The organism is Cesiribacter sp. SM1, assembly GCF_020178975.1.
Taxonomy (GTDB): Bacteria; Bacteroidota; Bacteroidia; order Cytophagales; family Cyclobacteriaceae; genus Cesiribacter.
Genome location: NZ_JAHXBU010000091.1, coordinates 346,028 through 403,698 on the forward strand (window position 1 = coordinate 346,028; position 57,671 = coordinate 403,698).

Annotated in this window: 48 protein-coding genes (2 of these 48 running past the window's edge); 28 read left to right on the top strand and 20 right to left on the bottom strand. The window is 47.1% G+C overall.

What is annotated here, in order from left to right; all coding sequences use genetic code 11:
• From KWJ01_RS19235 to KWJ01_RS19250, 4 genes are all read right to left on the bottom strand, one after another.
• Nucleotides 1–407, bottom strand: partial view of an ABC transporter permease gene (locus KWJ01_RS19235; protein WP_224998682.1) — the start only. The gene continues 1,957 nt to the left of window position 1, outside the view; 407 of the gene's 2,364 nt are visible here — the first part of the coding sequence; its start codon is at nucleotides 405–407; its stop codon lies off the left edge, out of view.
• Nucleotides 408–471: 64 nt separating this feature from the next.
• Nucleotides 472–2,901 carry an ABC transporter permease gene (locus tag KWJ01_RS19240; RefSeq protein ID WP_224998683.1) on the bottom strand — a complete coding sequence of 810 codons (2,430 nt, stop codon included), beginning with the start codon at nucleotides 2,899–2,901 and terminating at the stop codon, nucleotides 472–474.
• A gap of 73 nt (nucleotides 2,902–2,974) precedes the next feature.
• Nucleotides 2,975–5,395, bottom strand: a complete 2,421-nt coding sequence (locus KWJ01_RS19245; protein ID WP_224998684.1) for an ABC transporter permease — start codon at nucleotides 5,393–5,395, stop codon at nucleotides 2,975–2,977.
• 147 nt (nucleotides 5,396–5,542) lie between these two features.
• Entirely contained in the window at nucleotides 5,543–6,220 is a 678-nt protein-coding gene (locus tag KWJ01_RS19250) for an ABC transporter ATP-binding protein (protein WP_224998685.1), read from the bottom strand.
• Between the two features lie 108 nt (nucleotides 6,221–6,328).
• On the opposite strand from KWJ01_RS19250, the gene KWJ01_RS19255 reads away from it, so the two are divergent.
• Nucleotides 6,329–6,679, top strand: coding sequence for a four helix bundle protein (locus KWJ01_RS19255; protein ID WP_224998686.1), 351 nt, complete (start codon nucleotides 6,329–6,331; stop codon nucleotides 6,677–6,679).
• Between the two features lie 56 nt (nucleotides 6,680–6,735).
• On the opposite strand, the gene KWJ01_RS28400 is transcribed toward KWJ01_RS19255, so the two are convergent.
• Nucleotides 6,736–7,992, bottom strand: a complete 1,257-nt coding sequence (locus KWJ01_RS28400; protein WP_224998687.1) for an HlyD family efflux transporter periplasmic adaptor subunit — start codon at nucleotides 7,990–7,992, stop codon at nucleotides 6,736–6,738.
• Between the two features lie 287 nt (nucleotides 7,993–8,279).
• Between KWJ01_RS28400 and KWJ01_RS19265 the strand changes: the two genes are divergently transcribed.
• The 3 genes from KWJ01_RS19265 to KWJ01_RS19275 all read left to right on the top strand — a co-directional run bounded on the left by KWJ01_RS19265 (nucleotide 8,280) and on the right by KWJ01_RS19275 (nucleotide 12,262).
• Nucleotides 8,280–9,635, top strand: a complete 1,356-nt coding sequence (locus KWJ01_RS19265; protein ID WP_224998688.1) for a sigma-54 dependent transcriptional regulator — start codon at nucleotides 8,280–8,282, stop codon at nucleotides 9,633–9,635.
• Entirely contained in the window at nucleotides 9,625–10,968 is a 1,344-nt protein-coding gene (locus tag KWJ01_RS19270) for a PAS domain-containing sensor histidine kinase (protein WP_224998690.1), read from the top strand. The genes KWJ01_RS19265 and KWJ01_RS19270 overlap by 11 nt, the downstream gene beginning before the upstream one ends.
• Before the next feature lie 199 nt (nucleotides 10,969–11,167).
• On the top strand, nucleotides 11,168–12,262 hold the full coding sequence (locus KWJ01_RS19275) for an acyloxyacyl hydrolase (RefSeq protein WP_224998691.1): 1,095 nt from the start codon (nucleotides 11,168–11,170) through the stop codon (nucleotides 12,260–12,262).
• A 124-nt stretch (nucleotides 12,263–12,386) separates the two neighbouring features.
• Here the strand turns inward: KWJ01_RS19275 and KWJ01_RS19280 are convergent, their stop codons facing one another.
• Nucleotides 12,387–12,935: a cyclopropane-fatty-acyl-phospholipid synthase family protein gene (locus KWJ01_RS19280; protein ID WP_224998692.1), complete on the bottom strand. Its 549-nt coding sequence runs from the start codon at nucleotides 12,933–12,935 to the stop codon at nucleotides 12,387–12,389.
• Between the two features lie 226 nt (nucleotides 12,936–13,161).
• Entirely contained in the window at nucleotides 13,162–14,607 is a 1,446-nt protein-coding gene (locus tag KWJ01_RS19285; protein ID WP_224998693.1) for an APC family permease, read from the bottom strand.
• A 280-nt stretch (nucleotides 14,608–14,887) separates the two neighbouring features.
• Between KWJ01_RS19285 and KWJ01_RS19290 the strand changes: the two genes are divergently transcribed.
• Nucleotides 14,888–15,478 carry a hypothetical protein gene (locus tag KWJ01_RS19290; RefSeq protein ID WP_224998694.1) on the top strand — a complete coding sequence of 197 codons (591 nt, stop codon included), beginning with the start codon at nucleotides 14,888–14,890 and terminating at the stop codon, nucleotides 15,476–15,478.
• 371 nt (nucleotides 15,479–15,849) lie between these two features.
• On the top strand, nucleotides 15,850–16,980 hold the full coding sequence (locus KWJ01_RS19295; RefSeq protein WP_224998695.1) for a PQQ-dependent sugar dehydrogenase: 1,131 nt from the start codon (nucleotides 15,850–15,852) through the stop codon (nucleotides 16,978–16,980).
• A gap of 397 nt (nucleotides 16,981–17,377) precedes the next feature.
• Here the strand turns inward: KWJ01_RS19295 and KWJ01_RS19300 are convergent, their stop codons facing one another.
• The 4 genes from KWJ01_RS19300 to KWJ01_RS19315 form a co-directional block, all read right to left on the bottom strand.
• Complete coding sequence (locus KWJ01_RS19300) at nucleotides 17,378–18,151, bottom strand: arylamine N-acetyltransferase (RefSeq protein ID WP_224998696.1); 774 nt, start codon at nucleotides 18,149–18,151, stop codon at nucleotides 17,378–17,380.
• A 311-nt stretch (nucleotides 18,152–18,462) separates the two neighbouring features.
• The gene (locus KWJ01_RS19305) at nucleotides 18,463–19,278 is read right to left on the bottom strand and encodes an AraC family transcriptional regulator (protein ID WP_224998697.1); all 816 of its coding nucleotides are present in this window, start codon (nucleotides 19,276–19,278) and stop codon (nucleotides 18,463–18,465) included.
• Between the two features lie 667 nt (nucleotides 19,279–19,945).
• Nucleotides 19,946–21,268 (bottom strand): hypothetical protein, encoded by a 1,323-nt coding sequence (locus tag KWJ01_RS19310; protein WP_224998698.1) that lies wholly within the window; start codon nucleotides 21,266–21,268, stop codon nucleotides 19,946–19,948.
• 66 nt (nucleotides 21,269–21,334) lie between these two features.
• On the bottom strand, nucleotides 21,335–22,528 hold the full coding sequence (locus KWJ01_RS19315) for a hypothetical protein (protein WP_224998700.1): 1,194 nt from the start codon (nucleotides 22,526–22,528) through the stop codon (nucleotides 21,335–21,337).
• A gap of 516 nt (nucleotides 22,529–23,044) precedes the next feature.
• Here KWJ01_RS19315 and KWJ01_RS19320 point away from each other — a divergent pair.
• On the top strand, nucleotides 23,045–24,346 hold the full coding sequence (locus KWJ01_RS19320; protein ID WP_224998702.1) for an NCS2 family permease: 1,302 nt from the start codon (nucleotides 23,045–23,047) through the stop codon (nucleotides 24,344–24,346).
• Between the two features lie 259 nt (nucleotides 24,347–24,605).
• Here the strand turns inward: KWJ01_RS19320 and KWJ01_RS19325 are convergent, their stop codons facing one another.
• Entirely contained in the window at nucleotides 24,606–25,217 is a 612-nt protein-coding gene (locus KWJ01_RS19325; RefSeq protein WP_224998704.1) for a hypothetical protein, read from the bottom strand.
• 563 nt (nucleotides 25,218–25,780) lie between these two features.
• Here KWJ01_RS19325 and KWJ01_RS19330 point away from each other — a divergent pair.
• The 3 genes from KWJ01_RS19330 to pgl all read left to right on the top strand — a co-directional run bounded on the left by KWJ01_RS19330 (nucleotide 25,781) and on the right by pgl (nucleotide 28,567).
• On the top strand, nucleotides 25,781–26,233 hold the full coding sequence (locus KWJ01_RS19330; protein ID WP_224998706.1) for an RpiB/LacA/LacB family sugar-phosphate isomerase: 453 nt from the start codon (nucleotides 25,781–25,783) through the stop codon (nucleotides 26,231–26,233).
• Between the two features lie 79 nt (nucleotides 26,234–26,312).
• Complete coding sequence (gene zwf, locus KWJ01_RS19335; RefSeq protein WP_224998708.1) at nucleotides 26,313–27,842, top strand: glucose-6-phosphate dehydrogenase; 1,530 nt, start codon at nucleotides 26,313–26,315, stop codon at nucleotides 27,840–27,842.
• Nucleotides 27,842–28,567, top strand: coding sequence for a 6-phosphogluconolactonase (gene pgl, locus KWJ01_RS19340; RefSeq protein WP_224998710.1), 726 nt, complete (start codon nucleotides 27,842–27,844; stop codon nucleotides 28,565–28,567). The genes zwf and pgl overlap by 1 nt, the downstream gene beginning before the upstream one ends.
• Before the next feature lie 203 nt (nucleotides 28,568–28,770).
• Here pgl and KWJ01_RS19345 read toward each other — a convergent pair whose 3' ends face one another.
• The 6 genes from KWJ01_RS19345 to KWJ01_RS19370 form a co-directional block, all read right to left on the bottom strand.
• Nucleotides 28,771–31,431 carry a DUF5916 domain-containing protein gene (locus KWJ01_RS19345; RefSeq protein WP_224998712.1) on the bottom strand — a complete coding sequence of 887 codons (2,661 nt, stop codon included), beginning with the start codon at nucleotides 31,429–31,431 and terminating at the stop codon, nucleotides 28,771–28,773.
• Nucleotides 31,432–31,760: 329 nt separating this feature from the next.
• Nucleotides 31,761–32,333: an NADPH-dependent FMN reductase gene (locus KWJ01_RS19350; RefSeq protein ID WP_224998714.1), complete on the bottom strand. Its 573-nt coding sequence runs from the start codon at nucleotides 32,331–32,333 to the stop codon at nucleotides 31,761–31,763.
• A gap of 216 nt (nucleotides 32,334–32,549) precedes the next feature.
• The gene (locus tag KWJ01_RS19355; protein WP_224998716.1) at nucleotides 32,550–33,482 is read right to left on the bottom strand and encodes a ring-cleaving dioxygenase; all 933 of its coding nucleotides are present in this window, start codon (nucleotides 33,480–33,482) and stop codon (nucleotides 32,550–32,552) included.
• 12 nt (nucleotides 33,483–33,494) lie between these two features.
• Nucleotides 33,495–34,205 carry a pirin family protein gene (locus tag KWJ01_RS19360; RefSeq protein ID WP_224998718.1) on the bottom strand — a complete coding sequence of 237 codons (711 nt, stop codon included), beginning with the start codon at nucleotides 34,203–34,205 and terminating at the stop codon, nucleotides 33,495–33,497.
• A 258-nt stretch (nucleotides 34,206–34,463) separates the two neighbouring features.
• On the bottom strand, nucleotides 34,464–35,015 hold the full coding sequence (locus KWJ01_RS19365; RefSeq protein WP_224998720.1) for a YceI family protein: 552 nt from the start codon (nucleotides 35,013–35,015) through the stop codon (nucleotides 34,464–34,466).
• Nucleotides 35,016–35,529: 514 nt separating this feature from the next.
• Entirely contained in the window at nucleotides 35,530–36,120 is a 591-nt protein-coding gene (locus KWJ01_RS19370) for a Crp/Fnr family transcriptional regulator (RefSeq protein ID WP_224998722.1), read from the bottom strand.
• A gap of 97 nt (nucleotides 36,121–36,217) precedes the next feature.
• Between KWJ01_RS19370 and KWJ01_RS19375 the strand changes: the two genes are divergently transcribed.
• The 14 genes from KWJ01_RS19375 (at nucleotide 36,218) to KWJ01_RS19440 (ending at nucleotide 51,832) form a co-directional block, all read left to right on the top strand.
• On the top strand, nucleotides 36,218–39,688 hold the full coding sequence (locus KWJ01_RS19375; protein WP_224998724.1) for a DEAD/DEAH box helicase: 3,471 nt from the start codon (nucleotides 36,218–36,220) through the stop codon (nucleotides 39,686–39,688).
• A gap of 169 nt (nucleotides 39,689–39,857) precedes the next feature.
• Nucleotides 39,858–42,788 (top strand): ELWxxDGT repeat protein, encoded by a 2,931-nt coding sequence (locus KWJ01_RS19380; protein ID WP_224998726.1) that lies wholly within the window; start codon nucleotides 39,858–39,860, stop codon nucleotides 42,786–42,788.
• A gap of 88 nt (nucleotides 42,789–42,876) precedes the next feature.
• The gene (locus KWJ01_RS19385) at nucleotides 42,877–43,116 is read left to right on the top strand and encodes a DEAD/DEAH box helicase (RefSeq protein WP_224998728.1); all 240 of its coding nucleotides are present in this window, start codon (nucleotides 42,877–42,879) and stop codon (nucleotides 43,114–43,116) included.
• Between the two features lie 155 nt (nucleotides 43,117–43,271).
• The gene (locus KWJ01_RS19390; protein WP_224998729.1) at nucleotides 43,272–43,907 is read left to right on the top strand and encodes a hypothetical protein; all 636 of its coding nucleotides are present in this window, start codon (nucleotides 43,272–43,274) and stop codon (nucleotides 43,905–43,907) included.
• A complete protein-coding gene (locus KWJ01_RS19395; RefSeq protein WP_224998730.1) occupies nucleotides 43,891–44,961 on the top strand; it encodes a phosphoadenosine phosphosulfate reductase family protein in 1,071 nt (356 codons plus the stop codon). Before KWJ01_RS19390 ends, KWJ01_RS19395 begins: the two co-directional genes overlap by 17 nt.
• A gap of 186 nt (nucleotides 44,962–45,147) precedes the next feature.
• Nucleotides 45,148–45,693, top strand: coding sequence for a hypothetical protein (locus tag KWJ01_RS19400; RefSeq protein ID WP_224998731.1), 546 nt, complete (start codon nucleotides 45,148–45,150; stop codon nucleotides 45,691–45,693).
• Nucleotides 45,694–45,754: 61 nt separating this feature from the next.
• Nucleotides 45,755–46,369 (top strand): hypothetical protein, encoded by a 615-nt coding sequence (locus tag KWJ01_RS19405; RefSeq protein ID WP_224998732.1) that lies wholly within the window; start codon nucleotides 45,755–45,757, stop codon nucleotides 46,367–46,369.
• A 50-nt stretch (nucleotides 46,370–46,419) separates the two neighbouring features.
• Nucleotides 46,420–47,844 carry a hypothetical protein gene (locus KWJ01_RS19410; protein ID WP_224998733.1) on the top strand — a complete coding sequence of 475 codons (1,425 nt, stop codon included), beginning with the start codon at nucleotides 46,420–46,422 and terminating at the stop codon, nucleotides 47,842–47,844.
• A 79-nt stretch (nucleotides 47,845–47,923) separates the two neighbouring features.
• Nucleotides 47,924–48,535: a hypothetical protein gene (locus KWJ01_RS19415; RefSeq protein ID WP_224998734.1), complete on the top strand. Its 612-nt coding sequence runs from the start codon at nucleotides 47,924–47,926 to the stop codon at nucleotides 48,533–48,535.
• Nucleotides 48,536–48,645: 110 nt separating this feature from the next.
• Nucleotides 48,646–48,984 (top strand): hypothetical protein, encoded by a 339-nt coding sequence (locus KWJ01_RS19420; RefSeq protein WP_224998735.1) that lies wholly within the window; start codon nucleotides 48,646–48,648, stop codon nucleotides 48,982–48,984.
• Nucleotides 48,985–49,160: 176 nt separating this feature from the next.
• Entirely contained in the window at nucleotides 49,161–49,949 is a 789-nt protein-coding gene (locus KWJ01_RS19425) for a DUF4919 domain-containing protein (protein WP_224998736.1), read from the top strand.
• A gap of 1 nt (nucleotide 49,950) precedes the next feature.
• Nucleotides 49,951–50,598, top strand: coding sequence for an alpha/beta hydrolase (locus KWJ01_RS19430; protein ID WP_224998738.1), 648 nt, complete (start codon nucleotides 49,951–49,953; stop codon nucleotides 50,596–50,598).
• A gap of 273 nt (nucleotides 50,599–50,871) precedes the next feature.
• Entirely contained in the window at nucleotides 50,872–51,183 is a 312-nt protein-coding gene (locus KWJ01_RS19435) for a putative quinol monooxygenase (RefSeq protein ID WP_224998739.1), read from the top strand.
• 226 nt (nucleotides 51,184–51,409) lie between these two features.
• Nucleotides 51,410–51,832 carry a hypothetical protein gene (locus KWJ01_RS19440; protein WP_224998741.1) on the top strand — a complete coding sequence of 141 codons (423 nt, stop codon included), beginning with the start codon at nucleotides 51,410–51,412 and terminating at the stop codon, nucleotides 51,830–51,832.
• Between the two features lie 563 nt (nucleotides 51,833–52,395).
• Here KWJ01_RS19440 and KWJ01_RS19445 read toward each other — a convergent pair.
• Nucleotides 52,396–52,650, bottom strand: a complete 255-nt coding sequence (locus KWJ01_RS19445) for a hypothetical protein (protein WP_224998743.1) — start codon at nucleotides 52,648–52,650, stop codon at nucleotides 52,396–52,398.
• A 435-nt stretch (nucleotides 52,651–53,085) separates the two neighbouring features.
• Here KWJ01_RS19445 and KWJ01_RS19450 point away from each other — a divergent pair, with 435 nt between their 5' ends.
• The 3 genes from KWJ01_RS19450 (at nucleotide 53,086) to KWJ01_RS19460 (ending at nucleotide 55,014) form a co-directional block, all read left to right on the top strand.
• Nucleotides 53,086–53,649: a Crp/Fnr family transcriptional regulator gene (locus tag KWJ01_RS19450; RefSeq protein ID WP_224998744.1), complete on the top strand. Its 564-nt coding sequence runs from the start codon at nucleotides 53,086–53,088 to the stop codon at nucleotides 53,647–53,649.
• A gap of 92 nt (nucleotides 53,650–53,741) precedes the next feature.
• On the top strand, nucleotides 53,742–54,131 hold the full coding sequence (locus tag KWJ01_RS19455; protein WP_224998746.1) for a RidA family protein: 390 nt from the start codon (nucleotides 53,742–53,744) through the stop codon (nucleotides 54,129–54,131).
• A 535-nt stretch (nucleotides 54,132–54,666) separates the two neighbouring features.
• Nucleotides 54,667–55,014 carry a DUF5713 family protein gene (locus KWJ01_RS19460; protein WP_224998748.1) on the top strand — a complete coding sequence of 116 codons (348 nt, stop codon included), beginning with the start codon at nucleotides 54,667–54,669 and terminating at the stop codon, nucleotides 55,012–55,014.
• 157 nt (nucleotides 55,015–55,171) lie between these two features.
• Here KWJ01_RS19460 and KWJ01_RS19465 read toward each other — a convergent pair whose 3' ends face one another.
• Entirely contained in the window at nucleotides 55,172–57,058 is a 1,887-nt protein-coding gene (locus KWJ01_RS19465) for a malectin domain-containing carbohydrate-binding protein (RefSeq protein ID WP_224998750.1), read from the bottom strand.
• A 599-nt stretch (nucleotides 57,059–57,657) separates the two neighbouring features.
• Here KWJ01_RS19465 and KWJ01_RS19470 point away from each other — a divergent pair.
• Nucleotides 57,658–57,671, top strand: the 5' end (the start) of a protein-coding gene (locus KWJ01_RS19470) for a hypothetical protein (protein WP_224998752.1). 304 nt of this gene lie beyond the right edge of the window; the window shows 14 of its 318 coding nt (coding positions 1–14); it begins with the start codon at nucleotides 57,658–57,660; its stop codon lies off the right edge, out of view.

A 57,671-nucleotide genomic window follows, 5' to 3' on the forward strand; every position in this document is an offset into this window, starting at 1 on the left:
TGGATCAGGTTGTAGGAGAACAGTCTAAAGTACTCTTCACCTGCAAAAAGCCCGGCAGCTTTAAAACTTTCCTCCCCCACTGTTAGCCGAAACAAAGGCATTTCTATACCAGCGGTAGTGGCAACGGCATGCTCAACTTCCGGCATTTCAGCTTTGAGTACCTCAGCCATAAGGGCTGGCGTAGCATGGGCAGTTTCAATTTCACCGGTATTGTGGTGGTTCAGCATTACCTGAAAAAGCTGGCTGTCTTTTTCATGAAACTTGTCTACCTGTAACTCATCATTCACCCACAGGTATATGAGCAAAGCACAGGCTAAGCCGGTAGATAAACCAACCAGATTGATAAAGAATGTACTCTTAAACCGGAGTAAATTTCGGTATATCAATAAAAAGTTGTGTTTGAACATAACAGTGATGGTTTAAGAGTACTCAATCCCAGGGCCAGCATCAATACTGATGTAGTTCACTACCCTACTCTGTCCTTAAGTTCTTTACAGGATTAGCCATGGCTGCTTTGATGGCCTGCACACTTACGGTAGCCAGGGCTATGAACAGGGCCAGTACCCCGGCGCCTGCAAAGTACCACCAGCTTAGGTCGATACGGTAGGCAAAATCCTGCAGCCAGCTGTCCATGGCGTACCAGGCAATGGGCGTGGCAATGATGAATGCAATGAACACCAGCCTGAGAAAATCTTTGGAGAGCAGCTGCACCAGACCTTCTACAGAGGCACCCAGTATTTTGCGAATGCCAATTTCTTTAGCCCGTTTTTCTGCAATAAATGTGGAGAGCCCAAACAGCCCCAGGCAGGCCACGACAATGGCAAGCACGGTAAAGGTCAGGGTAATCTGGCTAATGCGCTGTTCGGTGCGGTACATCTGCTCAAAGTCATCGTCCAGAAAGCGGTAGCTGAAAGGCATGCCCTGGGCCATGTTTTCCCATTTTTCTTCGATGCCCGCGAGCAGGGCAGGAATTTTATCAGCATCAACTTTGAAGGAAGCCATGCGGCTGTGGTTGCGCAGCACCATGCAGAGCGGCCCGATTTGCTGATGCATCGACTCAAAGTGGAAATTCTTTACTACCCCAATGATCTCCAGCCCATTCACAGCACCTGAATTGTAGTCGCCAACCTGGTAAATCTTCCTGCCAACCGGATTTTCGTAGCCCAGCATCCTGGCAGTGGTTTCGTTGATGATCACTGCAGAAGAATCGCCTCCAAAGGTACTGGAGAAATTTCTGCCCGCTACCAGCTCCATGCCCAGGGTGTTCAGGTAGTCGTGGTCGATCTGCCACCTTTGCATATTAAAGCCGCTTTCGGAACTCAAAACTGCTTCTTTGGAGAAGCTCTGATTATTCCGGTAAGTATCGTTAATGGGCAGAAAGCCGCTTAAGGTACCTTTTTGTACCCCCGGCATTTGCAGCACTTCATTTTTAAATGCTGCTGCCCGGTTTTCGAGCACCCAGGTATTTTCCACAACAAGCACCTGTTCTTTGCTAAAGCCCAGGTTTTTGTTCTGGATGTAAGCCAGCTGCTGGTACACAACGATAGTACCAATAATGAGCATGATAGAGGTAGCAAACTGGAACACTACCAGCACATTTCTGAAGTCGCCGCCTTTTGCGCCCATGTTGAGCTTGCCCTTTAATACCTGTATGGGCTTGAAGGCCGATAAAAAGAAAGCCGGATAAGAGCCTGCCAGCAGCCCAACCAGGAAAGGAAGCAGGAGCAGAAAAAGCACGAACCGGGGTTGCAGGATAAGCGCTATGGAAATTGTTTTGGCAGCCAGCTCATTGAAGTGAGGCAGGGCAAGCACTACCAGTACCAGGGCAACAAGCATGGCCAGCAGGGCCATCAGGCTGGCCTCTGACAGAAACTGCACTACCAGCTGTCTGCGCTGCGAGCCCAGCACTTTACGAACGCCCACCTCCCTGGCCCTGCTGGCAGAACGGGCAGTAGCCAGGTTCATGAAGTTTACACAGGCAATCAGCAAAATAAACAAAGCTACAGCCCCGAATATATAGACGTACTGAATATTGCCACTGGGGCTAAGCTCCGAGCTCCGGTCGGAGTATAGATGAATATCTGTAATGGGAATGAGCGAGTAGGCAATTTTATTACCTGATGCTTCCAGTTCCTGAATGCTTTTCACGTTCAGCATCTGCCCAATGCGGGGCAATGCGTAATCGGTAATGTACTGATCCAGCCTGGGCTGAAAATCTTCTGCACTCACCCCTTCTTGCAGGAGCAGGTACGTGTGAAAGTTGTGGCTTAAAAAACTTCCCCATTCATAAGGAAAATTATCCATCGTAAAAATAAAGTCGAACTGAAAGTGCCCGTTGGCTGGCATGTCTTCAATCACTGCCGTGATGTTGAACACCTGGCCCCGGATGTTTTCAAGCGGCATGCCCAGCACCTGGGTAGTGCCAAAATATTTAAGCGCCATCGACTCGGTAAGCACCACTGAGTTTGGGGTACTCAATGCTTCATCAAGATCGCCTGCCACTGCGGGAAAGCTAAATACCCTAAAAAAGCCGGAATCGGCATGTACCACCCGATCTTCATTGAGATAGCTATCCCCTTTCTTCAGGTGTTGTGCGCCTGTGTTGTTATACAGCCGCACATATTCCTCTACCTGTGGAAAATCTTTTTTCAGCACCGCCCCCATCACATCAGGAGTTTCGGCCAGGTGCATTTCGCTATCGCCAAACTTTATATCGCTGTTAATGCGGTAAATGCGGTCGGCCTTGGTATGGTAGCGGTCAAAGCTTAACTCATCAATTATATACAGGCTGATGAGGATAAAGCAAGACAGACCAATGGCCAAACCAAAAATATTCAGGAGCGAGTACACCTTGCTTTTCAACAGGTTTCTCCAGGCTAGTTTAAGATAAGTGCGAAACATAGTGCAATTTTTAAAAATGTTGTGCAGGCTGTAACCAATGTACTTTCGGCTAGAGCTGGTTGCAGCATAGAAGCTATTCAGTTCGTAAATTTTTTACCGGGTTAGAAAGAGCCGCCTTAACAGCCTGGTAGCTGATGGTTAGAAAGGCAACAACGGCCGCCAGCATCCCTGCAAGCAGGAAGGCCCAAACGGGAATATCAATGCGGTAGGCAAAATCCTGCAGCCACTGGTCCATGGCCCACCAGGCCAGCGGAAAAGCAATAATGGCTGCGACCAGCACCAGCTTCAGGAAGTCTTTTGATAAAAGGGCTACAATAGTGCTTGTATCGGCGCCTAGTACCTTGCGGATGCCAATTTCCTTCACCCGCTGGCTAATGGTAAAGGCCGATAGGCCAAAGAGCCCCAGGCAGGCAATCGCAATGGCAATGCAGGAGAATATGGTAAATATAGTGCCCTGCCGCTGCTCTGCCTGGTACAACTGGGCATAGGTGTCGTCCAGGAACGAATACTCCAAAGGTGTTTCAGGGGAGAATCGCTTCCAGCTATTTTCCAGCTGTGCCAGGGCGGCCGGTACTTGCTGCCCCGCTATTTTAACCGAAACGGCACCATACTCAAAAGGCGGCAGCGGTTTAAAAAACACGAGGGGCAAAATACGCTGGTGCAGGGATTCGAAATGGAAATCGCGCATAACGCCCACCAGCCTGCCTTTTCTGTTGTGGTACTGAAATTCTTTGCCAATGGCATCCTCTGCCGAAGGGAGTCCCAACACGCGGGCAGCAGCCTCGTTAATAACAAAAGCAGCCGTATCCTGCCCGAACTCGCGGGAGAAGTTTCTGCCTGCCACCATCTCAATGCCATAGGCAGGAATGAAATGGTCATCTACGGTTACAAACTTAATTTCTGCGGAGGTAGGCGCTAACGTATCGCCCAGCCTGATGTACGAACCCGCAGCATCCAGCAGCCTTTGTGTGGGCACCAGCGAGGACCTGCCCACTTCCTTCAAGGCAGGGCTGGCGAGCAATTCTGAACGGAAAGCCTCAAAATTTTCATCAATGGCAGTGTTGATCGGGAAGGTTACCACATGCTCCCGCTCAAAGCCAAGGGCTGTTTGCTGCATGAACTGCAGTTGCCGGTACACCACCACCGTACCGATGATGAGCATGATAGACAAGGAAAACTGCACAACCACCAGCAGCTGCCTAAGGGAAATCCCACCCCCATTGATGCTGGCAACCCCTTTTAATACCCTTATGGGCTTAAAGGAAGATAGGAAAAGTGCCGGGTAAATACCCGAAAAGAAACCCACTACAAATGGCAGGAGAAGAAGAGGAATGAACACCTCCCATCGCAGCAGGCTATCGATCGTCAGGCTTTGTCCCGACACTTTGTTCAGCCAGGGAAGCCCCAGCCAGGTGAACCCAAACGCCAGCAGGGTGGCAATCCAGGAGATCAGCACAGCCTCGCATAGAAACTGGGCAACCAGCTCGCCTTTACCGGCACCTACTACTTTGCGAATGCCAATTTCTTTAGCCCGCAATACCGAACGGGCCGTGGATAGGTTCATATAGTTAATGCAGGCAATCAGCAGAATAAACAGGGCAATGGCCGAAAAAATATAGACCCGACCAATATCACCGTTTTCTTCCAGTTCCAGGTCTTTTTTGGAGTGGAGGTGTATGGAGGTAAGTGGTGTAAGATTGAGAAAAGTGTATTTAGATGGTTTATCACCTCCATCTTGTCTGTGCCTGTCCAGGAAGGCGGGAAACTGCGCCTCCAGATCTTTGTGGTTGTACTGCTCGGGCAGCAGCACATAGGTGAAAAAGGAATTGTTAGACCAGTCATTCCGCATCACTTCTTCACCGTAAATCTCCGGGTCTTTAAGTGTGTTGAAGGAAATCATGATCCCGGGGTGCAGGTGTGAATTTGAAGGAAAGTCCTTAAACACCCCCACAACCTTCAGATTATACTGGCTATCCATGCGAATCACCTTCCCGATCGGGTCTTCGCTTCCGAAGTACTTTGCTGCCACCTCTTCGGTAATGATCATAGAGAAGGGGTCCTGAAACGAAGCTTCAGGGTTCCCCTTCACCATTTCCACATCAAAAACCTTGAAAAAATGCTCATCGGCATAATAGGCCGCTTGCTCATTGAACAGTTTATCTTCATAGCGCAGGCTAACCCTGCCCGGAGAAACCAGGCGGGTTAAGGCCTGGATCACCTCAAAATCGTTTTCCAGCAGGGGTGCAATGGCTGGTGCCACAGATCCCAGCTCCAGGCTGGGCATGCCTGTTTCAGGATTCCGCCAGCTACGCTCCACCCGGTAAATGTTCTCTGCATTTGCATGGTAACGGTCGTAGCTTAGCTCATGCAAAATATAGCCCAGAATCAGCATGCAGCAGGTAATGCCCACGGTAAGCCCAAACAGGTTGATGAAGGAGATAGACTTGTACTTCATCAGGTTGCGGATGGCGATTTTGAGATAGTTACGGATCATGAGAGAGGGATTTAGCGATCAGAAAAACAGACCCTTGCAGTGTTACACAGCCCTGGTTAGAGGCGCTCTCATGTCAGCCTTAGCAAAAAACAGAAGCTATGCTATGGCCAACAGGAGCCTTTTCAGAAAGTAATGCTGCTTACAGCGCTACGCCATAATATTTTCCATCACGGTCTGCCCGTCCAGCATGCGGATGATGCGGTGGCTGTAGCGGGCATCGTGCTCGGAGTGCGTAACCATGATGATGGTAGTGCCCTGCTCGTTCAGGTCGGTGAGCAGCTCCATCACCTCGTTACCATTGCTGGAGTCGAGGTTACCGGTAGGTTCGTCGGCCAGGATCAGCTTTGGTTTGTTTACCACTGCGCGGGCCACTGCTACCCTTTGCTGCTGACCACCGGAGAGCTGCTGCGGATAGTGGTTGCGGCGGTGCATGATCTGCATTTTATCCAGTACCTCCTCTACCCTCTTTTTACGGTCTTCCTCCTTTACACCCAGGTAAATCAGGGGGAGCTCTACATTTTCAAACACCGTTAGCTCGTCTATCAGGTTAAAGCTCTGGAACACAAAGCCAATGTTGCGCTTGCGCAGCTCGGCACGCTTGCGTTCGTTAAAGCCGGCCACCTCTATGCCATCAAACAGAAAGCTGCCCGAGTCGGGGTCGTCTAGCAGCCCCAGGATGTTCAGCAGGGTTGATTTGCCGCAGCCGGAGGGACCCATCACGGCTACAAACTCACCCTCTTTTACTTCAAAAGTCAGCTTGTTGAGGGCTACAGTTTCCACATCCTCTGTGCGGTAAATCTTTTCGAGATTGCTAATTTTTATCATGGCTTTGGGGTTTCAGATATCAGGTTTCAGGTTTCAGGTTTGGCGTTACCAGCTGTTAACCTTTTGCTTATTTTAAATTTTTTATGAAAGAACTAACTTTTTATTATCATGAGAAACTTTCAGCAACTGGCCGTATGGCAAAAAAGCCATGAGCTTACGCTAAAGATTTATAAAATCAGCCAATCTTTTCCAAAGGAGGAGCTTTTTGGCCTTACTTCACAAATCAGACGAGCTGCAATGTCAATTCCAACTAATATTGCCGAGGGCAGTGGACGTGACAGTGATGCCGAGATGAAAAGGTTTCTAGTCATAAGTTCAGGTTCATGTTCAGAAGTTGAGTATCAGACCTTATTAGCAAAAGATCTGGGTTATATATCTGAGACTGTCTTCATAGCACTAAAAGAAGATATTCAATCCATCAGAAAAATGCTCTATGCCTTTATAAAACGGCTCAAATAACCCACTCTCGGTCCAAGCCCTCACCTGATACCCAATACCTGACACCCGACACCTTCTCATTCCCCCTTCAACACCAGCTCCTGCATATCGCGGTAGTTCTCATAGCTGGAGGTAACTACTTTATCGCCGGGGTTTAGTCCGCTTAATACTTCGTAATATTCCGGATTCTGGCGGCCCAGCTGCACTTCTGTACGGTAGGCGGTAGAGCCGTCTTCACTTACCTTAAATACCCAGTTGCCACCGGTTTGCTGATAAAAGCCGCCCTTTGCCAGCAGCACTGCCTGGGTTTCGTCGCTTAGGGCCAGGCGAATCTGCAGGGTTTGTCCGCGGCGAATGCCTTCAGGGGCTTCTTCATCAAAAGCCATGTCTAGCAAAAAGCGCCCGTTACTCACCTGGCTGTAGACTTTCTTTACTGTTAAGTGGTGCATTTTACCGGCAATGCTGGTTTCTGCTTTCTGGCCAATAAACACCCGGGAAATATAGTGCTCGTCTACCTCTACCTGCACTTTATAGCCGCTCATCACATCTATCTGCCCCAGGCGGGCGCCTTTGTTTTTTGATTCGCCAATTTCAGCATCAAGCGAAGTAAGCTGACCATCAATGGGAGCGCGTACAATCAGGTCGTCAACCTTTCTTTTCATCAGTGCCAGGGTATTTTGCATACGGGCATATGATTCTGCCATTTGCCGGAGCTGCTGCTCCATGGAGATGGAGTCCTGGTTCAGGGTTCTTTCGCTTAGTTTTTTGCGGTTCAGCTGAAAGTTGTAGTTGTTTTCCGATGCTTGGAACTCCTGTTTGCCCACTACTCCTTCATTGTAAAGATACTGGTTTAGCTCGTACACCCGCTTGGCTTCTGCAAAGGCATTGTCTACCTCGGCTTTCTGGTTCAGCTGCTGAATGGAGTTTTGAACGGCGCCGTTTTTGGTATTCTGCATCTGGGTGAGTACGTGGAATACGGCTGTTTCCTGATTGGCCAGGCTTAGCTCCAGGTCGCTGTTGGAAAGGCGCATAATAGGCTGCCCTTTTGTTACCACCGTACCATCTTCAATAAATTTCTCCTCTACCCGGCCCCCTTCCAGGGCATCCAGGTAAATAGTGGCAATGGGTTGCACGGTTCCATTAACCGGTATAAATTCCTGAAATGTGTTTTTATGCACCTGGCTGATGGTGATTCTTTCCACCTCTACATTCAGGCGGCTCTTTCCGGAAGCAAGGAATACACTGGCAGTTATAAGCATTACCAGGGCAGCAATACCTGCAATGGTAAGTATTCTCTTCTGGTTCCACTTTTTTTTGACGATAACACGGTCCACGGCTATACTTTTTATATTTTAAATTTCAGTATTTCTAATGCCAACCGCAATTCTAAAAAAGAGGCTGGCAGCTACAGACCAATTTGCACAAGCTGTGCCAAAACCAAAATATGCTGATTTTTAAGCAATTACAAAGGCCGTAAACTATATTGGCGTACGATATCGCACAACAGGTGTGCGGTTTTGATACACTTCTGTTTTTGAAGAAAACAGATATTGGCTTGTTTTCAGCCTGTTGCAGGTGTGGCACAGTTGTAGCTCTTTCAATAACTATAGATATTTAGGGTATGCAATTAAAAAATGCTTCTATTTTAGTAGTGGATGACGATACCGACGTGCTGACGGCCGTTCGCCTGCTGCTGAAGCCCCATGTAAAGGAGATCATTCCTGAAAAAAACCCGGAGCACATCCGCTCCCTGCTCCAGCAGCGCGCCTTTGATGTGATCCTGCTGGACATGAACTTTGCCAGCTCCATCAATACCGGCAACGAAGGACTCTACTGGCTCCGCAAGATTAAAGAGCTGAAATCAGAAGCTGCCGTGATCATGATCACGGCCTATGGCGATATTGACCTGGCCATTCGCTCCCTGAAAGAAGGTGCTTATGATTTTGTGGTAAAGCCCTGGCATAACGAAAAGCTGATGACCACCCTGCAGGAAGCGGTAAGCCCCAAAGGCAAAAGTGCCGGCAGTGCGGCGGCGGGCAATGGGCAGTCGGCTACTTCCGAATTGCTCGGAGAATCGGAAGCCATGCAGGATACCCTCTATAAAATGCGCAAGGTAGCCCCTACCGATGCCAACATTCTTATCCTGGGAGAGAATGGCACCGGTAAGGAACTGATTGCCAAAGCCATTCACCAGCACTCCCTGCGGGCCGACAAGCCCTTTGTAAAAGTAGATGTGGGTGCCCTCACAGAATCGCTGTTTGAAAGTGAGCTGTTCGGGCATAAAAAAGGTGCTTTTACCGATGCGCGTGAAGACCGCCCCGGTCGCTTCGAAGCTGCCAACGGAGGCACTATTTTCCTGGATGAAATAGGTAACATCTCATTGCAACAGCAGTCTAAGCTGCTCAGTGTGCTGCAAAACAGGCAGGTGATCAGGGTGGGTGCCAACGAGCCCATACCTGTAGATGTGCGCCTGCTCTGCGCCACCAACGTTTCACTGGCCGATCTGGCCAATGAGGCCCGCTTTCGCAAAGACCTTATTTACCGCATCAACACCGTAGAGCTGATGGTGCCCCCCCTGCGCCGGCGGGGTAAGGATGTACTGCTGCTGGCAAATCATTTCATAGAGGTATACGCCAGTAAGTACATGAAGGCGGCCCCTGAACTTAGCAAAGCCGCTGTAGATAAACTGGTAGGCTACCACTACCCGGGAAATGTACGGGAGCTGCAGTATGCCATTGAAAGAGCCGTGATCATGGCCGACGACCATGTACTGGATGCCAGGGACATTATCTTCTCTCCAATAGAATCGGCACCGGCAGAAGCAGCCCTGCTGCAGGAAACCAACCTGGAGGAGCTGGAGAAAGCAACCATTCTGCGTGTGATAGAAAAAAGCGGGGGTAATCTTTCCAAAGCAGCCAAAGAATTGGGTATTACCCGCACCGCCCTGTACCGTCGCTTAAGCAAGTATGATCTTTAAAAGCTTTGAAGCCCGGCTTAGCGCCAGGGTAATCATGCTCTTCTTTACCTTAAGCATTACCGCCTACCTGCTGGTAAGCGAGCGTGTTGTTTATGGTATTATCCTCCTGCCCATTGCTCTTTACCAGCTGTGGGAGCTTATTAACTTTCAGCACAAGGCCCAGGCAGAGCTCAGGCAGTTTGTAGAATCCATCCAGTACCGCGATTTTTCCCGGCACTTTGATGTTAAGCATGCGCCTGTTGAGCTGCAGGACCTGCGCAAGGGCTTTAACGAGATCAATACCACCTTCAAGACCATCAGCAAAGAAAAAGAAACCCAGTACCACTACCTGCAGAAGATACTGGAGCTGGTAGATACCGGCATCCTTTCTTACGATCTGGATAGCGGTGAGGTGGTATGGATGAATGAGTCGCTGAAAAAACTGCTGCATGTGCCCTACCTGCGCACCATAAACTCCCTGGAGAAAAGAGACCCCGACCTGAAAGCAGAAATACAGGAGCTGAAACCAGGCGACAGCAAAATAGCCACTGCACATTCTGATAAAAACGCTGTAAAAGTACTGCTTTCTGCAACTGCCTTCCAGACCGACGGCCAAAGGTATAAGCTTATCGCATTCCAGAACATACACGAGGCCCTGGACGAAACAGAATCAAAAGCCTGGCAAAAGCTGCTTAGCGTTATGACGCATGAGATCATGAATTCCATAGCCCCCATTTCCTCACTGGCCGATACCCTGAAGAACCGCCTGCAGGAATCTATGGTTAATGGCGCTACCGCAGAAGATGTGGAAGACCTGGAAGTAGGCATCAGCACCATTAAGCGCAGAAGCGAGGGCCTGCTGAAATTTGCAGAAACCTACCGCAGCCTCAACAAGATCACTACCCTGAACCTGAAAACAGTATCGCTGAAAGAACTCTTTGCTAACCTGCACCGGCTCATGCAGCCTACCCTGATGCAGAAAAATATTTGCCTGGAGATCAACCTCAAGGATCAGGATATAAGTGTGCAGGCCGACCCCAACCTGCTGGACCAGGTGCTGATCAACCTGCTGGTGAACGCCATAGAAGCCACTAAAAACCGTTCCGATGCCCGGGTGGTACTAGCGGCCTACCAGGTAAACGATAAGCAGGTAGAAATTAAAGTAGCCGACAATGGCACGGGTATGTCGAAAGAAGTGCTGGAGAAGATTTTCATCCCGTTTTTCAGCACCAAAAAGCAGGGCAGCGGCATAGGCCTTAGCCTTTGCAAACAAATTATCATGCTCCACCGCGGCACCATACAGGTACAGTCTGAAGAAGGTGTAGGAACCGCATTTATGTTGAGATTTATATAAAACCCCTGCTGACAGCAATAACATAGCCCTGCCACAGTATAAAACTGACCATCAAGTATATAGCTAAATACTGCCAGAATTAGGGCTAGTGTAACAAACTATTGTTAAATTGCGACCCTATTTGCTTAAATTTTTATAGTCTAATCGGCTATTCAAGTAACAGGAGATGCATTTTTACAAGAGAAAGGCAGTACCCTTTTTGTTTTTATTCTGTCTGGGATGCCTGTTTAGTAGTCCAGCAGCACTTGCACAGGCTGGAAACCAGCCCGGGAAGGAACCATGGTCTGTAGGCCTGAATGGGTACTATGGTGCCCTGTTCCGCTACAGGGCCGGGCTTCAGACTGTTAACTTTACCCACCCTGTTGGAATAGAGCTGTACGCCAACAGGCATACGCTGGGCAAGCGGCTGTGGGAACAAAAGTTTGGCTTACCCCGGATTGGATTTGCCCTCTCCTACTACAATTACGGCGTTCCCGACGAGCTTGGAGAAGCACTTTCCCTTACTGCTTACCTCGATAAATCAATCCTGGCCTGGGGCAGGAGCAGCCTTAACTTTAATTTTGGTACGGGCCTGGTCTATTCCACCCGCCACTACACCCCGCTTGTAAATGAGGGGAATATGGCCATAGGCAGCAGGCTTACTTTTGCACTGCGTGGCACATTGCGCTACGAGTTTCCCCTTGCTGAGCGCAGCTATATGAATGTTAACCTGGCCTTCAGGCACTTCTCCAATGGTGGCCTTAACCAGCCCAACAACGGCATGAATTTTCCCTTGGTGGGCCTGGGCGTGCGGCATCAGCTCCGGGAGGCTAAGCCGGTTAAATTTATAGATTCCACAACAACAGCCATTGACAGAAGCATCCAGCTAAACCTGCGGCTGGGCCTGGGATTAAAAGAGGTGTTGCGCATAGACAGCAAGCACCGTGTTTATAACCTGTCGCTCTATGCAAGCAAAAGGCTTAGCTACACCAACTCTTTTCTGGTAGGAGTAGATGCTAGGTTTGATACTGCCCTGCGCGAGGAGTACATCAACCAGGCATTAGCCGTTCCTGAAGGTAGAATAGACCCCAGAATGGCAGGGGTTACCATTGGCCATGAGCTGCACCTAAGCAATCTTTCCTTTATATTTCAGTTGGGCCGCTATGTGCACCAGCCCCACAGGCTGTTTCCCAATTACTACCAGCGCTACGGCCTGCGCTATGCCATTACCAGAAATATTTCTGCCAATGCGGTGCTGCTGGCCCATACCAGAACAGCAAATGTTATTGAGTGGGGGCTGGGATTTCATCTTTAAGCATAGCTTCTTTCTGTTGCTTTCGGCATTCCTTTAGAAAATGAGCCGCCAGCCCTGTAAGGGGCAACATAAAACAGCCTGACCTAAAAGGGGTCAGGCTGCAGGCATGCCTGTTATGCACTTATTACTTTTTCTGGGGAACCGTCCAGTAGTAAATGGTTGAGTTATCTACCTTAATTGTTTTTTCCGGCTCCCAGTCGCCCATATCAAAAGCATGGGAAACAATGCGGGTACCAGGCTTAAGCTGCTCGAGCAATTGTGGGCGCAGCTTCATGTTTACACTGGGGAGCAGGTAGAGCGTTACCACAGTAGCATCGCTCAGATCCATTTCAAATAAGTTGCCTTCCACAAACTTCACCTTATCGGTAACATTTGCTTTTCGTGCATTTTCATTTGCTTCTTCAATGCGTACCGGGTCGATATCTACACCCGTGCCGGTGGCCCCATGTTTTTTCGCTGCGGTAATCACGATGCGGCCATCACCACAACCTAAATCGTATACCACATCATTTCCCTGCACATTAGCCAGATCAAGCATGGCTTCCACCACTTTCTGGCTGGTGGGTACATAAGGCACATCTTTCTGAACAGGTCGGGTTACCTGCGCCGAAACAAACACAGTAGCGCACAGGATCATCAAAAGCGTACAGAATAGATTTTTAGTTGTTCTCATCTTCTTATCATTAACGTATATAATAATATGCACCTGATACAAACTATGGCCCTTTTGCTCCACTATCCAACCGGCACCTGTTCACACAATTTGCTTAACATGAAAGCCTGTTTCTTGTTTTAATATTTGCTGCTGATTAACAAATGATATTCTTCGCTCATCAGCTTGTTTATGCCTGCACTGATGCCAGGCACCTGCAAAAGCCTGCCGCGCATGCTGGTGCAGCTTAGCCTTTCTCTGCCATGTTTGGCTTAAGCTTTTTGTTGATGAGCGGCAAAGCCAGTAACAGCAGCACACCCACGCCTAATACGGCTACACCCACCAGGGCACCCAGACCGGTGTACATCAGGCTGGAGTAGAGTAAATAGGCACTTGTGAGACAAAAGACCAGGGGCGTTACAGGATAAAGGGGAACACGAAAAGGCCGCTCCCGTTCAGGTTCCTTTTTTCGCAAAACGAAAAGTGAAACCCCTACAAGCAAGAGAAAAAACCAGAAGACCGGTGCCGTATACTCAACAATGGTTTCAAAGCCGTTGCGGGTTAACAGGCCCAGGCCAATAAGGGCCAGCGCTATGGCACCCTGCACAATAAAGGCATTTACCGGCGAGGAGGTTTGCTCGTTCCATTTACCCAGGGCACTGAATATCCTGAAGTCGCGCCCCAGGGCATAATTGGTTCTGGCGCCGGTAAAAATGGTTGCATTGGCAGAGGTAAGCGCGGCCACAGAAACGATAAGGCCAATCAGCACCACCCCCGCATCACCAAAAGTTACCTGCATCAGGTCACTGCCCACCGCATCTGACTGAGCCATGCCGCTAAGGCCCAGGGCATTTAAAAAAGCAAGGTTTATCAAAAGGTATATGGCTGTAATAATACCAATGCTGATGAGCAGTGCTTTGGCCATACTCTTTCGGCCTCCGCGCAATTCTGCAGAAATGTAGGCGGCTTCGTTCCAGCCACCAAAGGTAAGCAGTACAAACACCATGGCCAGCCCCAGCGAACTACCCGTAGCGGGAGCGGGATCAGCGGCAGCTTCGGCAGGAGCGGCTGTTTCCGCAGGGGCAAAGAAAAATCCGGCAACCAGAATAGTCAGCACCCCCAGGATCTCTAGCACTACCAGCAGGCGCTGCGTACCTGCTCCAAAGTTTACCCCAATAATATTAATGCCTGTTAATCCTATCACCACCACTGCGGCATACAGTACCGACGATAGGGAACCTATGCTGTAAATCTGCGAAAGATAATCTCCGATGATAAAAGAAAGCACCGCAATTGAACCCGTCTGGATCACACTCATGCGAGCCCAGGCAAACAGGAATGCCAGCTTTCTGCCGAAAGCACGTGTCAGAAAATGGTAATCGCCGCCAGCATGAGGAAAGGTTGTGGTAAGCTCGGCATAGCACAGGGCGCCAATCAGCGACACAACACCACCCAAAACCCATGTGAACAGAAACATGCTGCTGCTCCCGGCATTGGCTGCCACCACCGAAGGGGTACGAAAAATACCGGCACCTACAACAATACCCACAATAACCGCAATGGCATCGAACATGCCCAGCGCTGGTTTTGGTGCTGCCGCTGCAGTGGTAGTGCTACTGCTGCTTTCGGTGTTGGTGCTGGCGGGAGCGCTAATAGTCCCAGCATCCTTATAGCTGTTTTTCAGGTCCTTCATAAGCCAACATAAATGCCATTCTGGCCAGTTAGCATAAGTAAGGAAAAACAGCTACAGATTGTTTAGTGGTTTGTTACCAGGCCTGGTTTTACATTCAAATCATAAAAATACCTTCCACATAAAAAAGAGCAGTATTCCTACAAAATCATATTTTATATCCACAAGCTTACATCAATCTTTGCACAGGATTTTTGCTGCAGCTGTGTATTAAGCTACAGGCTTTCCGGTAAGTAGCGCTGTCTCTAAACTTTATAACAAACTATTTTCAATTTTCAGAACCATGAAACCCACCCGCATTTTTTTGATGCTATTGGCTCTTTGCGCCTTTACTTTTCAATCCTGCGAAGATGATACAGCTGATGCAGGCAAACCTGACCCCAGCTTTGGCAACCACCCCAGAACGGCTGTTCCTGCTGAACTGGTAGGTTTCTGGCAGGCTGGCTCCTTTTCCATGTCGAGCTTCAATGACTACGACGGCAGCTATGCCGGGCAGGCCTATGAAATTGGGCTGGGCTACCAGTTGTATGCCAACGGCAATGCTGAAGAATACTTTTACTACACCAACACTTCTTACTACTGCAGAGATCAGATTCTGGGCTACCGCAAGGGCACTGTAACTTTCGATACCCAAAACAAAAGCTTTAAATTTTATTCGGCCAATGGCAATTACAGGCGCTATTACAGCTGTGGCAGCTCACAACCTGCCGATTGGGGCGTACAGCAGGAATACGGTGAAGATGATCTTTACCCAAAACACAAGCCCGAATACAGCGGCTACAGCCTGGTGCAGGAAGGCGGCAAAACCATACTTCGCATTCCTTATGAAGACGGCACCAGCCTTGATTTCGAAAAAACCCAATCGCCCCAGTAAGCACGTTGCCGGCAGGCAAAACTGCAACGGATTAGCCTGCCGCTCCAATACTACACGATATGTAAAACCAGAAAGTGCATGATTTAATAATATTTGGCAGGAGATAGTCACAGGACTGTCTCCTGCTTTTTTTTTGCAGTTCCGGCAGCGGAATTCAAGGTGCAGCACCAGGTGCTGCACCTTGTTAACAGGCACTTTGTAGTCCTGCCCCCTGCTATGGGCAGCGATGAAACAAATCAATTCCTGGCAGTTACCAATCATCCACAGATCAGCCAGGCCAGCCTGTTCCGAACATCAGCCCCTAAGTCTGGTTATCAGGTTAAAGTACTACTTGCAAAGCAGTACTATCTGGAAACAGTTAATCATGAACTATGGAAACATCTGCAAAAAGAATTGTATCACAAGCACTACTCTTACTCTTACTGATGGCTGTACCTGCCATAGCCCAGAAACCAACGGTAGAAACACAGGCCGGCTCTATTGAAATTGAGGAAATTGCCGGCAACCTGAAGCACCCCTGGGGCATCGCCTTTCTGCCGGATAACAGGGCGCTGGTAACAGAACGCGCTGGAAACCTTAGAATACTCGATACCAACCATAAACTGTCCAAGCCCCTGAAAGGAGTTCCGAAGGTGTTTGCCAAAGGCCAGGGCGGACTGCTGGACGTAGCGCTCGATCCGGATTTTGAGCAAAACCGCTATGTGTACCTCTCCTATGCCGAACCGGGCGAGAACAACACTGCTTCATCGGCGCTTGGCCGTGGCAGGCTGGAGGGTAACGAGCTAAAAGATTTTACGGTGATCTTCCGGCAGGAGCCCAAGGTGGAAGGTCCTAACCATTTTGGTGGCCGCATTCTTTTTACTCCCGGGGGCCAGATTATGTTCACCATGGCAGAAAGGTTTAAGTTCGACCCGGCCCAGGATCTTTCCAATCACCTGGGCACCATTGTGCGAATCAACCGCGATGGTTCTGTACCAGATGACAATCCTTTTGTAAACCAGCAGAATGCAGAAGACGAGATCTGGTCTTACGGCCACCGCAATATTGAAAGTGCAGCGTATGATCCCGCCACTAATATGCTGTGGGTTGCAGAAATGGGTCCTATGGGAGGCGATGAGCTCAACCAGCCGCAGGCAGGAAAGAATTACGGATGGCCCGTGGTTAGCTGGGGGGATAACTACGATGGATCGAAAATCCCTAACCCGCCTACCCGCCCTGAGTTTGCCCAGTCTGTAATCCAGTGGACTCCTACAATATCACCCTCCGGAATGATTTTCTACACCGGCTCCATGTATCCCGAATGGCAGGGCAGCATGCTAATTGGCGGACTTACCAGCAGTGGTATTGTTCGGGTAGAGGTTAATGGAGAGCAGGCCGAAGAGGTAGAGCGCATTCCACTGGCCGTGCGGACACGCGATGTAGTACAGGCCCCTGATGGCTCTGTATGGGTGCTTACCGACCAGGATAACGGCAAAATTCTGCGGCTGAAACCCCTGAAATAGCTGATACATACCTAACCGAATAACATGAATCATCCCGAATTTTTAAGGAGCTTGCATTCCTAATAGAAGTGGCCTCTGGAGATTTTCAGAGGCCACTTCTATTAGCAGTACAGTCTTTGCGAACGCAGCGAAGCGGAGTGCGGAGGCCGCCCCGTGGCAATCTGGCATCTATGCGCGTAGATGCCAGATTGCCGCAGCGGCGGACCGTTTCGTCGTGCCTCCCGGGCCTCGGTGGCTCGCAAAAACTAGTACCTTAAAGCAAAAGCAGCCTTGGAATAGCATCCAAGGCTGCTTTTGCTTGTTTTTTCCCAAATCAAAATTCGGGATGATTCATGTTTATTGTTCCTGCAGGCAGCTGCCTGCACAGGAAACACCTTTAGCCACTCCTGCTGCTTAGCTAAACGGAGAGAGGCTGCAGGCGCATATCGAAATACTGTGCCAGTAAAGCATCAAATTCAGCACAGCTTTTCACTACGGATTCCTCCCTTCCGCTACTACCGCTGACGATGAGGCTTTTGCTGGTTAAGGTAATGCGGCCATCAGGCGTTGGGCGGGTGCACAGCAGCTGCTTGTTAAAGGGCGCAAGCGGAGACTCCTGGTGAAACCGGCACATTTCTGCAAACTCATGCAGCGCATGGGGCCTAAGGCTGAATTTGAACATTTGCCGGTACTGTATACCATCTTCGGACTTTTCCAGCAGCACCTCCCCTTTCTCCAGGCGACTTAGCCTATAATAAACGCCATACTGGTATTGGGGCACATCCCAGCTTAGCTTCAGGGGTTCAATAAAAGCATCACCAAAGCCTACATCTACCAGGTACTGCTCCCCCTTAACAGCGGCAATAATGGCTATATGTCCAAAATCTGCTCCATAGCTGCCTATCGCTGGCACAAATACATTGCAGGAGATAAAATAGCTCTCAAAGCCAAAGCTGTCGAGTAGCGCCTTAAACAGTCCGTTCAGTTCGTAGCAGATACCGCCACGCCTGTTTTCCACTATCTTTTTGTAAAAGCACTCCTGGTCGGGGATAATTGGCTGCTTAGCGATCACATCCAGGTTTTCAAAAGGCACCCGCAGCACATGTGCCCGGTGCAGGGCTATTAAGGTTTCTGCAGATACAGCTGTTGGCTGAAGAAAACTGATGCGTTGAAGATAATTGTGCAGGTTCATGGGTATTGACGTTTAATGTTTAAAGTGTCGGGTCGGTGTGAATGATGTGGTGAAGCACCTGTTACCGGGATGATATTCCTGCAGCAGACAGGCCATTCCAGAGTAGTACTGTATTGGGGGCAGCATTGTACAGCAAGGGCAGTCCTCACCTGCTCTCCCTGGATTAGGGAAATTTTCGGGTAAAGCTTTATTTAGTGCTGCACTGTGGCAGTGACTTTAGCGTGGATGGTACTGCCTGAAGAAAAGAGGAGGCACAAGGCTACTTGGTTAACCCTTGCAGGATGAACAACAGCATGCCCATTATACAATATTTACTGAATTGGTACCAGCCAGTCGATCAGCTGGTTATCGGGGTTTTTATAATTGGGCAGTGCGTAGTACTTAAAATAAGACACTCCCTCGCGATGCTGGTACAATGAATGCTCAAACAGGTGCCTGCCAACCTGCAAAGAAGTATTCCTGTATTCTGTAACCGGGCAGCAAAAGGTATAGCAGGCAAAGTTACCGCCGGGCAGCTGGCTCTGAAAAAACCTGTTCTTCTCCAGCTGCACTCCTGCTTTGGGTACAATTGCTGCATCGTACCTGTTCATACCCGGGTTAACATTCTGGCAGCTGTGCATCACACTGTAGTACTCAAAATCATCCTTACTGAGCCCAGCGGCCAGCAGGTAGTCTTCCACATCTTTCCAGACTTTGTAAATTTCGCTGGTAAAGTAATTGCCCAGGCTCGGAAACAGCAGGGCCGGCTGTTCACTTATTCTTACTTTTTTAGCAGTTAATGACAGGTAGCCTTCCGTTGCATTAACACTACTTTTGTACATATTATCGGCCCTGTAGGTACGCGGAGAGCTGTGCATGATCTCCCTGAAAGCACGGGAAAAAGCGCTGTCGTTGTTGTAGCCCACCAGGAGCTTTATCTGCGAAACAGGCACTTCTGTAAGCGCCAGCAGGTAAGCGGCTGTTTCCATCCGCTGCCTTTTAATAAAGTTGCCCACAGGCTCATTAAGCTCCTGCTTTATTTTGCGGTGCAGGTGAAAGGGCGAGTAACCGCTTAGCCGGGCAAGCTTTTCCAGCGAGATCTCCTCATCGAGGTGGTGTGTTATATGGTGCAGCACTTCCCTGATCATAAACAGATGCTTTAATGTAACAATACAAAGGTAAAGCAGGGTGTATAAATATAGTGTGCAGATCTTGCGCCGCAAACACTCCTACACCAACATTTTTAAGACTTGCTGTAAATATGAATTATTCTGAATTCCGGAACATAGAAAAATTTTAATAAAAGATCCTGGAAAGAGCACTTTGCCATGGCCATCTATCCTTTGTCGTGTAGGTAATTGCAAGCGAAGCAAATCAGCATGCTGCCAGGTTCACAAAAAAGACCCATTGCAGTTATGAATTATCCCGAATTTTGGTTTGGGTTGAAAAATCAAAAAAAGCCTTGGATGCTATTCTAAGGCTGTTTTTGCTTCAAGGTTATTAGTTTTTGCGAGCCATCGAGACCCGGGAGGCACGACGAAACAGTCAGCCGCTGCGGCAATCTGGCATCTACGCGCATAGATTCCAGATTGCCGCGGGGCGGCCCCCACACTCCGCTTCGCTACGTTCGCAAATACTACACTGCTAATAAGAATGGCCTCTGGATATCTCCAGAGGCCATTCTTATTAGAAATTCTAGCTTCTTAAAAATTTAGGATGACTTATGGTTTATGCATAACCTCATAAAATCGGACATGCAGTAAGTAAGTTTATGCTGTTAGAGCAGACGGTCACTACTTTGCCTCCTCCTGTTGCCTATGGCCTTGAAAATTCATATTCTTCACCATCAGGCCAGATCAGTACCAGTTTATCTGCCCCGTTAGCATATTCATCCATTCGCCAGCTAAAAGGCAGCGGTGTGCTTGGCACTTCCTTATCTGAATTCAAATGGGTGTAACAGTTACTGTGATGCTTTTGGCGGGTGTAAGAAGGTTCAAGGGTTAGCTGTACTCCCTCAACAACCACCGCACCCCTGTAGAAAGTAGCGATCTGGGTTGTACAGTTATAGTTGGTTACCTGTATAACGGTGCTTAATGCAAAGCTGCCATCTGCATGAAGCTGCAGGTAGAGGCCTTTACCACTGGGCGCTCCCCAGCTACCAGTTGCAGGATTATAAAAATCTACGGGGCTGGCGGTTCCCATAATCCAGTCACCAAGCAGTGCAGCAGGCACATTGCCACTGCTTCCTCCACTGTTTCCCTGGTTGGAGATCAGGGCCATGGCGATATCGATGCTGCCGGAGGGCGGCAGCACAGAGGCTGTTGCTCCCCCGCTGGTGTGGATACCGTAAAGATCTCCATTGTCGATCTCTCCGCTCTCGTTCAGGTCCTGCCAGGCAATTACAAAGAAAGGTTTAGATGCAAGACCCGAAAAAGTATAGGTACCATTGCCTGCTACTTCTGTTACCTGGGAGCTTGCCTCCACACATTCAGACCCGTTCCACTGGCAGGCAATTACCAGCGTACCACCTAAGCTGGCACCTGCCGGAACGGATACAGAACCAGATATGGTACCAGCACCCACTGCGCCTCCTGATCCTGCAAAGGGCTTTAGCTGCAGTGCTACATGCTCCAGCGGGGGCGCCACCAGCTTAGGCTGGCTTCCATTGTCTGACAAAAAATCAAAAGCATCGCCGGCATCTACCTCCAAGTTTGCATTATTGTCTTTCCAGGCAATAATGCCATACTTACCTGCCGCTAGTTCCTTTATTTCAAATGCGGCACTTTGCTGGCTTTGCTCCAGCTGTACAAACTTTGTCCTGTTATCATCACAGTCATTGTTAAAACAGGCCAGTACATAGGTGTCTGCCACTGTCTGGCCACTCGCTGCAGTAACAGTTCCGCTGATTACATCTGCATCTGGCGCTGGCAGGGCAGGCTTAATTGCGGTATCGTCTTCGCAGCTCATCAGTACAACACATAGCAGGCATAGCCACAAAAGCGCACAAGACAAGCGGAAAGGCTGCGTTCTATTTTCAAGGCTGCTTTTAAATATGGAATTGTTCTTCACAGCCAGCTGTCTGGCATGAGCACTGGCAGGCTGTGATACAACAGGCTTACTGATTTGCTTGGGAGTCATAAAAATTAGTATGGATTCGTTGAAAAACGTACAGAAATGAGGCGCTCTGCAAGAGGCGTTCTGCTATTAGTTACTTTTGTAAAAAGTGCCTGCGGTATTGGCTACAAACTCATTCGCATCGGCAAAATCGTTGTTGATGGAGGCCTCGCGGCTCAGGTAAATGCCATAACCAGCGCTCTGCCCGATCTTTGAGTTACGAACAGCCACTTTATTATCGAACAGCACATATAAATTAGCCCTCTGACCATCGATAAGGGTACTGCCGCCATAAGTGATCTCCACATGCTCCAGCAGGTTAGAGTCATGAGCGGAGTAAATGGCTATTCCTTTCCAGGCACCCTTTTGCTTATCGATCGCGGTAAAAGTAATATTACTGTTGGCAGTACCTACAGCATTGATGTAGGAGCCAGCCGCTGCATCTACCCTTACATGAGTGTTGTTTGCAAACTCAAGCGAGGCTCCGGGCGCTATTTTCCAGCCGCCTTTTACAAGCAGGCCATCTGCTGCGGTGATCCTGTATTTAAAGCCAGCCCAGTTTAAAACACCGGTGCCTTTTATGGTAGAAGAATAGACCTCTACATCTGCACTGCCATTCTCCTCAAAACTGGTGTTTTCGTTAATCCTGTAAACCTGCTCTGCAGCGGAAACTATGCCGGCAAGGCCGTTATCTTCAAATGCATTATTTGTGAACTGCTCCAGCCTTGCCCCTTCTTCTACATACAGCCCGTAGCCAGCATTTTGATGGAACCAGCAGGCAATCAGGTTTAAGCTGGTCGGGTTTGTAACATTACCGCCAAATAAGGCAACAGCTGCTTTTTTACCTGATAAAACCTCCCGGCTGCCGGTGTGCATTAGCTGAACATGATCCAGCTTGTTCTGGCCCGTTTGTGAGTTGATAAGAATACCACGCCAGAAACCAGGCGTTTGTGTTTTCCCCCTGAAGCTAATCATTCCCTCCCGGCCTGTTCCATTGGCAATAAGGCTACCATTTGAGGTAACGGTAATCATTTTATCCTGGCCAACGGCAATGATCACACCAGGTGCAATGGTTAGTTTTGCGTCAATGATGATGTCATCGTTCACATAGTAATCAGGTATTTCTTCACCACTGAACAGATCCTCGAGCGCTGTATCAGCCCTTATACTGTTCAGTACCTGGGGTTCAGGGCTTGGATCAGCTACATCATCTTCCTCACAGGAGGTAAAAAGTAAAAGAAGCGCTGCCAGCAAAGGCAGGTAGAGGTAAAAGAGACTTTTCATTGTACAAAAAATATTAGAGAATTGATGGTTACAATTACTGCACTACAGCTGCCTGCTTTGTGGTATCACTGTTGCCAGACAGCAATACGCGCAGCTTTTTTATAAGTACCATGCAAAGAAAAAGCTTTGGCGCGGGCTGTGTACGTGCGCCACCACCGAATGCTCTGTTTTAATGAACCAGTTGTAGAATTTGGTGACTGAGCCGTATCCTGTTTTCCTGCTTTTTAAGTTCCGTACCTCCCTCCCTGGCCGGGCATCAGGCCTGGAGTACCTGCAAAGATTCTCAACAGAGAGAGACATGCAATGGAGCGTTTTCCTGCCGGTGTGGTAAATTCATGGAAATTCCCAAGCCCTAGTGCTGCAGTACGCATCTCATATTCAGCCAATAAACCGCATTAAGTCGATTTATTTAACACTGCACATGATAACATGCACATTATTTGGGATAAGCGGTAATTTGCAGTACAGCCAACATTCTGGCCTGAACTCACTTAACCCTTAAGAAAAGCTTTTAGCATGGGCCAATATTTTCAGTTAAAGGAGAACAAAACCAACATCCAGACGGAAGTGATTGCCGGTGTATCCAGCTTTCTGGCTACCTCCTACATTATTGTGGTAAACCCTGCAATGCTAAGCCAGACAGGGATGCCTTTTGCAGCCGTACTCACTGCTACAGTGCTGGTGTGTTTTTTCAGCTCCCTGCTCATGGGCCTGTATGCCCGCAACCCTATACTGGTGGCACCAGGCATGGGGCTTAATGCCTTTTTTACCTACACGGCCGTGCTGGGCATGGGCGTACCCTGGCAAACAGCACTGGGGGCTGTTTTCTGGTCGGGCATATTCTTTTTGCTGCTCTCGGTGTTCAATATCCGCACTTATATTGTAAAGGCCATTCCAAGGCCGCTGCGCTATGCTATTGCAGCAGGTATCGGGCTGTTCATTACCCTCATCGGCTTTTCGAATGCTGGCTTTATTGTAGAAAACCCTGCAACCATTGTAGGCCGCGCACCCCTCAACCCGGCACTGCTTATATTTGTAGTCGGGCTGTTCCTTACCTCTGTGCTAATCATCCGCCGGGTAAAAGGCGCTATTCTCCTGGGGATTATCACCACCACCCTGCTGGCTGCCACCCTTGGCAGGTGGTGGGGCGAGGGCAACATGCTGGTGAACTACAGCGGACTGTTTGCTGCCCCGGATTTTAGCCTGCTGGGCCAGCTGGACCTGCTGGGCTCCCTGCAGCTTGCCGTGCTGCCCGTGATCTTTGCCTTTGTGTTTACAGATCTTTTTGACAGCATCTCTACCTTTGTAGGCCTGGCCGAAGCAGCCGGCCTGGTAGATGAAAACGGAAACCCGCGCAACGTAGAGCGGGCACTGATCACCGATGCCATATCCACTACCCTGGCCGGGCTGGTAGGCAGTAGTCCCGGCACGGCCTACATAGAATCTGCCGTAGGCATAGAGGAAGGAGGACGCACAGGCTTAACAGCAGTTGTGGCCGCTATGCTTTTTCTGCCCTTTCTCTTTCTGGCTCCCCTGCTAAGCATGGTGCCTGCCATTGCCACAGCCCCTGCCCTGGTGCTGGTGGGCACTTTTATGCTGCAACCGGTGACAAGAATAGACTGGCAGAAGCTCGATGATGCCATACCAGCATTCCTTGCCATGGTGCTGATTCCCTTTACCTATTCCATTACGCAGGGCATTGTATGGGGCTTCCTGAGCTGGACGGTAATTAAACTGGCTACCGGTAAAAGCAGAGAAGTATCTCCTGCCTTACTGGCCATTGATGTTTTTTGCGTACTGGCGCTGGTGATGGAATAAGCCTGCAGGCTTTTTAAACAAAAATCCACTCCTAATATTCTGCCTGACAGGCACTTCTACAACTTCACATGACATTGACGAGAATACAAGCGAAAACTATATAGTTATAATACTCCTCTTCGCCACCCTTCCGAAAACGTTTGCTTTTTATAAGGTAATGTAAAAACAACGCTATTGTTTTTTTGGCAAAAATGGAATTAACAAAAAAAAAGGGCATGAATATTATATATTCATGCCCTTAGATTTATTAAGATACTTACTATAAATGTATGGTTCTTGAACTTACAAAGTCCCCGCTCACCAGGCTAATGTTGTAAGTACCGTGCAGCAACATCGACAGGTTGTAGAGCCTTGTGTGATTGTCGGTGTTGATGTTTGCTGCTTCATGCAGAATGTGCCCTTCGCTGTCCATAATTCTAATGGTAACAGGCTGGTCAATATTGGTATTGAACCTTACAAACAGCTTTCTGTCTTCGTCTGCAAGCTTAATGAAGTTCTGGAAATAAAGGCTCTCGTCTTTGATAGATAGGCCGCTCTCGTCTTTTACAACCACTTTTCTGATAATACCAGTTGATTGTTCCAGGTCTACAAAGTACCTGCCTTCGTTAAGTTTGTTAAAGCTGATCAGCTTTATGTACTGGTCTTCTTTGGTTCTGTCGGTAAACAGGATAGCACCGTCTTCATCTCTAACAGTAACTGTTGCAGCTTTATCTGCCTGAAGAGACGATACATTCAATCTGGCAATTTCTGTTCCGGGCTTATATAGTTCCAGCTTAACGCTGGTCTGAGACAATGCAGCAATGCTTGGCAGCATTAACATAGCAGTTGCAATAACTGCTAATTTTAGGGTTTTTGCTTTTAAAAGTTTCATGGCGATAGATTCTTGTGGTTTCGTTGATACAAATGTATACTAATTTTGAATTCAATGGTTATGAAATTTTCAAAACCACAGCCCAAAACACCTCTTTCAAAGCCTCAAAATTAACCGTTTTTTGAAATTTTATTAAAATTTTGCTTAATGCAACGGTTTGAAGTATAAAATTATCACAACCGCACGCGTTTGCGTTTATTGAATACTTAAAAATTTTTTATTTTACGAAATATTGCAGTTTTTCTTACATACAACCTTACATTATTCGACCTGGAGCACAAAGCCGACACTTTTTGCCGATAATTGTTATGTTTCTGTTAAGGAATCAACCCATCGCCAGCACAGTTACAGCCCTGCAAAGATTTAACTATGTTGCCCATTGATAAAGGCAAAAGCTGTGTTGCTGCCCCGGCCCCTGACCAAAGCCGGCTGTTGCTGCATTACTGAAAAGGGAACCACAAAAACAAAGGCGGGTATTTTTGTATTACACAGTGGGTAATATGCAATGCCTGCAGCGCATAAGGCAAAGCACTGAGTCTGTTCACATAGCAAATCCACCAAACATGAAAATAGGAATAGCAGCCGACCATGCCGGTTTTGAGCATAAGCAGCAAATAGTAGCCCAATTGCAGAAAAAAGGCTACGATGTTAAAGATTATGGTGCCCAGGCATACGATGCTGACGATGATTATCCGGATATTATTTTACCTTTAGCACAGGCAATTGCCAGCGGCGAGGTGGAACGGGGTATTGCAGTATGTGGCAGTGGGGTTGGTGTTTCAATAGCCGCCAATAAAGTGGCAGGGGTACGCGCTGCCTTGATCACAGAAACCTACTCTGCCCACCAGGGCGTGGAACACGACGACATGAACCTGCTTTGCCTGGGAGGGCGGGTGATTGGTCCGGTATTGCAGTGGGAACTGGTAGAGGCTTTTTTAAATGCCCGCTATAAGGGCGAAGAACGGTTTCAGCGCCGCCTGGATAAAGTAATTGCCCTGGAGAAAAAACATTTTTAACGCTTGTTCGGCCAAAGGTTCTTCTGCTCATGCAGAAAAGCAGACCGGCAGCCAAACACTAACAAATTTTATTGCACACATGAGTTCTGGCAAAGTAGCAGTTCCAACCATCATCATTATTTTTGGAGGTACCGGCGATTTAACAAAGCGCAAGTTAGTGCCTGCTTTTTACAACCTCTTTCTGGAAGGCTGGCTGCCCGATAAGTTTGCACTTATTGGCCTGGGCCGTTCCAGGTTTAACCACGAGGAGTACCGCGCTCACCTGCAGGAGGGCCTTGAAGAGTTCTCCCGCAGTGGCAAGCCCGCAGAAGATAAATGGCAGCCCTTTCAGTCTACCATTACATACCTGCAGTCCGACATCAACAAGCAGGAATCCTACCAGCAGCTTTCCGAGCAGCTGGAGGCCCTGGACAACAGCTGGGGCGTACGTGCCAATCGTTTATTTTACCTGTCTGTGGCACCACAGTTTATCGAGGCGGTTACTGTAAACTTAAGCCGCTGCTCTATGATCAATGATCCTGAAAAGGACCGCATTATTGTAGAAAAGCCTTTTGGAAAAGACCTGGAGACCGCCAGAAAGCTTAACAAACTGCTTACGAGCACCTTCCAGGAGAGCCAGATCTACCGCATCGATCATTACCTGGGCAAGGAAACGGTCCAGAACATCCTGGCTTTCCGCTTTGCCAATGCGCTCTTTGAACCCATCTGGAACAGGAACTACATAGACTTTGTGCAGATTACCGTAGCCGAACAGGTAGGGGTAGAAGACCGTGGCGGATACTACGAAGGTGCCGGTGCCCTGCGCGACATGATCCAGAACCACCTGCTGCAGCTCCTGTGCATGGTTGCCATGGAGCCCCCTGTTTCTTTCGAGGCCGAAGAGATCCGTAACAAGAAAGTAGATGTGCTGCAGGCAGTACGCCGCTTTAAACATGAAGATGTAAATAAGTATGCCGTGCGCGGACAGTACGGCCCCGGCTGGATGAAGGGCGAAAAAGTACCCGGCTACCGCGAGGAAGAGGGTGTTGATCCATCCTCCAACACCGAAACCTACGCAGCCATTAAGTTTTACCTCGACAACTGGCGCTGGCATGGAGTACCCTTTTACCTGCGTACAGGCAAGCGCCTGCAGGAAAAAACTTCTTCTGTTACCGTGCAGTTCCGCCCGGTGCCGCATTTAACATTCCCCTCCGCCCTATCGGAAAACCTGCTGCCTAACCGCCTTACCATCAACATACAGCCGCAAATGGACATACGCCTGCGGTTTACTGCCAAGCGCCCCGGCCTGGAGATGAGCCTGCGCCCGGCCGAGATGGTCTTCGATTTTGATGACCACGCCAACCAGTCGCCGGAGGCATATGAAACCCTGCTGCTGGATGCCATGCAGGGCGATGCCACCCTGTTTATGCGTGCCGACCAGGTAGAGGTGGCCTGGGATGTGATCACCCCTATTCTTGAGATCTGGGATTCGCGGCCCTCGCTTGAGTTCCCCAACTACCCCGCCGGCCTCTGGGGCCCCGAAAATGCTGAAGCTCTTATTGCACGCGAAGGCCACACCTGGGCCGTAAGCACCTATAACAAGAAGACACAAAAGGAGAAACAGAAGTAATGTCAACAATAAGGATTTTTGATAGCACGCTGGAGCTTAGCAAAACAGCTGCCGAGGAATTTATACAGGCAGCTAGAGAAGCGGTGGAAGAAAGAGGAAAGTTTACAGTAGCCCTCACCGGTGGCTCCTCTCCCCTGCACCTCTACCAGCTGTTGGCCCAGTCGCCTTACCGCGAGCGTGTTCCCTGGAGCCAGACCTATGTATTCTGGGGAGATGAACGCTGGGTGCCGCTCACCGATGAAAAGAGCAATGCCAAAATGGCCTTTGAAAACCTGCTCGACCTGGTGCCCATACCCAAAGACCAGATTTTCCCGATGTGGGGAGAGCAGGAACCGGAAGAGTTTGCCCTCTACTACGAATCCCTGCTCCACCAGCACCTAGATGAAGCAGGCGGCAGCTTTGACCTGATCCTGCTGGGCATGGGCGACGACGGCCACACGGCTTCACTTTTTCCCGGCACTGCTGTACTCGAGGAAAAATCGCGCTGGGTACAAGCCTATTACCTGGCCCCACAGGAGATGTACAGGGTAACCTTAACAGCCCCCTGCATCAACAGGGCCAGCAAGATTGTGTTTCTTACTTTCGGCGAGAAAAAAGCAGATGCCCTCTACGAGGTGCTGCAGGGTGAGCACAATCCCAGGCAGTACCCTTCGCAGCTCATCAACCCTAAAAACGGGGAAGTACTCTGGCTGGTAGGCAAAGCCGCCGCGCAAAAGCTGGAGTGACAGACAAGAATAATAAGCTGTTTAAACCTAATCCCTGGTTGCAGCGCCCTTTCACAACAGAGCTGTTCAGATCGATCATGCAGACCATAATTCATGATTTGCGATAATCCCCTCCGGGAAGGGTATTATCGCACATCATGGATTACTTTCTACTTAAACCTTTTTCAGGTTCTACATCACTTACACATCCATCAATGTTAAAATCACAGCACAAACCTGTAAGTGTACTTCACAAGGAATATGTTGTGGGGGTGAACGTCGAGGAGGCCTTCGGAGAGGGAGCTCATGCGGTAGCTGCGGCTAACGGGCAAGTTGCCGGACCTGCCCTGGTTCCAGACCAGGAAGAGGGTTGAGCCGGGAATATACTCCCAGCGAATTACCATGTTGGAGCGGAACTCCACAAAGTTGAAATCAGGATTATCAATCCTGTAATCCACAGCCCCATCCCTGTTTTCATCTACCTCATAATCTTCAGACGCCTGGTTATACAGGATCTGGTCTGGTGAAATTTGCACAAAGCGCTGCCTGTACTCGCTGTTTTTTGCATCTGTCACTACTTTAAAGGCACGGTAACTACCCCTGGATACAAAAGGCTGCCCCCAGAACTGCAGCGACAGGTTCGGGGTGAGCATATAGGTAAAGCGCATCTCCAGGCTGTAGGTCTCCTGGTCGATGTTGGCCGTGAGGTAGCGCTCAGTCTCCCCAAAGCTTTCTGTAGTCACATACTGCATCTGGTTCTGGTTAAACGAGAGATTTGCTCCCAGCGAAAGATTGAGCGCATTGACTGGGCGGTAAGCAATGCCTCCATAAACCTCCCTGATCCTGGAGAAATCTTCCTGCCCCCATCTATTGTAGTGGTTGAACTCAAAAGTTAGTTTTTTACGGTTGTCTGTGCCAATGTAGTACCAGTAATCGATACCGCCGGGGTACAACATACCAGGGCCGCCCCGCAGATCGGCATTGGAAACAGAGGCGCCCTCCCAGGTGCTGCCCATGCTAAAAGTCCAGAAATTCTTAAACTGGGTATGCCAGTTGGTGTTGAAGGCCTTATAGGTATTGGTGCCTCCAAAATCAAAGCTTAAGTACTCATTACCATTGATCCGCAACCAGCGGAAGGCAGAAAAAGGCTGCAGCTTGCGGTACTGTGCCCAGGCCCACTGGTGCAGCAGATCGGAGCTGCGCTGAAAACCGGCATCGTTCAGCGAAAGCTGCGGAGACCGCCAGGTAATACCGCTTTGCATTACAATATTTCCACTGGCTTTGCCAAACTTCAGGGTACCGCTGGTGCCGGTAAGTGAGGTACGGCTGGAGTCTACCCGGAGGTAACTGGCATCGGGCCGCTGAAAAAAGCGCTCACTGGCGGTTTGCGTTTCAAGAATGGCCTCCTGTGATCCGCTCACATGGCTCATGCTGAGGTTACCCGCTACATAGAACTTGCGGTCTTTGAAGTAGTGTGTTACATCCAGCCCGCCGGAATATGCCTGTTTGTGAATGAACGACAGATGGGGTTCATCGATATCACGGTTCACTGCCGTAAGCATGCCCCCGAATACTGTTTTGCCCTCTTTCAGGTCCTGCTGAAAACGGCCCACCAGGTAGTTGGTCAGGGGCTCTACAGTTATTTTTCTGCGCTGGCCATGCAGGTCTGTCTCTGCTTCTTCCTTTGCTGTTACCGTCTCGAGCAAGCCCCAGGAAAAGCCCTTTTTATTTTTGCCCGTTAGCTTCAGTGCACCCAGTATGGTTACATTATCTGGCATGTCAGCATATTCACCATCTTCCAGCTCGGGATAGTGGTGTGGCAGGCCGCCTATTCTGCGGGAGTAAAAGAGGTTATCCTGGTTAAAATTACCTCCTGCCACCGATTCTGTGAGCGGGAAGGTAAGGATGTTGTTACCCTCCACAAAAAAGGGCCTTCTTTCGCGGAAGTAGATCTGGAAAGCACTGAGGTTTACCTGCGAGGGGTCTGCCTCTACCTGGCCAAAATCAGGGTTGATGGTAAAGTCAAGCGTTATATCGCTGGTAATGCCAATTTTTCCATCCAGCCCCACACTCACACTGGCTTCACGCCCGTCTGAATAAGGGTTACCTTCCTCCTTTTCAAAATTCTCCACCTTGCCCAGCACAAAGGGCTGAATTTCCAGCTGCTTTTGAGGCTTGATACCCTCCAGCCCTTGCAGCTCTCCGAAAAGGTGCACCCAGCCCGGGGCATCGGGCGGAATATACTGCCAGCTGGAGCGCTCCTGCTCCCGGAAAATGCGCCTGTTCAGCTGCAATCCCCAGGTGTGAACAGGCTTATCGGCAAAGCGGAGCTGGCTTAGGGGTATGCGCATTTCAGCCACCCAGCCTTCTGTGTCCACAGAAGTCTTCAGGTACCAGATGGGGTCCCAGCTGGGATCCCAGTTATCACCGTTGTTGGATACGGCCTCATCGCCTTTCACCCCGGAGGCACTGGCGGTAAAGGAAAAGGCAGTGCGGTGATCAAAGTAGCTGTCGATGTTAATTTCCACCCAGTCGCCCTCAAAACCATCCCGGCGCGACATCCGCTCCACAATTTTATGAGGTTCCGAATCGTAGGCCCTGATGGCTACATAGAGGTTCTTTGCATCATAGAGAATTTTAAAAGCTGTTTTCTGGCTGGCAGCCGCTCCCTTGTTTGGTTCGGTCTGGGTAAAGTCGCCTCCCCACGCCACCCCATTCCAGGCATCATCATTCAGGAGCCCGTCGATCAGGGGCGGTTCATTGAGCACCGCATTTGTGCTGTAGTGCTTCCGGAGAACAACTGCCTCCTTCTCTGTACTGGCTTCCTGGGCGATCAGCTGGTGAAAAATCAGGATGGATAGCAGGATTGAGAGAGATAAACGCATAAAAAATAGTGGTTGGGGAGTGAATGATACTGTGTTGCCTGTTCTATTGATGTGCGTCGGGAACAAAGGTTGTAAAAGCAGCTAAAACACCTGGCTATTACTACTGACTTTTAAAAGCTGATTCCATTACAAAAAAAATTGGCAGAAAGTAAAATTATTTAGAGCAACTAAAGCATAAGCCACTGAATGTCAGAAACAATGGTCGGATAAAATTTCAGGCATGCTTTTATTTACCAGCCTCAAAAAAAAAAGAGAGCCGGTCCTACCTATAGGACCGGCTCCCCCGGCTTGATAATCATATCTTATGCGCTTACTAAAGCACCGCTGGCTTATGCTAATGCCCGCCTATCGAGGATCAACTGCTTAAGGGCCTCCATCTTCTGGCCCAGGAGTTCTCGGGTGGTTTCATCGGTAAGCTTACCGTGCTCATCAAATTTCTGGTTGGCCTGGGCTACCAGTATTTCCGGTTTGTTGGCGTATTTCATATCCAGGTACTGGAAAACCGGCAGAAAAGCCTGCTGCATCCGCACGGTGCCCCACAGGCCCGGTGTTGCCCCTATCAGGGCCACTGCCTTGCCTACAAGCGGGGAATCTTTGCCGCGGGAGGCCCAGTCGATCATATTCTTCAGGCCACCGGGTATGGAGTAGTTGTATTCGGGCGATGAGAAAATAAGCCCATCTGCTTTTGCCAGCGTCTGGCGCAGGGTGGCTACTGCCTTTGGCCGCTCATCAGCTGCAGGAATATCCAGGTCGGCATTATAGAGCGGTAAGTCCGCAACAGAGGCAATTTCAAGACTTACCCCCTCCGGCAATACCTCTTTCACGGCATGCAGCAAATAGGTATTGAGAGATTTTTTGCGCAGGCTTCCGCTCAAGCCCACCAGATGAATATGTTCTGCCATGGTTCTTCCTGTTTTTCTCTATATCAATTTTCCAGCGCCTGTATTGTTTAAACTGCAGCTGTAGTTTCGCGATCCAGGCGTATGTATCAGGTACCATACCCTGCTCAGAAAAGGAGTCTGGTAAACCGCCCCCTGTAGTGCCGATAAGCGCTTCGTTTCTACTGCCTACAGTTCAGTGACTTATAGCAGTGCATCAAAAAAACTCTTTCTGCTGGCCTAGAGCTTTGGCAGTACCGCTTCTATCTTATCACGGTGCGGCTCGTATTGCGGGGGCAGCAGCAGGCTGGAGCCCAGCTGATCGAAAGGCTCATCGATGCCAAAGCCGGGATTATCGGTAGCAATCTCAAACAGCACCCCACCCGGCTCCCGGAAGTAGAGGGAGTAGAAGTAATTGCGGTCTATTTTACCCGTAATGTTCAGGCCTTTGCGGGCTACCTTATCCCTGTATTTCATGAGCACTTCTTCATCCTTTACACGAAAGGCAATGTGGTGGATGGTACCGGCACTGCCATCGCCACGGTTGGCATCTGGCAGCAGCAGCAGGTCTATGATGGCTGCATGATCCACCGCATCGGTTACATAGCGGTGGTGGTTTCCCTGCTGATCCAGCAGCTTATAGCCGAAAATATCGGTAAGCACCATGGCCGTTGCCCCAATGTTGCGCAGCGTTACTGTTACACTGTGAAACCCACGGGTAGCCACATCTGCCTTTACCTCACTGGTTTCCCAGGCTTTGCGCGCATCTCCGCCTTTTGGAATTACCAGCTCCAGCTGCAAACCATCGGGATCTTTAAAGGGGAGGTAGCGTTCACCAAAGCGCTCGGCAGGGGCACCATGGCTTACCCCATGCTCTTTAAAGCGCTTTATCCAGAAATCGAAGCTGCCCTCGGGTACTGCATAGCCAATATGGGTGGCCATGCCGGAGCCAGCCCGGCCGGGGTGGCTACCTTCGTAGGGAAAGAAAGTGATGATGGTGCCGGCACTTCCCTTTTCATCACCATAGTAGAGGTGGTAGGTGCCCGGGTCATCAAAATTCACTGTTTTTTTCAGCAGGCGCAGGCCCAGTACTTTGGTATAAAAATCTAAGTTAGGTTTGGCCTTTCCGGCAATGGCCGTAATGTGATGAAGGCCTAATATGCGATCTTCCATATTCGGGTTATTTTAATGGTTAACAGGGGCCTCTACCAGGAGGAAACGACTTTCTGACTGGCAGCGGATATTTATTTCTGAGGCATCCCAGATGCCTAATCCATCGCGTTGCGCCAGCGTATTACCTTCAATATCAAGGGAACCGCTGATGTTAAACACGAACAGGCATTTGTTAACAGGCTTAAGAGAGTAGCTTAGCGCCTGACCTGCCTCAAAATATCCAAGCGATAACTTTGCGTTCTGGTTTATCCAGCAATGCCCGGTCCCTTCTTCATTACTTACTACGGTAACCAGCTGATTTTTACGTTTCTCTTCCGGAAAAAACCTGCGCTGGTAACGTGGGTTTATGTTCTGCAGCTTGGGTTCTATCCAGATCTGCAGAAAGTTAACCCTATCCTCCCCTACATTATGCTCCTCGTGGCGAAGCCCGCTGCCGGCACTCATGATCTGTACCCAGTCCTTTTTCACCACCTCTTTATAACCCAGGCTGTCGATGTGGTTCATGCTGCCCGCCAGCATAATAGAGATTATTTCCATATTGGCATGGGCATGCAGGCCAAATCCTCCTTCCGGGGCTACAAAATCATCGTTAAAAACACGCAGCAAACCAAAGCCTGTCCGATCGGGGGCCGCATAAGAGGAAAAACTAAAGCTAAAATTGCTCTGCAGCCAGCCCAGGTCTTTTATGCCTCTTTCTTCTGATTTATAAAGTACTGTTTTCATGTCTGTTTGGCTTATTCAGGATGAAGGGAGAAAGAGGGATTGATTGAAAAATATGTTGACAGTTTCCAGCTATCTAAAGTTAAGAAGGGCTACAATGGTTTAACATTATTCTGTGCCTGGTGTGTAGCTGGCAGGGATGCGATACAGCATAAGCCCGGGTTGAAGCCCGGGCTAAACTGTGAACTACTTAACTTTATTTCCGAAGTTCAGCAGTAAGGCTAATCTGTATCGCCACGGAATGAAGCCCCGGCTTTACAACTAAGCCTGCTTTACCAGCTGTACTTCGGCCTGAAGCTTGATTTCATCGCCTACTACCACACTGCCTGCTTCGGTAACGGCATTCCAGCTTAAGCCAAATTCTTTTCTGCTGATTTTGCCGGTTACGGTAAAGCCTGCTTTGGTCTGGCCATAAGGATCTACTACCAGGCCACCAAACGCTACATTTACGCTTACAGGTTTTGTAACCCCTTTAATGGTAAGATTGCCATGCAGTTTATAGTCATCACCACTTTGTTGCTCGTAGCTGGTACCCTCAAAGCGTATTTCTCCATGGTTTTCAGCATCAAAGAAATCAGCTGATTTCAGGTGCGTATCGCGCTGCTCGTTGTTGGTATTGATTGAGTTTACATCTGCGGTAAACACTATGCTGGAGGCACTGCTGAAAGATTCGTCTTCGGTTTCTGCCACTATGTTGAACTGCTGAAAATAACCGGTTACGGTCGTAATCATCAGGTGCTTTACCTTAAACTGTACTTCGCTGTGCATGGGATCTACGGCCCATTTGGTGGTGGTTAATGTGTTAGTTGACATTGTATTTAAAGGTTTTGTTAAAAGACTCGACTGTATATTTAATGTTTAAACATTGAAAATCATAATAAAGCTTCAGCTTATCCAGGATTCAGTTGATTATTTAATTATCCTGCCTGCTTCAGGCTTTTCTCTCAACGTTTATAATGCAAAGCTACAGCCATCTGCAGCGCTCACAAATAATGTAGATTAAGAAAAGAGCTTAAGGTAGATTAAGAATGGGCCAAGCAATCCGGCATTTATGCAAGCAGGAACCAGGCATTCTTGGTGTACACTATCCATAAGGGGCACTACACCATTCTGCTACTAATGATTTGACTGATGAAGTATTTCCGGATAAAAACACCCTATAACTCCACACCACTACTTACAGCATAGTAATACAAGCTGTGTAGGGTACAGATGCCGGATTGCTTCGCTATGCTCGCAAAAAGAGGTTTATTCGAACATTCCGGAAGCTGGCAAACAGCAAGGCTTGTTGTGCAGGGGCGCATAGAGTCTCTCAAAGACTGCAATACTACCAAAGCCCCTGCTTCTGCATGTCTTTTCGCATTTTGCTGAGGAACTCGGGGGTTACGCCTATGTAGGAGGCAATGTATTTCTGGGGGATGCTGTTGATCAGGGAAGGATAGCGCCTGCAGAAGTTCAGGTAGCGGTCCTGTGCCGTGAGGCTAAGGTTATCGAGGGTACGCAGCTGGTAGCTTACCAGCGATTTTTCGGTGATGATGCGGTAGTAGCGCTCGAACTTCGGCACCTGTGCAAACAAGCTTTCCTGGTGCTCCTTAGAGAGCTGCAGCACCTGGGCATCTTCCAGTGCATCAATATTCAGGTAGCCGCCCTCCTGTGTAATGTAGCTGTACATATCGGCTATCCACCAGCCTGTGGGGGCAAAACTGAGGATGTGCTCAAAGCCGTTTGCATCGATGGTATAGCCCCGCAGGCAACCGCTGTTTACAAAAACAGCGTGCCTGCACACCTCTCCCCTGTGCAGCAAAAACTGCTTCCGCTTTATTTTCAGCGGCTGCAGCAGCTTCAGGAAAATTTCCTCCTCCCGGGGCTCCAGCGCTATATGCCGGGCAATGCTTTTCAGTATAAGCTCGCTATCCATGTTGGTACCTGCAGATTCCGCACGAACATAGGGAGGGTGCAGTTCTTATGCAAATAAGCCCAATTCTCTTTATCTTGAGCATCCAACCAGCCAGAACATGCAGGACGACCAACAGCACACACAAATCCACAAAGACCCCAGGCATACTTTTGTTGTTGAAAGCTTCAGTCCAGCCGTATTTACAACCCTCTTTATCCTCAACCACAGCAGCGAAGCACTTCCGGCTGGTGGCCGGCACCTGATCCCAGTCGGGCCTGAAACCATCCGCATCAACCGCGCAGTTTTTGCCGGCACTGTCGCTGCCGATGCTTTTCCGGCGGTGGAGGTGGTGCTGGAGGAAGGCAGGCTCCTGCTCCATTGCGATTGTGCGGTAAAGAGCAGCAAGCTCTGCGAACACCAGGCGCTGGTGCTCTCCCTTCTAAAGGACTGGCAGGATATCCGTGTTTTCTTTGATGCCGAACTGCGCCAGCGAGTGCTGCGGGAAGCAGCAAAGGAGTATGGCCTGGAGGAGGAAAAGGAGCTGGAGGCCCACTTTCTGCTGGAATGGACACCGCAGGGCCTGGAGATCAGGCCCAGGCGGAAGGAGCTCTTTCCCATCAGCGCCCTTAGCGGCAACAGGATTGCCGAGCAGCTGCTGCCCAAACCCGCTGCTGTCCTGCCCCTGCTCCCCGAAGGCAGCAGCGGCACTAAAATGATTGTGGTAATGGGCCAGCACCGCTTTTACAACCACCTGAACCTGGAGCTTTACCTGGCGCCAGTAACCCGCGAGGGAAAACCCAAAAACCCCTTAACACCCCTGGCCCCGCTGGACCTGATCTGGAAAACCGATAAGCAGCAGGAGCTGAAGTTTTACTCGGCCATCCAGAAATTTCAGCACAACTTCAATGGCGATAAATCGGCCTCCGACATCGCCGGCCTGAAGGCACTGGTGAAAAATCCCCTGGGACTCGACTTTTACTACCACGATGCGCGCCTCTCCCACAACATCACGGCCCTATCGCTGGTACCTGTGCAGCTGAAAAGCCTAAGCCCCGAACTCCGCCTCTATGTGCACCAGAAGGAGGATTTCTACGAGGTATCTGGCGAGCTGGTGGTGGCCGACAAGGCCCATGCGCTGAACAGCCTGAAGATGCGCTACCAGTATTTTGTGCTGGTGGGCAGCACCCTCTACCTGATTGACCGGCTGGAGTTCCTGACGGTGATCGATTTCTTTAAGCAGTACAATTACACTCTGCTGATTCACCGCTCTAAATTCGAAGAATTTAAGGCAGGCGTACTCGCCCGGCTGGAGCCGCGGGTGCGCATCCACTACACCTACTACAAAAAAGCCACCCGGCAGCAGCTGCAGGAGATAGGCTTTGCCAGGGGGCCAGGCAGCACCGGAAGGAACCAGCCCGGCGTTGAATCGCCCGGCGAGGAAACGCCCGGCGTGGAACAGCTCATTTACCTTTCCGATTCGGAAGCCTGGGTGCTGATTACGCCCGTGATGCGCTACGGCGAGGTGGAAATTCCCATTCTCTCTAAAAAGCAGCTTTATGCCACCGACGCAAAGGGAAACCCTTTTGCCATGGAGCGCGATGAGGCGGCCGAGCTGGAGTTCCTGTCGCGCCTGCTGCAGCAGCACCCCGATTTTGAGGGGCAGCTCTACGAGCAGGGCTCTTACCTCTATTTCGATTCGTTTTACCTGCATCGCGAACGCTTCCTCGACGAAAACTGGTTCCTCGATGCTTTTGAGGCCTGGCAGCAGCAGGGCATTAAGGTGCTGGGCTTTAACCAGCTTAGCAAAAATAAGCTGAACCCCAACAAGGCAAAGGTATCGGTACACGTAAACAGCGGTGTAGACTGGTTCGATACGCACCTGGAGGTAAACTTCGGCGGACAAAAGGCTACGCTGAAGCACCTGCAGAAAGCCCTGCGCAACCGAAGCAGGTTTGTGCAGCTGGACGATGGCACCCAGGGACTGCTGCCGGCCGAATGGATCGAGCGTCTTTCAAAATTCTTCGAGGCCGGCGAGGTGGTAGATGACCTGCTGCGCACGCCTAAATCAGGGTTCAGGACCATAAGTGAGCTGTACGAAGAAGAAATGCTCACCGGGGAAGTTAAAAATGAAATTGCCCAGATCGAAGAGAAGCTGAAGAGCTTTGAGCAAATAGCAAGCGTGGCCCCTCCGGCAGGCCTGAATGCCAGCCTCCGCACCTACCAGAAGCAGGGCCTCAACTGGCTCAACTTCCTGGACGAATGGGGCTTTGGCGGCATCCTGGCCGACGATATGGGCCTGGGCAAAACCCTGCAGATGCTGGCCTTCCTGCTCCACCAGCGCGAAAAGGGAAATACTTCCGCCAACCTGGTGGTGGTGCCTACCACCCTTATCTTTAACTGGCAGGCCGAGGTGTCAAAGTTTGCCCCCTGCCTCCGGGTGCTCACCCTCTGGGGCCCCGGCAGGGTAAAGGCTGTGGAGGAGTTTGAAGACTATGAGCTGGTGCTAACCTCTTACGGCACCCTGCTGCAGGATGTCCGTTTCCTGAAAAAGTACCGCTTTAACTATGTGGTGCTGGACGAGTCGCAGGCTATTAAGAACCCAGAAACCCAGCGCTACAAAGCGGCCCGCCTGCTGCAGGCGCGCAACCGCCTGGTGATGACGGGCACACCGCTGGAAAACAACACCTTCGACCTCTACGCCCAGCTCTCCTTTGTGAACCCGGGCCTGCTGGGCAGCAAACAGCATTTTAAGGAGCAGTTTTCGGCCCGCATCGACAAGTTCAAGGACAGCCGCAAAGCGCGTGAGCTCCAGCAGAAGATCAGCCCCTTTATCCTCCGCCGCACCAAGGAAGGTGTGGCGCCCGAGCTTCCGGAAAAAACAGAGATGCTGATCCTTTGTGAAATGGGGCCGGAGCAGCGCCGGGTGTACAACGCCTATGCAAAGGAGTTCCGCGACTTCCTGCTCCAGAAAAGCGAGGGCGACATTGACCGCAACAGCCTCCATGTGCTGCAGGGGCTCACCAAGCTGCGTCAGATCTGCAACTCCCCCCTCCTGCTCAACGATGCCCAGTTTTACAGCAGCGCCTCTGCCAAAATAGAAGTACTGCTGGAGCAGATCGAAAGCAAAGCACCACACCACAAGATCCTGGTCTTTTCCCAGTTTGTGGCCATGCTGGAGCTGATAAAAAAAGAGCTGGAGGCGCGGAATATCCCCTACGAGTACCTCACCGGCCAGACCCGCAACCGGCAGGGCAAGGTAGAGGCTTTCCAAAACAATAGCAGTGTCCGTGTTTTCCTCATCAGCCTCAAAGCAGGGGGCACCGGCCTCAACCTCACCGAAGCCGACTATGTATACCTGGTAGACCCCTGGTGGAATCCTGCCGTAGAAGCCCAGGCCATAGACCGCACCCACCGCATTGGCCAGCAGAAGAAAGTGGTAGCCATCAGGCTAGTCACCCCCGACACCATTGAAGAGAAAATGATGCGCCTGCAGGAAGATAAAGCCGCTTTAGCCGGTGACCTGGTGAAGGCGGATGCGGGTGGACTAAAGAGTTTGACAAGGGAGGAGTTGCTTGGGTTGCTGGGGTAAACACAGTTAACAAAACGAAAGAAGCAGCAATCAAAACAGCTAGAAGAAAGTGCACTGTATTGTATAATCAATTACGGTCAAGCTAAACAAAATGAAAACATAATGTATTACTATTTATTAGAACAAAAGCTGCAGAATACACTTCTAAAACCAAATTTATAAACTAGTAATGCAAAAAGCTTTACCCTTTCTCTTCCTCCTTTACTTCATAGCATTTGGTCTGAACGCACAAACACAACTCACCAATATCACATCACAGGCAGGCGATAAAGGTTCCCGTCCGATGAAATTTATCGAGCTAAACAACATGCTCTTTTTCATTGCCGGCACCACTACCGAAGGCAGAGAATTGTGGGTGAGCGATGGCACCGCAGCGAACACCAGATTGCTGAAAGATATCTATCCGGGATGGGAAAGCGGCCTTGATTCAAATTTGGAGCAGGGGTATGCCATCCTGAATGACAAATTATATTTTATAGCCAATGATGGCGAACACGGAAATCAGATCTGGGCAACAGACGGCACTCCGGAAGGAACACATCGAATAACAGATCAGCCAATACTGAATTATCTTAAACTAGCCGTAGCAGGTGATTATCTCTACTTTCTGGTAATGGAAAATGATGGTTTACAGGTTTGGAAAAGTGATGGAACCCGCCAGGGCACACAATTAGTAAAAGGGGGCATTGATTACTGGAATGGTCCTTCATTTCTTGGAGAAGCGGATGGACACCTCCTGTTTACCTTTCAGCCAAATGAAAAAAATTATTCCAGGGTATGGAGAAGTGATGGCACTGAAGCCGGCACATACCCTATCACAGAAGGAGTAGATGGTAATGGAGCAACTCCAGCAGGCACCACAGGCTTAACACAATATATCGAATACAAGGGAGATCTGTACTTCGTAGCAAAAAGCAGCGACATCTTTTCTGATCCGGTAAACGTTGGTATTGTGAAAACAAGCCCTGACAAGAAGAGTGTAATTTCTGTAAAAGCAGTTCATGAGGGCAGCTATGCACTCATTAATTTTGCCGATGTGGCACTGGTGAATAATAAACTGTACTTTTCATTTTTTGAACGGGAGAACAATCACTTTTTTATCTGGGAATCAGATGGCACAACAGAAGGAACGAAAAAGATCTACGATGAACATAGCTCCAGCTTCTTTATGCCTTCAAATATCAGCACCGATGGCAGGCATTTAGTTTTTACCGGCAAGAGTACAGAAGGAAGTACAGCACTCCTGAAAATGGATCTGGAGAATTATGACCTTACCGAAGTAAAGCAATTTGATACAGAATCAATCCCCCCTTCCCCCTACACTTCCTTCAAGGGGAATGTCATTACCAAAACAGCGGATGACTATTTTCACATAGCACTTACTACTTCGAGTACCACCCCACGTTCAGAGAGCTGGTTTTCTGATTTGACACCAGAAAATACTGTAAAAAGCAATGAGTTGGATAACTTGTGGGAAATTAAGGTATTTAACGAACACGTTTATTTTGAAGGCCACAATGATGAGACCGGAGAAGAACTCTGGAAAACAGATGGCCATTTCTCAAAGCTGGAACTGCTTGCCAACATCAACACCACCAAATATGGCTTTATGGATCATACTTCTGATTTTTCAGAAGTAGCTGTTCTAGGGGATAAAATAATTTTCAGGGCATATGATGGCCATAGCGGCTCGGAACTATGGGTTTATGATACTTCTAATGATGATTATTATTTGCTTAAAGATATTCTGGAAGGAGAAAAAAGCGCTTTACCCTCAGACTTTTTTAAATTTAAGGACCAACTGTTTTTTGTAGCTAACTCTAAAGAACATGGCAGAGAACTTTGGCGCACAGACGGTACTCCTGCAGGCACCCTACTCCTGCAGGATCTTTTCCCAGGAACTGCCTCATCCGAACCATATCTTTTCATGCCTCTGAAGGATAAGCTATACTTTATAGCCAATACCGACTATCATACCCACCTATATGCAACTGATGGAATAACTGTAGCGTCAATTAAAGACTTGGGAAAGTATCCATGGCCGGGAATCATCCATTTTTGGAAAAGTGTTGCTTCTGATGATGCTATCTATTTTACTGCTGATGGATTTAAGGGGGACATGCTCTGGACGAGCGATGGCACAACAGAAGGTACCACCCCTGTCAAAGATTTTTTTGCGATAGATCATTTAACAGCTATGAATGGAAAACTATTCTTTTCAGCTGCTGAAGATTATGGCTTAGAAAGAGAACTTTGGATCAGTGATGGCAGTGAAGCAGGAACAAAACCGTTTAAGGATTCAGGGGAGGCTAGTTTTATCTCTCCTACCAACCTGTACGCTTATGAGGATTTGCTCATTTTTACAGCAACAGACAAAACCGGTAGTGCCTTATGGCGAACAGATGGCACTGCAGAGGAAACTTACAAGATTGCAGCTATAAAAACTGCACCATCACTATACTACAACAGAGCTGATTTTACTTTGTTAAATGGAGTATTATTCTTCTCTGCTTATGATGCCTCCCACGGCACTGAACTATGGAAAACAGATGGCACTGCTGAAGGAACAGCTATAGTCATGGACATACATGAAGGTGCCACAGGCTCTTTTCCACAGCACCTGCACAGCAATAGAGAACACCTGTACTTTACTGCCTATACGCCTGAAGGAGGCCAGGAAGTCTGGGTTTCCAGGGGAACCGCCGCCACCACCCAGCTGCTTTACGACCTGAATGCTGGTAGTACTGGCACAAGGCCCTCTAACTATATGTTTGTGAATAACGAGCTGTATTTTATAGCTGAATCAGTGGATGCAGCTGGTCGTCAGCTTTGGAAAGGCGAAAGCAAGGTTACCGGTATAGATGAACCTGACACAAATGAACTACTGACCCTGTATCCGAATCCCGCATCAGATTTTATCAATATTGAAGGGGGGCAACATCAGTTTCAAAGCATAAAAATATACAACCTCATAGGGCAGTCCATCATCAGTCTGCCCCGGACCGATCGTGTCTATGTTGGCGATTTAAGTCCCGGAATATATTTACTGGTGACGGAATCAGCTAGCCAGAAGCATATCGTCCGTTTTATCAAAGAATAAGGAGGGGCGTGTAAGGCGACAGTATACAAACCGCTCGCCTTACACACCTCAAAGCCTGCGCCACCACCCCCTCACCGAAGCCGATTATGTGTACCTGGTAGACCCCCGGCGGAACCCTGCCGTAGAGGCCCAGGCCATAGACCGCAGCCACCGCATTGGCCAGCAAAAGAAAGTAGTAGCAGTAAGGTTAGTGACCCCCGATACCATCGAAGAGAAAATGATGCTCCTGCAGGAAAGCAAAGCTGTCCTGGCCTGTGATCTGGTGAAGGCAGATACGGGTGGGCTGAAGAGTTTGACCAGGGAGGAGTTGCTGGGGTTGCTGGGGTGAGATATTTGGTAAAATTGCGCTTTGAGTTCTGTTTAACAAATGGTATGTTAGCTACAGCAATTATAAAAGCATTTCAACAGCACCAGCAGTGATATCCATGATACTTGGATACAATCAGACTAACCAGTTGATATAAAGTAGTTAGTAGCTAAACCATGGAACAAAAAACACTCAAGTATCTAAGAATTTTTATTCCGGGTGTTATGATTTTACTAGGGGGTTATCCTATATACTATCACTATTTTGCAGAAGCCTATGATTTGAGTGGACTAAACGTAACTTATGCCACATACCTTTCGGTACTATTAGGAGCGATTTATTATCAACTTGACATACAGAGACTCATAACTAAACCATCACATTATTTCATCACAAATAATATACTAAATAAATTGATAAAAGCATATGACAGAGAAGTTTCAAAAAACGAAAAGAAAAGTTTAGTTTTTAAGGATAATTATATGACAGTTTTTTATCATATAATTGATAATGATGAGTCTTTAAAAAGAAAGGGAGAAAATGTTAGATTTAATGGTATTTTTTGGACCTCTACAGCCGATTCATTCTTAATAAATATGACATTCTATTTTTTGTATGCATATTTCCCGCAATTAATCGATGTCATACTCTTAAGAAAAATATTTTTATTCGCAGCGATCATTTCTCTTGCACTCCATATAATTTCAGTGATAAAACACATTCGTTTATCTAATAAACAATTGAATCCAATTGTACATGACAAGAACCTTTCGTTAAAAGTAAAAAACAAATTCGATGAAATTTTGCACTAGCTGCTTAACCCCAATTTTAGCGAAAGATTCTGATGCTATTGAAGTAATAAAGCAGGAATATATAAAAGATGATGTTCCTTGGTTTGTTGGATTCAGTGGTGGAAAAGATTCATCAGCACTACTTAAACTGTTAATAATAGCTTTATCCCAGCTTAACAAGCCTCACAAATTAATCAATGTTCTGTATTGTGATACCGGAGTTGAAAACCCCATCATTACTACTTATGTATATTCGACAATAAACCGGTTACGAGTAGAATGCAATGCACTTAACCTTCCGATTATATTTGAAGTTGCTGTTCCAAAACTTGATGATAGATTCTTTGTAAAGGTAATAGGGCGAGGTTATCCTTCTCCAACCAATATTTTTAGGTGGTGCACCGATAAGTTGAGGATCAACCCAATCAAAACTATCATCAATAAAAATTCAAATGCTATAATATTACTAGGTATTAGGAAAGGTGAAAGTGAACAAAGAGATAGGACTATAACTAAGCATAGAACTAGCACTGAATACTATTTGAAACAAAGCGGCTCCAATAATAGACTTATTTTTAGCCCTATAATAAACCATAATATCAAAGATGTTTGGTCAACGATAAAATTCAATGAGTTTCCATACAGTATTGATCATACAATACTAGGTGCTTTATACAAAGATGCAGGTTCAGAATGCCCTGTATATAGGGAACTTCCGGGTAAGTCATGTGGAAGTAGCCGCTTTGGATGCTGGGTTTGCACAGTTGTAAGAAAAGATAAATCCATTTCACATATGATTGAGAACGGATATAATGAACTTGAGGAACTACATAAGTTTAGAAATTGGCTAGCAGAGTTCCGAGATAATGTTTTATACAGATGCACACAAAGACGCAATGGACAAAATGGATTGGGTCCCATTACTATTGAAGGCAGGAAGTTGATACTTCATAAGTTAACAGAGGCAGAGAATATATCTGGCTTAAAGTTGATTACAGATGAAGAATTATCTCGGATAAAGGAACTCTGGGACATAGATCTCAATAATGAAAAATATATTGAAAATATTATTTAAATAAGCATATCATAACTCTCAAAAAGAGGTGTAGAATATTTATTTAGAAAAATACAAGTTTTACTGTAGTAAATTCTCCCCGCTAGTGCGAGCTTGTAGCTCGTTCCTACTAATTACTAACAAAGCAGTAAGAAGTACCTAAGCATACACAGCTTTTGAGAAACGTATAATTTCTCCTTTCAACCAATGAAAAAAGCACTATTCCTCCTATTATTAATAACAAGTGCCTGTAAAACCTCTACGCTTGCGCCTGATCAGGCTATAGAAAAGCTGGGGCCTAATCCACATATGCAGATAGATGATAAGGCATTAGCCTCTCCTGCTGAAGTACAGAACTATGACGCGAAAGACATTGCTTCTGTGGAAACAATCTATGGTAGGAATGCTACAGCTATATTTGGTGATAAAGCTAAAGATGGGGCCGTAGTCATTGTAACAAAGAGCTACGCCAGAGAAAAATACAGAACTTTCTTCTCTTCTGTTTCTAAGGAATATAACGAAGTAATCGATGAGGTGAATGAGGATGATATACAGTATATCCTAAACGATAATGTGTTGGTGAATGATTTTGAGGGAGACCTGTCCACCATCAATAAAAAGAGATTGAAGAAGATTACCATCATCAATCAGGCTGAACTGGAAAGTAAGTACGGTACTATTGATAAAAAAGTAGGTGTCGTTATCAGCGCTACACCACCCGCTAACCTGCATAACGCTAAAAAGAAATTCTAAAGCAACTTTCCTGTGTAGCGTATCTGTTGAAAGCAGTTTAATCTATTCTATCTTCTCTTTAATGAAACAAATTATCCTCTCCCTCTTCATCATTGCCTGCTTTAGCTCATGCGTTAAAAAGCAGCTGTCAAACTCCATTAGCTCCGACACAAACCAGCAAGCGTCTGCTGCAGTTCAAGGTGAAAGCCTAACCGGCAAGATTAACGAAAAGAGTCTGCCCTCAAGTTTTGATGAAAATGCCCTCATCTTACTGAATGGGAGAAGAATCAGCAGGGAGGAATTCGAACTGCTAAACCCATTGAAATCTGGAGAGATAAAAGAAATCAAAGCCTTACCCAAGGAAGAGGCTGTGCGATTATATGGTAAAGATGGGGAGCACGGTGCGCTGCTGATCACACCTCTGATCGATGAAACACTTAGCCAGAAGTACTACGAGGGCTTAAACAATAGCCTGCTTTTAGAAAAGATACAGGAACTAGAAAGCCAAGGGAAGATCAACAGCAACCCCCTGTTGGTGCTCAACGGGATTCCGCTGCGTGGGGAGGAGATTGTGGAAAGGATCAATGCACTGGGTGAGGAAGGAATTGGTGAAATTAACCTGCTCGTGAAAAAAACAGCCTATGCTATTTATGGTGTTCGCGCCATGAATGGTGTGTTGCTAATTGATTCGAAGTAGAAACTATGGTCACTCCGTTAGATTGCACAACGCATTAAACACGCCCTTCAATGAACAAACTAACCATTGCTTCCCTCCTATTTCTTGCCCTTAGCAGTTGTACAGCCAATGAGGGAAAAGAAGGAAAATCAGCCATACCCGATCAGGAATGGGGTACTATCCCCCTGGGGCTAAAGGATTCACTAATCGCCATCGCTCCCCAAAAGCAACTCTTTGAAATCAATCCCGCAGCGCCCAATACAATTGTTGGCGAGAAAGGCACAACCATTATCATCCCCAAAAATGCCATTGTTGACCAACTTGGTAATGCTGTTACGGGTACGGTTTCTATACAGCTAAAAGAAAATTTCAGCATGGCGGATTATGTACTGTCAAATCTTCAGACGGTACACCATGAAAGCATTCTGGAAACCAAAGGAATGATTTATTTAGCCGCGACTGATAGAAACGGGAATAGCCTGAAGATTGCTAATGATAAATCCATCAGAATTGAAATCCCCCAGGATGAACTAAATAAGAATGCTAAGATCTTCCTGGGCAACCGGGAGGAGGCCGGACTGATCAACTGGGATAAAATTGAAGAACCTGCAAAAACCCTTATTCCCTATCCGATACGATTTATCAGTGAAAACAGGTTTCCAACAGAATGCTCAAATCATTATGGCATCACCACTGATACGCTAACCGATAAGTATTACAACTATTACGGAAAGCTAACTGACTATGAAAATACTCTGCTGGCTACTAAAGAGTTTGCAGAAAGATATCATACAACTTGCTGGAACGAGGTTTTAGAGATTTACATCAATAACCTGGAGAAGAACTTATGGGAAATTGATGAACTGGTAATTGAGCATTTCATCAAGGATTCTATAGAGGAAGTTTCCTATTATTTGAACAACCCGCCCCCGAAAGTAAATGGACAAGCTGTTACCAAGGAACAGTGGAAGGCCCGTAAGTGGCTGATAGAAAATGCCCAGTACTGGGGCCATTTACATATTGAACAGTACAAGTATTTTGCAAGCCAGAAATTCACCAGGGTTGATACCACTAAATTGATAGATGCCTCGAAAGTAAAGGATCTGAATACAGCCTTCATGGCTTATGATGCCATGAATTTTGGATGGATAAACGTAGACTACTTTTATGAAGACCCTAAGGCTGTTCCTGTAAAACTGCTTGCTAAAACAAATGCAGCGGCCCCCATCATTAACCTGATCTTTAAAGATAGAAACATCATACTGGCAGGCTCAGAGCAGCAAGCCAATGAATACAGGTTTACCAGGAACACAGAAGGATATAATAAGCTCCCTAAAGGAGAAAAAGCAATAATAGTGGCTATAGGTTATGAAGGCAGCAGTTTGACCTATGGAGAAAAAGAAATAACCATAGGAGAAAATGAGCAGGAGAACATAGTATTGGCAACAATTACCGGAGAAGCCCTGAAAAATAAACTGATGAAATACGGTAACTGAAATATATGTAAAGCAGCTACTTAAACCGCTGCTATCAAGATGTTGAGCACTACTAAGACTAGACCTAAGGTAATTTTTAATGAGATGGATAAGTGAACTTCTTGTTTTGATAGTAGTAATAGGCTGTCATGCTAAACAACCTCCTTACAAGGAAATCCATTCCAAATACCTTGAGTACAAGGATTTTGCAGTAGTTGATGAGCAGATTTTTGCTTTAGACACTGAAAACAAGCTTGTAGAAATAAACCCTGTTTCAGAAGGTTATCAATTAATTGAAACCCATGTTCAGGCATTTGGCTCCATTCAGGAGGATCAAATCATTGTGGTAACACAAGGTGGCGAGATAAAAAGCTATGCCCCAAACAAAAATGTCTGGACTACATGGGGTATAACAACTCTTGCGGTAGAAGCAGTTATTCCGGTAGGTGAAAACATTTACCTATGGACAGACTCTGGAATGGTAGATTATAAAACAGGAACGTGCTACGAAAGGGATAGCTCCTATTCTAAGCAACTTAAACATCCTGATTTGTTACCACAGGCAATTGCCGTTGATAAAGATGAAAATATTTGGCTAAGCTTTCATCTTGGAGAGGCGATTTGGTTGTCTTCAATGCTCCAAGTAAACAATACCTTTATCCTCAACTTGAAAATTATGATTTTAACCTTCTGGCCATTACATCTATTTTAGCTGGTGAGGAAGGAGTATACCTGCTACTTTACAGCTGTTGCTGGAAGCTTGAACCTATTCTTGAGGTTCAAAACCTGTCATCAAAAATTTTCTTTCAGCCAGAATATAAGGTGGCAAATAAAAACCAGGTTGAGGGCCATCCATTGAAGCGACCTTTTACATTTGGTGCAGGTGCAATAGACAAAAAAGAGAACAAGATTTACATTTACCCTGGTACAGATATACACCAAATTTGGGAAGGTGATTTATCAAAAGACCTTTCAAAAGCGTCTAACTGGAGAGTCACTGCCAGCTTAAAGGATTATCAAAAAGATTCATCGCTTCATGAGTATGTGGATGTAATCTTAAAACTGGAAAAAATGAAAGGTAATCACTTTGCTTTTCTGCATGCCGAAGGGGGGATTGGTTATCTGGATAAAGTAAATGGCCAACTGAAAATATTCAAATGAAACCATTGGCTACAACCAGCCCCTGTCGTGTGTTTAAAAAGTGCTACAGCTGGCGTGGACTTTTATACCGTTCCTCCCCTCTCAGCTCGACTTGGCTGTTGCTGTGGAAAGTAGTTTTTTCGAGCTAAATCATTATCAGAGATCAATTACCCGAATAGGGTAGCAAACATATAAGAATGAAACACAGCATTACCATCACCCTTTTGCTTAGCTTGTTAATGTCAGGTTTGGCTTACAGCCAGGACAAGGTTGCGTTTGATTATACAAACGATTATGGTTCAATCTTAAAGCTGACGAAAGACCCTAACAGTGAAATCTTTTACGATAAACTGTTCAAAAGATTTGAAGACGGAGATACTACACTCACCAATTACGAAATGATAGCCCTGCAAATCGGGTACACAGATAACCCAAAATACTGGCCTTATCAGGATATTTCCCTTGAGCGTGAGATATGGGATCTAAATGAGAAAAAAGAATTCGAGAAAGCTAAAAGCAAACTAGATACTTTATTAACCAACAACCCTTTCAGCATTCTGGGACATAGGGAAATGAGTTATGTCTATAGCAAGCTTGGCGATAAAAGTAAAGCAGATCTGCATTTCCAAAAGTTTGACTTAGTAGTTTTAAGCGTTCTTTCAACCGGTGATGGTACTTCTTATGAGACTTCCTGGTTTACATTATCTCCAGCAGATGGGCAGTGGATCATAAAATTGGCTTTTAGGCAAAGTGTCTGCTCAATGGGCTCGGGAAGAGACAAAAACGGTAACTTCCACGATATTTTAGGGATACAATTTGAAGACGCTGATGATTGTAAAGAGCTTTTTTTTAACATACAACCAGCTGCAAAAAGAATGTTCGGACCTGAAGGGCTTCCCCTAGACGGGATAGAAGAAGTTAGCATCAATAAGAAAGAGAACCCTGAAGAAAAAAAGAAACGCAAAAAGAAGGGGCTAAAGAATTGAAATGACCATTTACGGCATCAGTGGATTAGGAGCAGACGAAAGGGTTTTCCAGCACCTGGAGCTCTCCTACCCTATTGTTCCCATTCGCTGGATCCCGCCCATGCCTGGTGAATCAATGCAAAGCTATGTTCTTCGTTTATCAGAACAGATCCGGGAGGAGGAATTTATGCTGATTGGTGTTAGCTTCGGTGGCCTGGTTGCCGTGGAGCTGAACAAGATCCTAAAGCCGAAACTGACCATCCTGATCTCCTCTGCAGAGACCAAAGATGGCCTAAGACCAGCCTATCGCCTGATTGGAAAGCTGGGGCTGGTCAGGTATATGCCACCCCTCCTGTTGAAGCCGCCGAAGGCGTTGATGTACTGGCTATTCGGAGCAGAACATAAAGAACTGCTGGGTGCCATACTGGGTAGTACAGACATTGCCTTTGCTAAATGGGCCATTCTCCAACTTACCAGCTGGACAAACAGGGAAAAAATTACTGGCCTGGTGAAAATTCACGGTACCAGGGACAAGCTGATCCCATATACAGCAGATAGTCAAACGATCGCTATTCAGGATGGTGAGCATTTTATGATCATTGACCGGGCAAAGGAAATAAGCCTGCTCCTGGAGGAGAAGGTGAACATGATGACAGGCCAAAGCAGTTAATACAGTGCTCTCTTCTCCAGTAGCCCATCAGGAGTAAACCACACCCCACCAATACCAGTGAGCTAAAGCACCTGCTGACGGAGGCGTTTCTGGGGGATAACTACTGCCAGCACTGGCTTTGAATTGATTATAACAAATGGTAACTTAAAAACAATGTTCGAAAAATATCAGCTGTATTAGCTGATATCTTCATAAAACAGCTACTACTGCTATTATAAACATGTTGATAGCTCGCTAAAACCTACAATCTATCTTAAATAAACCTAGTATGCTATGATGAATAAATATGGGCTTCACGGTAAATTAAAAGCGAAAGAAGGAAATGTGGATAAACTTGCCGCAATACTTCTTGAAGCATCAAAATTAGTTTCAACAGCAAAAGGCTGTCATCTTTACATCATCAGTAAAGATAAAAATGATAAAGACTCTATTTGGATTACAGAAGCTTGGGATAGTAAAGAAGACCATGACAATTCATTGAAAGTTGAAGGTGTGAGAGAACTTATTTCTCAAGCAATGCCAATACTAGATGGACAACCAGAGAAAGGACAAGTACTAGAGATTTTAGGCGGTACAGGAATTTAGTGAAGGAAAGCCAGCTCCATCCAAACAAACAGGTGATTGAGAATAAAGTGGTAATTCAGGCAACACTGCCATCATTGCACAAGTAGCAACCATTGTGCACTTTTTAAAAGATACTTGTGGAGGACACATCCTTTATTCGACGAACGTTTACTACATTTCCACATCAGAGAAACTGTTATTTTTTTACCGTAACGATTGACATTTTTTACATAAAAAACAAAAAACAATGAAAAATCGCATAGCTTATTTTCTTCTTGGGTTAGTAATTATTACTCTTACAGCCTTCACAATAAATAATGAAAACGTATCAATCGAGTTGGTTGATTTAAATCAAGAAATTAGGACAAAAAGCTTCGGAGTAGATCAAGGGAAAGTAATTTTAAATGAAAGTGAATCCGAAAGATTTTACGTTTTGATCAAAGAAGCCAATATTTCCGGAAAGAAGTTCGTCAACTACGAGAGAGTAAAAAGAAAAGGAAAACGCTTTAATCTGATATTCATTGTGGAATCCAAATCATCAAAAAAAAAGCTTTTCAAGAAGAAAGCATCATTTTTTCGATGGAATGATGGAGAAATAAATGACCCACATCTTACTCGAGCGATATACGTAGGAAAGTATCATTTTAGAGTTAAAGTTGATAATAAATAATTAAAACGAATTATAACCAAACAAGCATGTCCTGGCCATATTGTAGAAAACAATTGTTCTGAAACAAAAATTGAATTTTCAGACTCTGAATCTGATATTCTTAGAACTGAAGTTGACAAAACTACTTCCGCTGAAATTGTAACAAAGGTGTGGTAAAATGACGAATTGAAATGGCAAGACTACGAAACCAAAAGACTTTTTGAAATAATAAAATAAAAAACTGTTCATAACAACAGCACAATGCAAGAGCTATAACAGCTCTTTACATTGATCTACATAACAGATTTTTTGCTTCCAACAAGAAGCGGCGGCAAGTTTTCCTTGCTACATAAGATGGACGTAGGTGTGTATCCGCAGAAATGATTGATAGATACTAATGGAAAGGAAAACTAGATTGTTGAAGATCAAATGAAAGGGGAGTGTAATTTGATGCATTGTTACAACCCTATATTTTACATCATGGAAGTAAAGCATGTTTTTTATTAGTAGCAATTTTATTGGCTTCTGCAGCTTTTGGCCAAGTAGGGAGTGAAACCAGTCCTTGTTTTTATATTCAGCAAAAATCAGGGATTGAAATGCTTCCAAAGCTCCTCCCACTCCTGGTCCAGAGGACCTGTGTAAATACTTTTTCCGGCTCTTCTGTACCAATAACCTGCATTCCATTCGTCACCTTCTTTTCGATGAAGGTAGGCATGTATCCAGGATGCCTCCGGGCTTTCCAGGTCCTGAACAATATCGTGGGCTTTTTCCCAATCTCCTTTTTTATCCCAATAAAGGGCCTTTAAATAAGGAGACCAACTTTCCTGATAGTTTACCATTTTTTGATCGCTGTACTGCATTAAAAGATCGATAGTAGCTGTAGCTTATTCTTATTCCATCATCAAACCTAAAACAGGCAACAAAGCCAGCTTTGTTTTAATGATGCATCTCAGATTTTTTACAACAGTGGAGGATACTGACAAACAAGAAAAATTCATCACCTGCTTTGTAGTTTGATCTGCATCATGTAAAATTTCTGTTTTATTGCTTTCATGGATGTCGTGGAGCTAAACAAAATTCTGAAGCAGGAGCTGAAATTTTACTTTTATTAGCAGAGCCAAAGATAGTATAAGATGCTGCCCCTCCTCCCCTCAGTATGAATCTGTTCCACCTATTTGGGGCAATTTAACTTTTAACAGGATGTCATTAGGGTCAAGAGCAGAGAGAGTCGGCCGCAGCAGTAAAATTCAAACATTATCTTAATTCTATTTTGCATGAAGGAGAAATTACGCGAACATATAGAAAGATTAGTATCGCTTACTGATGACGAATTTGCAGATGTGTTTTCTCATTTTAAGATTGATACTTTTAAAAAACAGGACTTCCTTTTTCACAAAGGAGCGCGTGTAAACTATGCATACTTTGTGGCTTCAGGGCTTTTAATGCTGGTTCACAACGACGAATCGGGAAAGCAGCACATTGTTTCCTTCGCGATGGAAGACTGGTGGGAAACAGATTTTCTGGCCTTTTATACGCAAACGAAAGCTACTATGTCGCTGCAATGTCTCGAAGACACCACTGTCTTTTGCATTTTGCTGGAAGATTACCAGGAGTTATGTGCCAGGCTCCCGAAGATGAATCATTTTTTTCTTGTCAAATCTAATTTCGGTCACATCGGGTCCCAGCAGCGAATCCTGTCATTTCTTACTTCCAATGCAAAGGAGCGTTACGAACAACTCCTACAGCGGTATCCTTCCCTTATCCAAAGGGTGCCTAAAACGCTGCTTGCCTCCTATTTAGGGGTATCGCGCGAAACCCTTAGCAGGCTCTATGCATAGTCTTATCCGCAGCTGTATCAGATTGTGATATTTGTCACGCAGGGAAAAGGTGGCTTATTCCGAAATTTACAGCTCACAAAAATTATAGAATAATGGAAAAACGAGCTATTAACCCCTGGCAATGGCAGGATCAGCGCAGTTATGTACAAGCGGTTGAAGTAAAACAGGTAGAGGGAACCCTCTATTGTTCAGGACAGGCCGCGGTGCATGTTGATGGACAGTCAAGTACCGGGGACATGAAAACACAGTTAGTTCAGGCCATCCAAAATTTAGAGCAGGTGATCAGCGAAGCTGGTTACGAATGTTGCAATATTGTGCGGCTAAACATCTTTACGACCTCCTCCGCAGAGCTTTTTACATGCTTTGATGTTTTTCAGGACTGGGTAGCCCGCCATGGGATCAAACAGGCGAGCACGTTACTGGAAGTAAAAAGCCTTTTTGAAACACTGAAAATTGAACTGGAAGCAACGGTTGTAAAATGATGATTTTTTTAAAGTCGTTATTCAAATCCGCATCAACAAGTTATAATATAACAAACATGCAGAGGTAGATCCACAACTTAGTTTTGAAAGCGTATGCAGCTTTCTATTACAGGGATATTGATACAGCGCTTTCAACATTTGGTTTGATGGAGCAGTAAAGCACATTTACAGGATGCAGGACAAGTGTTACGAAGAATGGATATTGAACTTGAATAGGCAGCGTTAAACGGAAGCCATGAACTACCAGTAATTACTGACCAAAATAGTATGGTAGCGCTAAATCAAAAGAAAATTAACATAGTGGGTAACACCAAAAAATAACAACGGCTGGTTTACAGGAGTAGCAAACTTAGCCGCTATTCATTATCTTCCCTTCAGCAGGTAGTGAATTGGCTCTTAAGCTTAGCCGCTGGTATTTTTATTTCCGTTAAACACAAACCAAATATTGAAAAAAGCTATCCTGGCTTTTATTACAGCTTCTCTGATGGCTTGTAATTACAACCCGAAGAGTCAACAACAATTAACAAATACAGAAATGAGCCAAAACACCATTAAGAATGAACAGCTTAGAAATCATGAATTCCTGTCAGATATGTACCAGGACGATTACTTTCCTGATTTTCTTGTGGACAAAGGAAAAGCTATCCTGGTTGAGCTATGTCTGCAAATTGAAAGCCAGCAGCCCCAAAGCCTGGTAGAGCTTTATACATTGACTCATGCGGCAACAGACAGGTTCAATGACCTTGGTGAAGAGTTTGATGAGCACGATAGTGAGTTAGAAACTGCAGCACGGGAAAGCATTGCAGCAGATTTTGAGTTTATAGCAAAAGCTTACGGCTTTGAGGCCGATACAGAAGAGCTAATCGCCACAAGAGACTGGTAAAAGAAATAGCCTGCTTCCAAAAGAGATCCACGAGCTACAAAGACAGGAAAGACTATGTTGTACACAGGTCTGGGGTAGAAAGCTACAGGCAGCACCCCCGAACTCCAGGGGCTGCCCGTGTAATGGGTAGAAACAAATTAGATGGCTGTTTCAAGGCTTATTGTTTATAGAGTTCTATTGCGTTGAGCAGGGGTTGGTCCGAAAGGCCGGTGCTTAGTTCCAGCAGCAGCTGGCCCCTCTCCACCCGCACGGGAATAGCCTCCCGCACCAGACTGTGAGAAGCACCTGCCCTACCCCAGATATCATAATCGCTTGCCCGGCGCTCTCCCTGCACATTGATGTGGAAGGTACGCTGGTATGGACCTGTGTGGTAGTGTTCGCTGAAATAGAGTACCAGCAGGTAATTGCCATTTTGCAGACCCGTGAGCTTGTATTGCATTTCTCCCTGGCGAAACTGCAGGTAGAGGGCATCTTCGCTGGTATTGGCAATGTTGATGCCGGTTTTCCCGCTCACGCTGCCTCCTTTCACAAAGTGGTCTGCCTCATACACCCTGCCGTTGGTAGCTGTATAGGCACTGCTACTGCCCACGTTGATCAGGTAAACAGGCGTAAAGCCGGATAAGTCCAGTGGCTCCTGTGGAACGACGGTACCCAGTTCATTGAAAATGGGGGTATTCCCTTTAATCATCATTTTGCTGCGGTCGGTATTTCGGGTTACGATCCGGGAGGGGTTTACAAAGTTGTTGTTGACCACAACGATCTCGCCCCCGCAGTCATTCAGCTCCAGCCCAATCCGGCTCTGTGTTTCAGAAATGGGATCGTAGTTGCCTTCGTACTGCACATTGTCTACATAGGAGAAAATCGCTGCCCCCAGCGGACTGCCATACCCTCCTTTGTCCCGACGGTTGTTGATCCAGCGCCAGTTCTTCCGGCGGAGGGCCTCTTTTCCGTAGCAGCGCAGGGTGGAGCCCCTGTAGGTATTGTCGTGAATGTAGACATCGCTTACATCTCCGCGACCGCCGGCAGCCACTGCATTCAAAAACCCAAACAAGGCTGAATTTCTGATTTCCACGCCCTGCACAACCCCATCAGCACTGTGCGGCTCCATATCAATGGCAGAACGTTTGGCATTGTCGATCCTGACCCCATCGATCAGAACGTTGCGGCAATGGTTGGCCATGGCAATCCCCTGGCGGCCAGCCCATTTTAAATGGCAATTGAGGATCTGGATGTTCTCGGAAGCTGGCTTGCCACCGATGTAGACTCCATCTCCCCATGTTCCAAAGGTGCTTACATTTTCCAGTACTACGTTTTTGCAGCCGCGCAGATCAAAAGCGTGCTCCAGCTCCCAGTAGGGCACGTAAGCCGGAAAACCAGCCCGATCCTCGGGGTTGGATTTACCCAGGGGCCAGAAACCGGGGGTATGCTCCTGGCTGCTGCCTAGCAGCGGACCTTCCGTATAGTTGGAGCCTTCTACCCGGATATTGCTCACCCGCAGATTTTCGCACTGGTGAAACCACCAGGTGCGGCGGTGGGAGTAGTTGCCCTTGTTCACGTTGCCTCCATAGGGAACTGCCGGCGCCGTGGTGTAAAAACAAACCGGGTTTTCCGGATCGGTGGTAATGTGCCATCCCCTTTTGTTCCGCAGGCTGAACACCCCATTTTTCCCTTTAGGATCGTTCTGTCGATCACCTTCTGCTTTTACGCGGCCTCCTTTGGAAAAGCGGATGATGTGGGGATTCTCGGGATCTTCACTGTTAGGAATGGCATTCAGCTGACTGAGAATGTGCAGCGTCTGGTCTTCCTCACTGTTGGGATCATAATCGATCTCGTAGATGGAGGAGGGTACTGTCAGGCGGCGGGCGGTGATTTCTATCACTTCGATCGTTTGTCCGTTTACCTCCCGGTGCAGGGTAAAGAGATTGCCACCCTCGGCCAGCAGGTTGTCCAGTAATAAATCAAACCGACTTTGTTCCAGGACAGCGATCAGCCTGTTTTTACTGGCAGGAGCCTCCAGGGGCCTTTTAAAAATTTTAATGTTCATCTATACTTAGGGTTTCCCGTACCTTCACCTGGTTCAACGGTGTTTTTAGCAGATCCTTATTGTCTGTATACGATACTATGCGTTCACTATTTTTTTTAGCGTTGTTTACGGATTTATTTGATTTTTCTTCCATGCCTGTATTGAATGAAGATACTTATACCTGTATTAGTTTTTGGACTTAGCTTGAAGTTCTGGACCCGGTGAGGGGTTGGCAGTTATATTCCAGCCTCCATTCCTCTTTTATTCTATGGTCGGAGAGATCCAGTAAAGACCGCTCACCTGAAAGCGTTGTTTTTTAAATATAAGGATATATTCACGCTTGATGATTCCTTGGATATTGAGTGTGATTCTTTTGAGAATAAATGTGTAACAGATTTTGGATGAAGAGCTGTTATACAGAGATAGCGGCCGAGATGAACAAGTACCTGCTCCTGTTTAAGTGAAATTGATCTGTCTGGCTGTATTGAGCATACCTACAGCAATTCTGTAATGCAGGCGTAAGGTTATGGTAAAAACATGCTTTTAAAACTGTATAACAAATGATAGGTTAGCGCTAACAAATAATAAGCTATTTACCGAAGGTTGCAATTAGTACAAAAATGACTCCCGAGTT

What these genes read in the sequence shown, in the direction of transcription:
- KWJ01_RS19455 (WP_224998746.1), top strand. Translation starts at nt 53,742, where the DNA reads ATGGAAAAACGAGCTATTAACCCCTGGCAATGGCAGGATCAGCGCAGT.
- KWJ01_RS19350 (WP_224998714.1), bottom strand. Translation starts at nt 32,333, where the DNA reads ATGGCAGAACATATTCATCTGGTGGGCTTGAGCGGAAGCCTGCGCAAA.
- KWJ01_RS19250 (WP_224998685.1), bottom strand. Translation starts at nt 6,220, where the DNA reads ATGATAAAAATTAGCAATCTCGAAAAGATTTACCGCACAGAGGATGTG.
- KWJ01_RS19440 (WP_224998741.1), top strand. Translation starts at nt 51,410, where the DNA reads ATGAAAAATCGCATAGCTTATTTTCTTCTTGGGTTAGTAATTATTACT.
- KWJ01_RS19240 (WP_224998683.1), bottom strand. Translation starts at nt 2,901, where the DNA reads ATGTTTCGCACTTATCTTAAACTAGCCTGGAGAAACCTGTTGAAAAGC.
- KWJ01_RS19425 (WP_224998736.1), top strand. Translation starts at nt 49,161, where the DNA reads ATGAAACACAGCATTACCATCACCCTTTTGCTTAGCTTGTTAATGTCA.
- KWJ01_RS19255 (WP_224998686.1), top strand. Translation starts at nt 6,329, where the DNA reads ATGAGAAACTTTCAGCAACTGGCCGTATGGCAAAAAAGCCATGAGCTT.
- KWJ01_RS19435 (WP_224998739.1), top strand. Translation starts at nt 50,872, where the DNA reads ATGATGAATAAATATGGGCTTCACGGTAAATTAAAAGCGAAAGAAGGA.
- KWJ01_RS19460 (WP_224998748.1), top strand. Translation starts at nt 54,667, where the DNA reads ATGAGCCAAAACACCATTAAGAATGAACAGCTTAGAAATCATGAATTC.
- KWJ01_RS19400 (WP_224998731.1), top strand. Translation starts at nt 45,148, where the DNA reads ATGAAAAAAGCACTATTCCTCCTATTATTAATAACAAGTGCCTGTAAA.
- KWJ01_RS19410 (WP_224998733.1), top strand. Translation starts at nt 46,420, where the DNA reads ATGAACAAACTAACCATTGCTTCCCTCCTATTTCTTGCCCTTAGCAGT.
- KWJ01_RS19295 (WP_224998695.1), top strand. Translation starts at nt 15,850, where the DNA reads ATGGAAACATCTGCAAAAAGAATTGTATCACAAGCACTACTCTTACTC.
- KWJ01_RS19415 (WP_224998734.1), top strand. Translation starts at nt 47,924, where the DNA reads ATGAGATGGATAAGTGAACTTCTTGTTTTGATAGTAGTAATAGGCTGT.
- KWJ01_RS19405 (WP_224998732.1), top strand. Translation starts at nt 45,755, where the DNA reads ATGAAACAAATTATCCTCTCCCTCTTCATCATTGCCTGCTTTAGCTCA.
- KWJ01_RS19280 (WP_224998692.1), bottom strand. Translation starts at nt 12,935, where the DNA reads ATGAGAACAACTAAAAATCTATTCTGTACGCTTTTGATGATCCTGTGC.
- KWJ01_RS19345 (WP_224998712.1), bottom strand. Translation starts at nt 31,431, where the DNA reads ATGCGTTTATCTCTCTCAATCCTGCTATCCATCCTGATTTTTCACCAG.
- KWJ01_RS19430 (WP_224998738.1), top strand. Translation starts at nt 49,951, where the DNA reads ATGACCATTTACGGCATCAGTGGATTAGGAGCAGACGAAAGGGTTTTC.
- KWJ01_RS19300 (WP_224998696.1), bottom strand. Translation starts at nt 18,151, where the DNA reads ATGAACCTGCACAATTATCTTCAACGCATCAGTTTTCTTCAGCCAACA.
- KWJ01_RS19270 (WP_224998690.1), top strand. Translation starts at nt 9,625, where the DNA reads ATGATCTTTAAAAGCTTTGAAGCCCGGCTTAGCGCCAGGGTAATCATG.
- pgl (WP_224998710.1), top strand. Translation starts at nt 27,842, where the DNA reads ATGTCAACAATAAGGATTTTTGATAGCACGCTGGAGCTTAGCAAAACA.
- KWJ01_RS19360 (WP_224998718.1), bottom strand. Translation starts at nt 34,205, where the DNA reads ATGAAAACAGTACTTTATAAATCAGAAGAAAGAGGCATAAAAGACCTG.
- KWJ01_RS19370 (WP_224998722.1), bottom strand. Translation starts at nt 36,120, where the DNA reads ATGGATAGCGAGCTTATACTGAAAAGCATTGCCCGGCATATAGCGCTG.
- KWJ01_RS19365 (WP_224998720.1), bottom strand. Translation starts at nt 35,015, where the DNA reads ATGTCAACTAACACATTAACCACCACCAAATGGGCCGTAGATCCCATG.
- KWJ01_RS19465 (WP_224998750.1), bottom strand. Translation starts at nt 57,058, where the DNA reads ATGAACATTAAAATTTTTAAAAGGCCCCTGGAGGCTCCTGCCAGTAAA.
- KWJ01_RS19330 (WP_224998706.1), top strand. Translation starts at nt 25,781, where the DNA reads ATGAAAATAGGAATAGCAGCCGACCATGCCGGTTTTGAGCATAAGCAG.
- KWJ01_RS19320 (WP_224998702.1), top strand. Translation starts at nt 23,045, where the DNA reads ATGGGCCAATATTTTCAGTTAAAGGAGAACAAAACCAACATCCAGACG.
- KWJ01_RS19380 (WP_224998726.1), top strand. Translation starts at nt 39,858, where the DNA reads ATGCAAAAAGCTTTACCCTTTCTCTTCCTCCTTTACTTCATAGCATTT.
- KWJ01_RS19445 (WP_224998743.1), bottom strand. Translation starts at nt 52,650, where the DNA reads ATGGTAAACTATCAGGAAAGTTGGTCTCCTTATTTAAAGGCCCTTTAT.
- KWJ01_RS19450 (WP_224998744.1), top strand. Translation starts at nt 53,086, where the DNA reads ATGAAGGAGAAATTACGCGAACATATAGAAAGATTAGTATCGCTTACT.
- KWJ01_RS19395 (WP_224998730.1), top strand. Translation starts at nt 43,891, where the DNA reads ATGAAATTTTGCACTAGCTGCTTAACCCCAATTTTAGCGAAAGATTCT.
- KWJ01_RS19305 (WP_224998697.1), bottom strand. Translation starts at nt 19,278, where the DNA reads ATGATCAGGGAAGTGCTGCACCATATAACACACCACCTCGATGAGGAG.
- KWJ01_RS19265 (WP_224998688.1), top strand. Translation starts at nt 8,280, where the DNA reads ATGCAATTAAAAAATGCTTCTATTTTAGTAGTGGATGACGATACCGAC.
- KWJ01_RS19390 (WP_224998729.1), top strand. Translation starts at nt 43,272, where the DNA reads ATGGAACAAAAAACACTCAAGTATCTAAGAATTTTTATTCCGGGTGTT.
- KWJ01_RS19325 (WP_224998704.1), bottom strand. Translation starts at nt 25,217, where the DNA reads ATGAAACTTTTAAAAGCAAAAACCCTAAAATTAGCAGTTATTGCAACT.
- KWJ01_RS19245 (WP_224998684.1), bottom strand. Translation starts at nt 5,395, where the DNA reads ATGATCCGTAACTATCTCAAAATCGCCATCCGCAACCTGATGAAGTAC.
- zwf (WP_224998708.1), top strand. Translation starts at nt 26,313, where the DNA reads ATGAGTTCTGGCAAAGTAGCAGTTCCAACCATCATCATTATTTTTGGA.
- KWJ01_RS19310 (WP_224998698.1), bottom strand. Translation starts at nt 21,268, where the DNA reads ATGACTCCCAAGCAAATCAGTAAGCCTGTTGTATCACAGCCTGCCAGT.
- KWJ01_RS19355 (WP_224998716.1), bottom strand. Translation starts at nt 33,482, where the DNA reads ATGGAAGATCGCATATTAGGCCTTCATCACATTACGGCCATTGCCGGA.
- KWJ01_RS19290 (WP_224998694.1), top strand. Translation starts at nt 14,888, where the DNA reads ATGAAACCCACCCGCATTTTTTTGATGCTATTGGCTCTTTGCGCCTTT.
- KWJ01_RS19285 (WP_224998693.1), bottom strand. Translation starts at nt 14,607, where the DNA reads ATGAAGGACCTGAAAAACAGCTATAAGGATGCTGGGACTATTAGCGCT.
- KWJ01_RS19375 (WP_224998724.1), top strand. Translation starts at nt 36,218, where the DNA reads ATGCAGGACGACCAACAGCACACACAAATCCACAAAGACCCCAGGCAT.
- KWJ01_RS19315 (WP_224998700.1), bottom strand. Translation starts at nt 22,528, where the DNA reads ATGAAAAGTCTCTTTTACCTCTACCTGCCTTTGCTGGCAGCGCTTCTT.